The sequence below is a fragment of the Corynebacterium sp. HMSC076C10 genome, assembly GCF_001812455.1.
In the GTDB taxonomy this organism is placed as follows: Bacteria; Actinomycetota; Actinomycetes; order Mycobacteriales; family Mycobacteriaceae; genus Corynebacterium; species Corynebacterium jeikeium_D.
This window is the reverse complement of sequence record NZ_KV809129.1, coordinates 1-57,671: the sequence shown is the minus strand read 5'-3', so window position 1 is coordinate 57,671 and position 57,671 is coordinate 1. Positions and strand designations below refer to the sequence as shown.

General features: G+C 58.2%; 50 protein-coding genes and 2 tRNA genes. 26 read left to right on the top strand and 26 right to left on the bottom strand.

Annotated elements, in window-relative coordinates:
• Window positions 1-32: 32 nt before the first annotated feature.
• The 11 genes from trxA (HMPREF2857_RS06400) to HMPREF2857_RS11120 form a co-directional block, all read right to left on the bottom strand.
• On the bottom strand, window positions 33-413 hold the full coding sequence (trxA, locus tag HMPREF2857_RS06400) for a thioredoxin (RefSeq protein ID WP_016421700.1): 381 nt from the start codon (window positions 411-413) through the stop codon (window positions 33-35).
• Window positions 414-555: 142 nt separating this feature from the next.
• Window positions 556-1,404 (bottom strand): fumarylacetoacetate hydrolase family protein, encoded by an 849-nt coding sequence (locus tag HMPREF2857_RS06395; protein WP_070602147.1) that lies wholly within the window; start codon window positions 1,402-1,404, stop codon window positions 556-558.
• Window positions 1,405-1,493: 89 nt separating this feature from the next.
• The gene (locus HMPREF2857_RS11310; RefSeq protein ID WP_246819640.1) at window positions 1,494-1,754 is read right to left on the bottom strand and encodes a hypothetical protein; all 261 of its coding nucleotides are present in this window, start codon (window positions 1,752-1,754) and stop codon (window positions 1,494-1,496) included.
• The gene (locus HMPREF2857_RS06390) at window positions 1,751-2,689 is read right to left on the bottom strand and encodes an acyltransferase family protein (RefSeq protein WP_246819638.1); all 939 of its coding nucleotides are present in this window, start codon (window positions 2,687-2,689) and stop codon (window positions 1,751-1,753) included. Before HMPREF2857_RS06390 ends, HMPREF2857_RS11310 begins: the two co-directional genes overlap by 4 nt.
• Before the next feature lie 142 nt (window positions 2,690-2,831).
• The gene (dnaB, locus tag HMPREF2857_RS06385) at window positions 2,832-4,424 is read right to left on the bottom strand and encodes a replicative DNA helicase (RefSeq protein WP_070604812.1); all 1,593 of its coding nucleotides are present in this window, start codon (window positions 4,422-4,424) and stop codon (window positions 2,832-2,834) included.
• 735 nt (window positions 4,425-5,159) lie between these two features.
• Window positions 5,160-5,612, bottom strand: coding sequence for a 50S ribosomal protein L9 (gene rplI, locus HMPREF2857_RS06380; RefSeq protein ID WP_005511982.1), 453 nt, complete (start codon window positions 5,610-5,612; stop codon window positions 5,160-5,162).
• A 100-nt stretch (window positions 5,613-5,712) separates the two neighbouring features.
• Window positions 5,713-6,279, bottom strand: a complete 567-nt coding sequence (locus HMPREF2857_RS06375) for a single-stranded DNA-binding protein (RefSeq protein WP_005511984.1) — start codon at window positions 6,277-6,279, stop codon at window positions 5,713-5,715.
• Window positions 6,280-6,400: 121 nt separating this feature from the next.
• Complete coding sequence (gene rpsF / locus HMPREF2857_RS06370) at window positions 6,401-6,688, bottom strand: 30S ribosomal protein S6 (protein ID WP_005511978.1); 288 nt, start codon at window positions 6,686-6,688, stop codon at window positions 6,401-6,403.
• Window positions 6,689-6,999: 311 nt separating this feature from the next.
• Entirely contained in the window at window positions 7,000-7,191 is a 192-nt protein-coding gene (locus HMPREF2857_RS06365) for a hypothetical protein (protein ID WP_016421704.1), read from the bottom strand.
• Window positions 7,192-9,669: a transglycosylase domain-containing protein gene (locus HMPREF2857_RS06360; protein WP_070429057.1), complete on the bottom strand. Its 2,478-nt coding sequence runs from the start codon at window positions 9,667-9,669 to the stop codon at window positions 7,192-7,194. It abuts the gene before it with no gap.
• Between the two features lie 11 nt (window positions 9,670-9,680).
• On the bottom strand, window positions 9,681-10,052 hold the full coding sequence (locus tag HMPREF2857_RS11120; protein WP_224783765.1) for a DUF5318 family protein: 372 nt from the start codon (window positions 10,050-10,052) through the stop codon (window positions 9,681-9,683).
• A 272-nt stretch (window positions 10,053-10,324) separates the two neighbouring features.
• Here HMPREF2857_RS11120 and HMPREF2857_RS06355 point away from each other — a divergent pair, with 272 nt between their 5' ends.
• The 4 genes from HMPREF2857_RS06355 to HMPREF2857_RS06340 all read left to right on the top strand — a co-directional run bounded on the left by HMPREF2857_RS06355 (window position 10,325) and on the right by HMPREF2857_RS06340 (window position 13,976).
• On the top strand, window positions 10,325-11,410 hold the full coding sequence (locus HMPREF2857_RS06355) for an inositol-3-phosphate synthase (RefSeq protein WP_016421706.1): 1,086 nt from the start codon (window positions 10,325-10,327) through the stop codon (window positions 11,408-11,410).
• 523 nt (window positions 11,411-11,933) lie between these two features.
• Window positions 11,934-12,425 (top strand): MarR family winged helix-turn-helix transcriptional regulator, encoded by a 492-nt coding sequence (locus HMPREF2857_RS06350; protein ID WP_070429059.1) that lies wholly within the window; start codon window positions 11,934-11,936, stop codon window positions 12,423-12,425.
• Window positions 12,426-12,583: 158 nt separating this feature from the next.
• Complete coding sequence (locus tag HMPREF2857_RS06345) at window positions 12,584-13,516, top strand: universal stress protein (RefSeq protein ID WP_070628763.1); 933 nt, start codon at window positions 12,584-12,586, stop codon at window positions 13,514-13,516.
• A gap of 43 nt (window positions 13,517-13,559) precedes the next feature.
• Window positions 13,560-13,976, top strand: coding sequence for a hypothetical protein (locus HMPREF2857_RS06340; RefSeq protein ID WP_048733161.1), 417 nt, complete (start codon window positions 13,560-13,562; stop codon window positions 13,974-13,976).
• A 156-nt stretch (window positions 13,977-14,132) separates the two neighbouring features.
• On the opposite strand, the gene leuS is transcribed toward HMPREF2857_RS06340, so the two are convergent.
• Complete coding sequence (gene leuS, locus HMPREF2857_RS06335; protein ID WP_070643193.1) at window positions 14,133-17,051, bottom strand: leucine--tRNA ligase; 2,919 nt, start codon at window positions 17,049-17,051, stop codon at window positions 14,133-14,135.
• Between the two features lie 60 nt (window positions 17,052-17,111).
• Here leuS and HMPREF2857_RS06330 point away from each other — a divergent pair, with 60 nt between their 5' ends.
• The 4 genes from HMPREF2857_RS06330 (at window position 17,112) to HMPREF2857_RS06315 (ending at window position 20,947) form a co-directional block, all read left to right on the top strand.
• Window positions 17,112-17,723 carry an SdpI family protein gene (locus HMPREF2857_RS06330; RefSeq protein WP_070643191.1) on the top strand — a complete coding sequence of 204 codons (612 nt, stop codon included), beginning with the start codon at window positions 17,112-17,114 and terminating at the stop codon, window positions 17,721-17,723.
• A 72-nt stretch (window positions 17,724-17,795) separates the two neighbouring features.
• On the top strand, window positions 17,796-18,779 hold the full coding sequence (locus HMPREF2857_RS06325) for a bile acid:sodium symporter family protein (RefSeq protein ID WP_070607150.1): 984 nt from the start codon (window positions 17,796-17,798) through the stop codon (window positions 18,777-18,779).
• A 108-nt stretch (window positions 18,780-18,887) separates the two neighbouring features.
• Window positions 18,888-20,018, top strand: coding sequence for a DUF695 domain-containing protein (locus tag HMPREF2857_RS06320; protein WP_070607153.1), 1,131 nt, complete (start codon window positions 18,888-18,890; stop codon window positions 20,016-20,018).
• 14 nt (window positions 20,019-20,032) lie between these two features.
• On the top strand, window positions 20,033-20,947 hold the full coding sequence (locus HMPREF2857_RS06315) for a serine hydrolase family protein (protein WP_246819636.1): 915 nt from the start codon (window positions 20,033-20,035) through the stop codon (window positions 20,945-20,947).
• Window positions 20,948-21,007: 60 nt separating this feature from the next.
• On the opposite strand, the gene HMPREF2857_RS06310 is transcribed toward HMPREF2857_RS06315, so the two are convergent.
• From HMPREF2857_RS06310 to HMPREF2857_RS06295, 4 genes are all read right to left on the bottom strand, one after another.
• The gene (locus tag HMPREF2857_RS06310; protein WP_070643189.1) at window positions 21,008-21,358 is read right to left on the bottom strand and encodes a branched-chain amino acid transporter permease; all 351 of its coding nucleotides are present in this window, start codon (window positions 21,356-21,358) and stop codon (window positions 21,008-21,010) included.
• A gap of 2 nt (window positions 21,359-21,360) precedes the next feature.
• The gene (locus HMPREF2857_RS06305) at window positions 21,361-22,038 is read right to left on the bottom strand and encodes an AzlC family ABC transporter permease (RefSeq protein ID WP_070643200.1); all 678 of its coding nucleotides are present in this window, start codon (window positions 22,036-22,038) and stop codon (window positions 21,361-21,363) included.
• Between the two features lie 111 nt (window positions 22,039-22,149).
• Window positions 22,150-22,791 (bottom strand): YqgE/AlgH family protein, encoded by a 642-nt coding sequence (locus tag HMPREF2857_RS06300; RefSeq protein WP_048733149.1) that lies wholly within the window; start codon window positions 22,789-22,791, stop codon window positions 22,150-22,152.
• Complete coding sequence (locus HMPREF2857_RS06295; protein ID WP_048733146.1) at window positions 22,791-24,233, bottom strand: CCA tRNA nucleotidyltransferase; 1,443 nt, start codon at window positions 24,231-24,233, stop codon at window positions 22,791-22,793. The genes HMPREF2857_RS06300 and HMPREF2857_RS06295 overlap by 1 nt, the downstream gene beginning before the upstream one ends.
• Window positions 24,234-24,393: 160 nt before the next feature.
• Here HMPREF2857_RS06295 and HMPREF2857_RS06290 point away from each other — a divergent pair, with 160 nt between their 5' ends.
• The 7 genes from HMPREF2857_RS06290 to HMPREF2857_RS06260 all read left to right on the top strand — a co-directional run bounded on the left by HMPREF2857_RS06290 (window position 24,394) and on the right by HMPREF2857_RS06260 (window position 35,636).
• The gene (locus tag HMPREF2857_RS06290; RefSeq protein WP_172954592.1) at window positions 24,394-25,251 is read left to right on the top strand and encodes an NUDIX domain-containing protein; all 858 of its coding nucleotides are present in this window, start codon (window positions 24,394-24,396) and stop codon (window positions 25,249-25,251) included.
• A gap of 6 nt (window positions 25,252-25,257) precedes the next feature.
• Window positions 25,258-27,795 (top strand): hypothetical protein, encoded by a 2,538-nt coding sequence (locus tag HMPREF2857_RS06285; protein WP_070643188.1) that lies wholly within the window; start codon window positions 25,258-25,260, stop codon window positions 27,793-27,795.
• Window positions 27,796-27,822: 27 nt separating this feature from the next.
• Window positions 27,823-31,425: a murein biosynthesis integral membrane protein MurJ gene (locus HMPREF2857_RS06280; protein ID WP_070643186.1), complete on the top strand. Its 3,603-nt coding sequence runs from the start codon at window positions 27,823-27,825 to the stop codon at window positions 31,423-31,425.
• A 235-nt stretch (window positions 31,426-31,660) separates the two neighbouring features.
• Window positions 31,661-32,224 (top strand): sigma-70 family RNA polymerase sigma factor, encoded by a 564-nt coding sequence (locus tag HMPREF2857_RS06275; RefSeq protein WP_042389015.1) that lies wholly within the window; start codon window positions 31,661-31,663, stop codon window positions 32,222-32,224.
• Window positions 32,225-32,388: 164 nt separating this feature from the next.
• Window positions 32,389-33,327: a thioredoxin-disulfide reductase gene (gene trxB, locus HMPREF2857_RS06270; RefSeq protein WP_070643184.1), complete on the top strand. Its 939-nt coding sequence runs from the start codon at window positions 32,389-32,391 to the stop codon at window positions 33,325-33,327.
• Window positions 33,328-33,720: 393 nt separating this feature from the next.
• Window positions 33,721-34,041, top strand: a complete 321-nt coding sequence (trxA, locus tag HMPREF2857_RS06265; protein ID WP_070643183.1) for a thioredoxin — start codon at window positions 33,721-33,723, stop codon at window positions 34,039-34,041.
• Between the two features lie 410 nt (window positions 34,042-34,451).
• On the top strand, window positions 34,452-35,636 hold the full coding sequence (locus tag HMPREF2857_RS06260; protein WP_070643181.1) for an N-acetylmuramoyl-L-alanine amidase: 1,185 nt from the start codon (window positions 34,452-34,454) through the stop codon (window positions 35,634-35,636).
• A gap of 26 nt (window positions 35,637-35,662) precedes the next feature.
• Here HMPREF2857_RS06260 and HMPREF2857_RS06255 read toward each other — a convergent pair whose 3' ends face one another.
• The 8 genes from HMPREF2857_RS06255 to rpmH all read right to left on the bottom strand — a co-directional run bounded on the left by HMPREF2857_RS06255 (window position 35,663) and on the right by rpmH (window position 42,183).
• A complete protein-coding gene (locus tag HMPREF2857_RS06255; protein WP_070643179.1) occupies window positions 35,663-36,616 on the bottom strand; it encodes a hypothetical protein in 954 nt (317 codons plus the stop codon).
• An 11-nt stretch (window positions 36,617-36,627) separates the two neighbouring features.
• Window positions 36,628-37,905, bottom strand: a complete 1,278-nt coding sequence (locus HMPREF2857_RS06250; protein WP_070643177.1) for a ParB/RepB/Spo0J family partition protein — start codon at window positions 37,903-37,905, stop codon at window positions 36,628-36,630.
• 21 nt (window positions 37,906-37,926) lie between these two features.
• Window positions 37,927-38,883 (bottom strand): ParA family protein, encoded by a 957-nt coding sequence (locus HMPREF2857_RS06245; RefSeq protein WP_070643176.1) that lies wholly within the window; start codon window positions 38,881-38,883, stop codon window positions 37,927-37,929.
• Between the two features lie 278 nt (window positions 38,884-39,161).
• Window positions 39,162-39,797 carry a 16S rRNA (guanine(527)-N(7))-methyltransferase RsmG gene (gene rsmG / locus HMPREF2857_RS06240; RefSeq protein ID WP_224783766.1) on the bottom strand — a complete coding sequence of 212 codons (636 nt, stop codon included), beginning with the start codon at window positions 39,795-39,797 and terminating at the stop codon, window positions 39,162-39,164.
• A gap of 320 nt (window positions 39,798-40,117) precedes the next feature.
• Window positions 40,118-41,266 carry a membrane protein insertase YidC gene (gene yidC, locus HMPREF2857_RS06235; RefSeq protein WP_070643174.1) on the bottom strand — a complete coding sequence of 383 codons (1,149 nt, stop codon included), beginning with the start codon at window positions 41,264-41,266 and terminating at the stop codon, window positions 40,118-40,120.
• 86 nt (window positions 41,267-41,352) lie between these two features.
• Window positions 41,353-41,685, bottom strand: a complete 333-nt coding sequence (yidD, locus tag HMPREF2857_RS10910; RefSeq protein WP_083310519.1) for a membrane protein insertion efficiency factor YidD — start codon at window positions 41,683-41,685, stop codon at window positions 41,353-41,355.
• Complete coding sequence (rnpA, locus tag HMPREF2857_RS06230) at window positions 41,645-42,025, bottom strand: ribonuclease P protein component (protein WP_048731381.1); 381 nt, start codon at window positions 42,023-42,025, stop codon at window positions 41,645-41,647. Before rnpA ends, yidD begins: the two co-directional genes overlap by 41 nt.
• Before the next feature lie 20 nt (window positions 42,026-42,045).
• On the bottom strand, window positions 42,046-42,183 hold the full coding sequence (gene rpmH / locus HMPREF2857_RS06225) for a 50S ribosomal protein L34 (RefSeq protein ID WP_005511646.1): 138 nt from the start codon (window positions 42,181-42,183) through the stop codon (window positions 42,046-42,048).
• A 694-nt stretch (window positions 42,184-42,877) separates the two neighbouring features.
• Here rpmH and dnaA point away from each other — a divergent pair.
• The 7 genes from dnaA (at window position 42,878) to HMPREF2857_RS06190 (ending at window position 53,497) form a co-directional block, all read left to right on the top strand.
• Window positions 42,878-44,626 (top strand): chromosomal replication initiator protein DnaA, encoded by a 1,749-nt coding sequence (dnaA, locus tag HMPREF2857_RS06220; protein WP_070607171.1) that lies wholly within the window; start codon window positions 42,878-42,880, stop codon window positions 44,624-44,626.
• Between the two features lie 502 nt (window positions 44,627-45,128).
• The gene (dnaN, locus tag HMPREF2857_RS06215; protein WP_070600956.1) at window positions 45,129-46,319 is read left to right on the top strand and encodes a DNA polymerase III subunit beta; all 1,191 of its coding nucleotides are present in this window, start codon (window positions 45,129-45,131) and stop codon (window positions 46,317-46,319) included.
• Between the two features lie 9 nt (window positions 46,320-46,328).
• Window positions 46,329-47,528 (top strand): DNA replication/repair protein RecF, encoded by a 1,200-nt coding sequence (gene recF, locus HMPREF2857_RS06210; RefSeq protein WP_070643172.1) that lies wholly within the window; start codon window positions 46,329-46,331, stop codon window positions 47,526-47,528.
• A gap of 5 nt (window positions 47,529-47,533) precedes the next feature.
• Window positions 47,534-48,196 carry a DciA family protein gene (locus HMPREF2857_RS06205; RefSeq protein ID WP_048731374.1) on the top strand — a complete coding sequence of 221 codons (663 nt, stop codon included), beginning with the start codon at window positions 47,534-47,536 and terminating at the stop codon, window positions 48,194-48,196.
• 289 nt (window positions 48,197-48,485) lie between these two features.
• Entirely contained in the window at window positions 48,486-50,525 is a 2,040-nt protein-coding gene (gyrB, locus tag HMPREF2857_RS06200) for a DNA topoisomerase (ATP-hydrolyzing) subunit B (protein WP_070643171.1), read from the top strand.
• 75 nt (window positions 50,526-50,600) lie between these two features.
• Window positions 50,601-51,497 (top strand): alpha/beta fold hydrolase, encoded by an 897-nt coding sequence (locus HMPREF2857_RS06195; RefSeq protein WP_371441567.1) that lies wholly within the window; start codon window positions 50,601-50,603, stop codon window positions 51,495-51,497.
• Between the two features lie 47 nt (window positions 51,498-51,544).
• Window positions 51,545-53,497, top strand: coding sequence for an alkaline phosphatase family protein (locus HMPREF2857_RS06190; RefSeq protein WP_070643167.1), 1,953 nt, complete (start codon window positions 51,545-51,547; stop codon window positions 53,495-53,497).
• 13 nt (window positions 53,498-53,510) lie between these two features.
• On the opposite strand, the gene HMPREF2857_RS06185 is transcribed toward HMPREF2857_RS06190, so the two are convergent.
• Window positions 53,511-53,849: a hypothetical protein gene (locus HMPREF2857_RS06185; protein ID WP_070643166.1), complete on the bottom strand. Its 339-nt coding sequence runs from the start codon at window positions 53,847-53,849 to the stop codon at window positions 53,511-53,513.
• Entirely contained in the window at window positions 53,846-54,073 is a 228-nt protein-coding gene (locus HMPREF2857_RS06180) for a CopG family transcriptional regulator (RefSeq protein WP_070643164.1), read from the bottom strand. Before HMPREF2857_RS06180 ends, HMPREF2857_RS06185 begins: the two co-directional genes overlap by 4 nt.
• A gap of 269 nt (window positions 54,074-54,342) precedes the next feature.
• Here HMPREF2857_RS06180 and gyrA point away from each other — a divergent pair, with 269 nt between their 5' ends.
• The 4 genes from gyrA to HMPREF2857_RS06160 all read left to right on the top strand — a co-directional run bounded on the left by gyrA (window position 54,343) and on the right by HMPREF2857_RS06160 (window position 57,577).
• The gene (gene gyrA / locus HMPREF2857_RS06175) at window positions 54,343-56,859 is read left to right on the top strand and encodes a DNA gyrase subunit A (RefSeq protein ID WP_246819641.1); all 2,517 of its coding nucleotides are present in this window, start codon (window positions 54,343-54,345) and stop codon (window positions 56,857-56,859) included.
• 4 nt (window positions 56,860-56,863) lie between these two features.
• Window positions 56,864-57,196: a DUF3566 domain-containing protein gene (locus HMPREF2857_RS06170; protein ID WP_049181937.1), complete on the top strand. Its 333-nt coding sequence runs from the start codon at window positions 56,864-56,866 to the stop codon at window positions 57,194-57,196.
• Window positions 57,197-57,399: 203 nt separating this feature from the next.
• Window positions 57,400-57,473: transfer RNA gene (locus HMPREF2857_RS06165), tRNA-Ile, on the top strand.
• Window positions 57,474-57,504: 31 nt separating this feature from the next.
• Window positions 57,505-57,577, top strand: a tRNA-Ala gene (locus HMPREF2857_RS06160).
• The last annotated feature ends 94 nt before the right edge of the window (window positions 57,578-57,671 follow it).

Genomic DNA, 57,671 nt, shown 5'->3' with positions numbered 1-57,671 from the left:
AAACGCACAGTATGCGGGCTGAACCGCAGAGTTTACTCGGTAGCGCTATCCTGTGCGGCCTGCTCGGCAATTTGCGCACGGACATCATCCATGTTCAGCTCCGAAGCCTGGCCAACCAGATCGCTCAGGGCGGCCTCCGGCAGCACACCAGAGTGCTGGAAGAGCAGGATTCCCTCGCGGAAAACAAACAGCGTCGGAATCGACTGAATGCCCAGGGCTGCCGAAACCTCCTGGTTGGCATCGGTGTCCAGCTTTGCGAACACTACCTCTGAGTGCTTCTCGGAAGCCTTCTCATAAATCGGGGCGAACTGGCGGCACGGACCGCACCAGGATGCCCAGGCATCAACGAGCACAATGTCGTTGTTCTGAATGGTCTCGGCGAAAGTCTCGTTCGTAATATCAACAGTTGCCATGGGTCTAACTCCTCTTACTCTTTAACGTCGTGTTCTAACTTCACGTTCTTTACGTAGGTTTTTACCCGTTAGTCTCCCACAACGCACGCGGGGGTCGTTTCATTCCCGCCGGGTTCGCGGGAACGTCGTAAAGCGGCGCGTGCTAGTGGTTGATGCGGACAGTGTTGGCCTGTTTACCCAGGCCATCGATGGTGATGACCATTTCCTGACCATCCTGAAGGTAGGTCTGCGGGCTCATGCCGTGGCCAACACCCGCCGCCGTTCCCGTGGAGATGACATCGCCCGGGTTTAGCTGCACGAACTGTGAGATGTAGGCGATCAACTTTGCCGGGGAGAAAACAAGGTCCGCAATCGGTGCATCCTGGCGCAGCTCTCCGTCGACGTATGTGCGCACCCGCGCGGAGTCCGCATCGAAAGCATCGGCCGTGAGCATCCACGGCCCGAAAGCACTGGCGCGCTGCAACGTCTTCCCCTGTAGCCACTGTGCGGTGGCGTACTGGAAATCGCGCTGAGTGAAGTCATTCATAATCGCGTACCCAGCGATAGCGTCCTGTGCCTGCTCCTCCGACACCCGCAGACAGGTCTCGCCGACGATAACCGCGAGCTCGCCTTCGTAATCGAGCTTCTCCGCGCAGGCCTCCGGCACTCGGATATCATCCTTCGCACCGGCGACGGCATCGGCAAACTTCGCGAATAACGTTGGCACCTCGGGGCGCTGGTGTCCCATCTCGTCGATGTGCGCGGCATAGTTCAAGCCGACGCAGACGATCTTGCCCGGCCGCGTGATCAGCGGTGCGAACGCCCACGCGCTCTCCGCCATGACGTTGTCAGGGTTGTTCCCCGCCTCCGCCAAGAGTTCTTCCGCTTCACGACGCCACGTTGGCCGCGCTAACACATCTCCGAGACAGTGGTCATCAAAAAGGACCGCTACGCCGTCGCCGAGAACAGCGGCGCGGGTTGCACCCTGGTATCGCAACGTTGCTAGACGCATGGCTTTCTCATTTCTTCATGGCTATTCTCTGTGTCACTTCTGCCGCCTGATCGGCTCCCGGTTCCACGCTACCGCCTTGTTGAGCTGAATTAGGAAGCAGGTTCGCTCTTCGGTTGACGCGGCGCCTCGCCTTCAGGCAGGGAAGAATGATTCTGACTGCGCTGAAGGGCACGCTGCCCCGGCGTAGTCATGCGCACTACCCACGCAGGACGGACAAAGAGCCACCCGGCACCGATGGCAAGCAGCAACCTGTGCAGACCAAGACACAGCATCGCCGCAATGATAGTCACCAGCGGCGTCATGATGACTAAGTGTGGGTCCTTCGGCAGGATGAGGTCACAAATAATCATGACCACAACCAACATTGGAATGTGCATGAGGAAGATAGGCAGCGTTCGGCCGCCAACCTTTCAAAAGGCACAACTAGGCGAGTGTTCTGCAGCATCGCCATGACATTGATTGCAGCCAGTGCGCCAGTGGTGGACAGGTACACGCGGGTGAAGCCGACGTTGCCTTCGTTAAAGCTCGAGTAGGTCGCCTGCACCCAGATTGCCACCGACAGGAACGCCGTCAGTGTCACTAGCAGTGAGAGGCCGCTGCGACGCTGTGCCATCCGGAAAATCCAGGGCGCACCGTACATGCCCAGCACGTAGAAGAACAGCATCTTGGTGACAAAGTCCCACGACCAGCTGGACGAGGCAAAAGGTGCCCATGCACTAATGAGGCCTGTAACGATGAGCTGAATCACCGGATGTACCCAGCGAAATGCTCGTGTGAGAATTGCGAACAGCGCCAGCGCCCACAGGAACCACAGGTAGGAAGTTGGTTCGATGATCGCGTGAAGCGTGTTGTAAATTCGCGGCCCCCACGCGCTGTGGTCCGTGATCGGCGGTGGAGACACTATGCCATCGGCATCCACGTGCGTATATGGCATGAGGAAAAGCACGAAGTCACGCAGTGGCACCCAAATCACGTAGAGATAGACCATCACCCAGATTCGGCGATTGGCTAACTTATGCCACGACTCCTTGAGTGCCTTACCGGCGAACAGACCAGATAACAGGAAAAACAGCGGCATACGGATTGGTCCGAGGAAGAAGTTAATCCCCGCCCACTGCGCCGTGTAGTAACCGTGCGCTTGCAGCTCTGTGATGGCATGGCCAAGCACAACTAAAAGAATGCACAGCCCCTTAGCCGCATCTACCCAACCGACGCGCTGTTTCGGCGCACTCTTCTGCCTTTTCGCTTTGGCCTCCGCTGCCACGGGAGCGGCAGTTGGTGACATAGTGCTTCCCCGCTTCCCGACGACTCCGCGTAACCCTCAAAACCTTCAAAACCATCAACGCACGAAAACTCGCCCCATTGACTGTCACTCACCTTACCTAGCCACCCGGATTGCACTAATTCTGGGTGGCTAGGCCAGGCACCTAGAGAGAACCGCTGGGCTCCTCCGCCAGGTTGGCGAACCTGGAGTAATGCAGCTGGTGGGCCACAGCAATGCTTCCGGTCGGTCCACCACGGTGCTTTGCGACGATAATATCCGCCTCACCAGCACGTTCATGGTCAGCCTCCTGCGAGTCCGGCCGGTAAATCAGCATGACGATATCGGCATCCTGCTCCAGCGAACCCGACTCACGCAGGTCCGAGACCTGTGGCTTCTTATCTGTGCGAGCTTCCGGACCACGATTCAGCTGCGAAATTGCAATCAGCGGTACCTCGAGCTCCTTCGCCAACAACTTGAGCTGACGGGAGAACTCCGAGACCTCTTGCTGCCTGGACTCGACTTTTTTACCCGAGCTCATCAGCTGCAGGTAGTCGACCACGATCATCTTCAGATCGTGCTTCTGCTTCAGCTGACGTGCCTTCGCGCGAATTTCCATCATGGTCAGGTTCGGCGAGTCATCAATAAACAGCGGAGCATCACGAATCTTGTCGCCGACCTCGACCAGCTTTGTCCAGTCCCGCTCATCCAGGTCACCGGAGCGCAAAGATGCCATGTTGATCTTCGCCTCTGCGGACATGATGCGCATCATGATTTCATTGCGCGACATTTCCAACGAGAAAATTGCGCTGGTCATGCCGTTGCGAATCGAGGCCGAACGCATGAAGTCCATCGCCAGCGTGGACTTACCCACACCCGGGCGAGCCGCAATAATCACCATCTGACCTGGGTGAAGACCGTTCGTCAGCTTGTCCAGGTTAGTAATTCCCGTCGGCACACCCTGCGCCAGACCGCCGTTTTGGGTAATAAGATCCAGTTCCTCCAGTGTGTCATCCAGGACATCGGCGATGGGAACGTAGTCATTCTTCGTGTTCTCACGTCCAACGCTGAAGATGAGCTGCTGCGCCTCATCCACCAGCTGCTCCGGCTCCGTGTCCTCCGCGCCCGCATAGCCAATCTGGGCGATTTTCGTGCCGGCCTCGACCAGGCGACGGATTGTCGCCTTCTCCGCAACAATGCGGGCATAGAACTGCGCATTCGCCGCCGTTGGAACCAGGGAGGCCAAGGTGTGCAGGTACAGCGGACCACCGATACGCTCCAGGTCTCCAGTTCGATCCAGACGACCTGCCAGCAAAATGGGGTCAATTTCCGAGGACTCACCGTAGAGGTGCAAAATCGCCGAGTAAATCGTCTGGTGGGCTGGCCGGTAGAAATCCTCCGGCGTCAGCTGCTCGTACACATCCGCGACGACCTCTGAGTTCAGCAGCATCGCGCCGAGCACACTCTGCTCCGCCTCGATATTGTGCGGCGGCGTGCGCTCAAAAGTCGCGCCCGCGACGGCACTCGCACGAGCGCCACGACCGCGGTCTCGCTCCCAGTCCCGCGCCCCAGATCCGCTTGCCGACGATCCGTTGCCCGAGCTCTGCGAGAAAGAATACTCCTCCGGTGGCGCATCCTCTACCGGCGGTTCCGGGGGCAGCGGAACGTCATCGAAGGAATCATCGTGGGAATTCACCGAGTAGGAGGACGCCTCGTCCCCTGCTCCGGAATGACCACTATCACCTACAGGCTGACTCATCGTGAGCAGCTCCTCCCCTTCTGGACCACTTAGGTGCCTTTTCAACCCTGTTGCTGACTGACCATCACACTCAATATGTCTGTTCGGACCGCCAGCAGTGGACACCTGACTACCTACCGCAGTTATACCTGTTCGAGCGGATTGATGGACCTGTAAAAGTACCCTTGGAGTCCCCAGAAAACAATCTTCTACGGTGTTTATCCCCGAAGTTATCCACAGCACCTGTGGATAAGCCTGGGGAGAACATGTGCACAATCAAGAAAAGTCCAGGTGAACGGTCCGTAACCCTAAACCGCCGCTTGAATGTTAACGGGGGTAGCGGAGTTTCAATCCGAAAATATTCTATCTACGCAGGTCAGTGCGTATTTGCCTTAATCCTGCACAAATGTAATCCTCTGCTACCCCTTTAGCATCGATGCTGCTCATGCGGAGATTATTAACGATGAATTAATAAAAATCTCGCGCTCTCCAGAAAAGTTATCCACGGCAGCCAGGCAAGTTACCCACAGGTCTATCCACAGCAATCGTCGTTAGCCTGTGGACAAGTCGTAGACGCTCTTTCCAGCACCTGCGTAAAAGGCTTTAAACCAGCCTTAAACCACGAAAAGCCCCGACCTTTCACTACGAAAGATCAGAGCTTCACGTGTGCTGTTGTCATTGGGCCTCAGAGCCCGCGCAGTCTTTAAACGCGGTGCTCGTCAGCCGCCGTCAAAGTAAAAACTCTAAACCGCGAACTTACGCGGCGACGACCTGTACGGAAACATGCGCGGTAATCTGCGGGTGCAGCGCGATGTCAACGGTGTGCTTACCAAGGGACTTGATCTGGCTCGGAGCAAGCACGACTGCGCGCTTGTCGATAGCCTGACCGGAAGCCTTACGAACTGCATCGGCGATGTCACCCTTGGTGACAGAACCGAACAGCTTGCCATTTTCCGAAGCCTTCACAGCAACGGAGACGTTGTCGAGCGAATCAATCTTCTGCTTGACTTCACGTGCATGGTCGAGGTCGCGGATAGCGCGAGCCTCCTGGGCACGACGAATGCCCTCGATCTGCTTTTCTGCGCCGCGGGTGGCAACAATTGCCAGTCCGCGAGGAAGCAGGTAGTTACGTCCGTAGCCGGCCTTGACCTCAACGATGTCGCCTGCGACACCGAGCTTGTCAACGTCGGCGGTGAGGATCAGCTTCATGATCCCTGCCTTTCGCTGGATATGTCTTTAAAAGATTTTGAGAATTGTGGATGCTAAATCTGCTGCAAACTAGTCACGTAGTGCCGTGGCTGGAAGGAGTTTAGAACGGAGGCTCATCGCCGCCGAAGCCGCCACCGGCCGGAGGAGCTGAGTTCCACGGATCTTCCGCAGGAGCTCCGCCACCAAAACCGCGATCGCTCTGTCCACCCTGGTTGCCCTGGTTTCCACCAAAGCCACCGCCGAAACCACCACCGGCATTTCCACCCTGGCCGCGGTTGCCGCCGCCAAAGTTTCCACCGCCGTTGCGTGGAGTGCGCGTGACCTGAGCTCGAGCGAACTTCAGGGACGGGCCCACCTCATCGACCTCAACCTCAAAGACGGTACGACGCTCGCCCTCGCGGGTCTCGTAACTGCGCTGGCGCAGACGACCCTGGACGATGACGCGCATGCCCTTGGAGAGACTTTCGACAGCGTTCTCCGCTGCCTCACGCCACAGGCTGCAGGTGAGGAACATGCCCTCGCCGTCAACCCACTGGCCATCTCGGTACACCCGCGGAGTCGACGCAACGCGGAAATTCGCCACGGCGGTGCCATTCTGGGTGTACTTAAGCTCCGGGTCAGCAACCAAGTTGCCAACCACCGTGATTTGTACGTCTCCCTGAGCCATGCTTCTTCTCCTCGGTTGTATTCTGTCGAGCTGATGATGGGGCTTTCGCCCGCTATCCTACGACTTTCGCATTACCGGTGTGTCCCATTCGAGCACTCTGGTTACGCAAATATGACGCAGATTAACGATCAACCCGCAGCACCTTGGTGCGCAGGATGCTGTCGTTCAGATTCAGACGACGGTCGAGTTCCAGCACGGTTGCGGACTCGCAGGTGAGGTCGACGACAACGTAGATGCCGTCTTCCTTCTTCTCGATCGGGTAGGCGAGGTGGCGCTTACCCCAGATGTCCACCTTCTCCACCTTGCCGTTCTCCTTGCGGACAACGTCGAGGTACTTCTCCAGGGACGGGCCTACGGTGCGCTCATCCTGAGACGGATCGATAATAATCATTACTTCGTAGTGACGCACGGACCTCATCACCTCCTATGGTCTAGTTCTTGTATTTCGGCTACACAGCGTGGTGCGCTGGCACTGTCTTTCATGCCAACCGCTATGCAGCAGGAGGATCGTTGCGTCAAGCAACCCTGCCAGGGTACCGCAGGCAGAGGTATATGTCCTAATCGCAGGCGCCATCGGCAAGCAGTACTGGCAAGCGGTGTCAGGGCGCCGAATAGAAAGAGACGCACACAGAGCTACTGCGTGCGCCTCTTTGAATTGTGAAGTTGTCGCGTGCTTGGTGGGCAGTTAACGCTCTAGCAACTGACTACCTGGCCTGCGTCCTACATTGATGTCGAGGAAGCATGTGCCAACGCAATAATCACCGGAATGACTGTCGCGAATAGGAAAGCTGCCAGGCACAGAGCCCAAATGATTGCCGGTTTCCACTTCTGCATGAAGCCCCAAAAGGCCGTGCCGAACATCAGGAAGCCAATCGCGACGCAGACGATGGTGAAAATCACCCACGTGTCCACTTACTGTCCACCTCCAGGGTTACCGGGGTCTCCGCCGCCTTCATTGCCACCGCCGAAACCACCGCCTCCCGGAATCGGGATGGGCAGTAGGTCAGCGATTCCGCCGCCACCGCCTCCGCCATCGCCACCCGGAACCGGAAGCGGTGCAGGCTGCTCCTCGGAGGACTCAGAGGTCGACTCCTCGGCCGACTCCTCTTCTGTGGTCTCCGGGGCATAGCCCTGGTCATAGCCAGAGTCAGAGGTCGACGGCGCCTGGTACTGCGGCGCACCTGCGACACCACCGATTGGCTCCGGCTTGGTGAAGTACTCAAAGTCCTCGTTAGACAGTGCGTTATCCATGGTGTACTTCCACAGATCGCCCGGGGTTTGCGAGCCGTACATGATGCCACCATAGGAGTTGTAGAGCGCCGAACCATCGACGTTGCCAACCCACACTGCAGTCGACAGCTGCGGTGTCGAACCGATCATCCACGCATCCTTGTTCTGGCCGGTGTCACCCAACTGCGTAGTACCGGTCTTGGCGGCCGACGGGCGACCACCACTCAAGGGCTTGTTGCTGTAACCGGCAATAGGCTCCATGGCCGATATCATATTGGTGGCCACTGCCTTGGAAACTCGACGGTCGCCCTTGTCAGCGTTGGACTCGTAAACAATCTCGCCCTTGGAGTTTTCGACCTTCTCTACGAAGTGAGTCTGCTGATAGACGCCATCGTTAGTCAGGGTAGCCAGACCAACGGCCATATCCAGCGGACGTGAGAGGTACTGACCCAGGGCGATACCGTCCTGCGAGTGACCGTTGTCGTCCATCAGAGTCTTTTCAATACCCGGGATGGACTCAGCCACGCCCAGACGATGAGCCATTTTGGCGGTGTCATCCGGACCATTCTTCAGGTCGCGCTGCAGGCGAATAAACGGGGTGTTCAGCGACTGCTTCAGGGACTCATAAAGCGGAAGCACGCCACCGCCGGCACCGCCGTCGTTGTGCAGAGTGACGTTACCGGACTGCACAGGTGCCGAAGAGTACTGCGCGGTCAGTGGAATACCTTGATCGAGAGCTGCTGCCAGCGCAAAAATCTTGAAAGTAGAGCCGGTCTGCAGACCGCTGTTTGCGTAGTCCCAACCAGTCGGATCGTCGCCACCGTAGTAGGCGCGGACAGCACCGGTCTTCGGCTCCACCGAAACGATGGCGGCACGCAAACCCGTTGACTGATCGACGTAGTTTTCCATCGCATCCAGGGCAGCCTGCTGCACCGTCGGGTCAATGGTCGTCGTAATGCGTAGACCGCCAGTGTTGACCTCCTGCTCGGAGATACCTTCGCGCTCCAACTCAGCCAGAACCTGATTCTTAATCATGGCAGCCGGGCCGGGCTCCGGAGCCTGCTTCGGCGCCAACGCCGGATCGATGGTCTCCGGGTACTGCATTCCCGCGCGGTCCTGCGGCGAGACGATGTTCATCTCCACCAGGCCATCGAGGACGTAGTTCCAACGCTGCTCAGCCTCCGGGCGGTTAGTCCACGGATCCAGTGCGGATGGACGCTGAATCGAGGCTGCCAGCACGGCACCCTCTTCGGCATTCAGCTCACCGACTTCCTTACCGAAGTAGGCCTTCGACGCTGCCGCGATACCGTATGCGTTACGACCAAAGTAAATCGTGTTGAGGTAGGCCTCAAGGATTTCGTCCTTAGTCCACTCCCGCGCCATCTTCGCCGACATGACCAGTTCCTTGGCCTTACGGGTCAGCGTGCGCTCATTGCCCACCACAGCATTCTTGACGTACTGCTGCGTAATGGTCGAGCCGCCACCGGCACTGGAATTACCAGTCACGACTCCCAGAGCCGCACGGGCATAACCAGTCAAGGAAAAACCCGGGTTGGTATAGAAATCACGATCCTCAGCTGCCAGCACTGCATTGCGTACAGCATCCGGCACCTTGTCGATAGTGATGTTGCTTCGGTTACCGCCCTCGGGGACGATGCGCGTGATTTCCTTTTCACCACTGCGGTCATAAATCACCGCAATCTGGCTATTGGCCAACTCCTCTGGCTCCGGCACGTCCGTTGTCGCATAAGCAACACCGAACACAACTACCGGCAACAGCACGACCAGCGCCACGGCTAGACCGAGCCACGCTAAAATTCGCCGCTTATTATCAGTCGGCTGTTCTTCTTGCGCCATCGAGCTTTCCTCTTCATGGTCATCTGGTTCATGGTCATCTGGGGCGTACTGCCCCTTCTCCGGGTCCGGCTCGCTTGCCGACGTCATCTCTGAATCGGTAGCCAGACCCTCGTCATTGCCACCGACCGGAACAGCATCAATGCTGTCGCTGGAATCGTCGTCAAGCGATGCGTCATCGGAGCGTGCGTGCGTATTGAAGGAATCAGCATCCGGCTGATCCCACCACTCGCCTGATGAATTAGAACCCTGGCCCTCGTGAGGGCTGTTAGGACCGCCTGGGCTATCGGGTCGATCATTGCTCACGGGTGCTCTCCCTAGTTTTCTGACTCTTCTCGAGCTGCCTGAAGTGTCCGGGTCAGGAAACTCCACTTGCAGTCGGGGCACACCTCAACTTCTTTGACGGTGCACGAACCATATTCATTAACTATTGCGGATAATTCGTTTTCAGTACAAGCAGAGCCGGAACGACGGCCCAAGTTTTCTCCGAACACCCAGAATACGAGTCGGAGGTCGAATTTGCGACATACTGGGCACTCTTCCTGGGACTTTCTGCCGTGAAAACGCGCGGCAGCGACCAGCCGAGCATCGGCATCACAGAGTGATTTCCGTGAAATCTCCCCTGCACGCCACTGCTCCAATAACTGCTTCTTGAGCAAGGAGTGATCGATCTCGCCCTGCCATGTCATCACGAAGACAGATTAGCAGGCGCGTGCGGGCTGATTTCACCCCCGCTTTATCGGTACACACATGCCCCCTCACGGTTTGAGCATCGGCAAAAAACGCATAAAGGTATAACGTCACGCTCGTTACCTCAATGCGTGCACCCACTCACGGCCGCACCGCTGGCGCAAGGCCCTGGTGCGGGGTCCTGATGCTAGGTTCTGATGCGAGTTCCCGGTGTGAGTTCCCGGCGCGAGGTCAAAGCCTCCGAGCACATAGTTTCAAGGAGAATTACCAAATGAGTTCAATTCGCGTCGCTATCGTCGGCGTCGGCAACTGCGCCTCCTCCCTGGTGCAGGGTGTCGAGTTCTACCGCGATGCAAAGCCCGATGAGACCATTCCTGGCCTCATGCACGTCGTCTTCGGCGACTACCACGTCTCCGATGTCGAGTTCGTCGCAGCTTTCGATGTTGACGACAAGAAGGTCGGCAAGGACCTCTCCGAGGCCATTGTTTCCTCCGAGAACTGCACCATCAAGATTGCCGATGTCCCGACTCTCGGCGTTGAGGTTCAGCGCGGCCCGACCCTGGACGGCGTTGGCAAGTACTACGCGGACACCATCGACGAATCCCCGGCTGAACCGGTCGACGTTGTTCAGGCGCTGAAGGATGCCAAGGTCGATGTACTGGTCTCCTACCTGCCGGTCGGTTCAGAACAGGCTGACAAGTTCTATGCACAGTGCGCCATTGACGCTGGTGTAGCTTTCGTCAATGCCCTGCCGGTCTTCATCGCTTCCGACCCGGAGTGGGCCAAGAAGTTCGAAGACGCAGGGGTTCCGATTGTCGGCGACGACATCAAGAGCCAGGTGGGTGCAACCATCACCCACCGCGTCATGGCCAAGCTATTTGAGGACCGCGGTGTTCGCCTCGAGCGCACCCTGCAGCTCAACGTCGGCGGCAACATGGACTTCAAGAACATGCTCGAGCGCGACCGCCTCGAGTCGAAGAAGATCTCCAAGACCCAGGCTGTCACCTCCAATCTCACCGGTCCGCTGGCCGGCAAGATCGATGACCGCAACGTCCACATCGGCCCGTCGGACTGGGTGGACTGGCTGGATGACCGCAAGTGGGCCTACGTCCGACTCGAGGGCAAGGCCTTCGGCGAGGTGCCGCTGAACCTTGAGTACAAGCTCGAGGTCTGGGACTCCCCGAACTCCGCTGGCATCATCATCGATGCTGTTCGCGCTGCCAAGATCGCCAAGGATCGCGGTATCGGCGGCCCGGTTTACGCCGCTTCTTCCTACCTGATGAAGTCCCCGCCGAAGCAGCTTGCCGACGATGTTGCGCGAGCACAGCTCGAAGCGTTCATCAAGGGCGAAGACTAAAAGGCACAAGCACTTAAAGGTACAAGCCAGCAGCTCCGAGAGCATGTTCCTTGAAAAGCGTCAGCCGGTTACCCATGCGGTAGCCGCTGGCGCTTTTGTGCTTCTCTAGCCTCCCCGCGCCCTCCCACGCTCTTCTCTTCCTCCTCGCCCTACTCGCTGCTGCGCCCATCTCGTCCCCGCCATGGATGCGTGCGCTGCAGTCGTCGTAAAGCAGACAGCAATACACCCGCGAGGATGAATCTGCGAGACATATCACAAGCCAAAAGCATTCGCGAAAGTAGCCGTATGGCTACCTCCAACCCAACGTTCTAAGTACAGAAGAAGTGAAACTTTAGGGGGTTTCTGCCAGCACCGAAAAACCTTATACGCAGATAGGTTTAATGTTTTGTACTGGGGTTTTAGATGTTTGGTGGAAAATTCCTGGTGATTTCATCGCCGAAATCACCAGTTGTAGAAAAATAAATAGCACCCCAAATAAATTTCGTATTGGCAACTAGCACTGTTCGCATATAACATCGTCGCTATGACATTATCTTCGGGCTCGATTGGCAATCCTGATGCCGTTACTCCTCTGTCGCTCGCTAAGCGCATTCGCCCTCTCCTGACTCGCGCTGAGCTGCTCTACAGCCGCCGCTCCTCGGAGTCCCAGCTCAGCCGCGCGCAGCTGTCCATCATGATGACCCTGGAGGCACTGGGCGCCTGCCGTATCAGCCAGTTGGCTGAGGCCGAGGCCATCCGCATGCCCACCGCCTCCAACGCCGTGCACCACTTGGAGGTCGCCGGCATGGTGGAGCGCGTCCGCGACAGCAAAGACCGTCGTGGCGTCCGCGTTGAACTGACCGACCGTGGCCGTGAAGAGCTGCACCGTGTTTCTGAAGAGCGCGATCAGCAGATGGCTGAGATGTTCAGCACGCTGAGCCAGGAAGAGCTGGAATTTGGCGCTGGTCTTGAGACGATTCTGTCCAAGATCCTCGAAAACTACCCGGAGCACCCAAAGACAAACCCAAACGTCTAGTCTCTTTTCCAGCTAGCCCTGCCCGCTTTAAGCCCACAGGCAGGATACATAGCTTTTACACTTCCTCGGTGCCGTTTTAAATATGCCCGCCTATCCACGTAGGCTATTACCCAGAAGCACCACTTGGATATTTCTGAGTAATCACAGGAGGATTAGCGATGGCTTCCCGCCCGCTTCGTATCATGATTGCGTGGCGTCCAGGCGAGTACGGCACCGAAACGCTTGCTTACGCCGCTTGGTTAGCTCGCACCACGAAGGTGCAGATTCGCGTTGTCAGCGCACTGTCGCGCGGCTGGCCGCTGACCTCACTGGCTCGGTTGAGCACCAATGACTCCTGGGTTTCCCACGAAACCGAGTCTCTTGAAAAAATCATCAAGGATGAGCTAAAGCTCGCTGGCCTGCGCAAGGGCATGCTTGACGACGATGCCGTGCGGATCATCGAATCCTCCAGCGAATCCACAACTATCTGCAACGAAGCCGAAGAATTCGAAGCCGATGTGGTTTTGCTTGGCACCCGCCGAAGCAATACCAAGGACTGGGCCGCCAAGAACCGCAGTCGCTTTACTGCGGGATCAACCTCGGATGCGCTGCTGCATTACTCGCCAATCCCGCTGGGATTGGCGATTCCCGGCGCGAAGCTTTCTAAGCACGGTGTGACCCGTGTCAGCATTTGCTACATTGACACCCCACAGTCGCACCACGCATTGAATAAAGCTGCTGACCTGGCATATCGCTGGGAAGTTCCCCTGCGTTTGGTCTCGTTTACGCCGCGTGGTGCGACCATGTACCCGACGGAGAACGGCTACGGCCCCTCCTCTGACCTGATGATTGAGTGGCGCGAGCAGGCTATGGGGCTGCTCGACCGCGGTATGGACCGCGCGCATACCCGTTACCCAGACCTTTCCATTGATGCGGAAGTAGCCTCCGGCAACGGTTGGGAAGAGGCCATTCAGTCCATCAAGTGGAAAAAGGGAGACTTGCTCGTTTTGGGTTCGTCTACTCTTGGCCCATTCGGGCGAATTTTCATCGGCTCGTCGACTAACCACATCGTTCGTCACAGCCCGGTGCCAATGCTGATTACTCCGGCCTAGTATGGCAGGCACATCAGACGGCATTTAGAGGCGAGGGGAGCAGATGGTGGATAATTCACCGAAGCGCAGTACACCAGAGCGCAATGAGGATGAAATCTTCGACGAGCTTGAGCGCAAGATGTATTCCGGCAAGCGCGCCTACATCTACACCGCGGGTGTGATTCTTACGACGCTGCTCGCGGGCCTCATTATCGGCATCGCCGGCGCCATTGTCGGTGGCCCCACCTGTGATGCGGGTAAGTCCAGCTTCCTCTGCTCCCGCACTTGGGAGATCCTTTTCCCCGTTGTCCCGGGCGTAATCTCCCTGGTCGGCTGCCTTTTGGGCTTCTGGCAGACCTACGTGGAGTGGAAAAACTTCCGCAACTGGCGCGCGTGGCTCGCTATGTGCTGGGTGCTCATGCCCTTCACTTTGATGTGGATGCTCTCCACATTCGGTGTCCTGATTCTGGGCGTTAAGTAGGGGTAAGAGGCGGCCAGCCTCGGAGCCACCCTCTTGAGGTTTTTGCGAGAAAGCCTCAAGCGAGAAAGTGTCTGGGTTTATGACAAATTTGAGTCGATTTTAGGCCTCAAACTGTCATAAACCCAGACACTTTCTTGTACGCACTAGTCTCCTTGGCTACTTCTTCACAACCAGGTTGACCATCTTGCCCGGAACGACAATGACCTTCACGATATTGCCACCGGCGTTCTCCACAGCTGCGACAACCTTTTCGTCGGCACGCGCGACGGCCTCGATGTCCTCGCGGGAAGCATCGGTAGCCACGTCAATGCGAGCGCGAACCTTGCCGTTAATCTGAACTGGCAGCTCAACGGTGTCGTCGACCAGCCACTTCTCGTCAACTGCCGGCCAGGGGCCGTGTGCCAGGGACTCGGTGTGGCCGAGACGGCTCCACAGTTCCTCCGCAATATGCGGTGCCACCGGACCAAGCATGAGAGCCAGCGGCTCCACGGCGGCGCGCGGGGCACCGGTCGAACCGTAGGTCTTAGTCAGGTAGTTGACGTACTCAATGAGCTTTGCGACGGCCGTGTTGTCACGCAGCTCTGCGTAGTCAGAGGTAACCCCTTCCACGGTGCGGTTGAGTGCCTTGAGGTCGTCGTCGGAAAGCGCTGCGTCCGTGACGGCGAGCTCACCGGAGTCCTCATTGACCACCAGGCGCCAAGCGCGCTGGAGGAAGCGCTGCGAGCCGACCAGATCCTTCGTCGCCCACGGGCGGGAGGTGTCCAGCGGACCCATGGCCATCTCGTAGACGCGCAGGGTGTCGGCGCCGTAGTTGTCGCAGACCTCGTCGGGGGAGACAGCGTTCTTCAGGGACTTGCCCATCTTGCCGTACTCCTGGAAGACCTCCAGGTCAGAGCCGTCTTCGGCGCCGCCCGGGATGAGGAACTTACCATCGCGCTCAACAACCTGATCCGCCGGCTGGTAGACACCACGGGCATCGGTGTAGGCGTAAGCCTGGATGTAGCCCTGGTTGAACAGACGGCGGTACGGCTCCTTGGAGGTCACGTAGCCGAGGTCGAAGAGGACCTTGTGCCAGAAGCGGGAGTAGAGCAGGTGCAGCACTGCGTGCTCGACGCCACCGACGTAGAGGTCGACGCCGCCTGGGTCGTCCTTACCGTGAGTCTCTGGGCGGGGGCCGGTCCAGTAGCGCTCGTTTTCCAGGTCAACGAACTCCTCAGCGTTATTCGGGTCGATGTAGCGCAGCTGGTACCAGGAGGAACCTGCCCAGTTCGGCATGACGTTGGTGTCACGGCGGTACTTCTTCTTGCCATCGCCGAGATCGAGCTCGACATTGACCCAGTCAGTGGCCTTGTCCAGTGGAGCCTTTGGCTCGGTGTCGGCATCGTCCGGGTCGAAGGTGACCGGCTTGTAGTCCTCGACCTCTGGCAGCTCGACCGGAAGCATGGACTCGGGCAGCGCGTGGGCGTGACCGTCCTCGTCGTAGACGATGGGGAAGGGCTCGCCCCAGTAGCGCTGGCGGGCGAATAGCCAGTCGCGCAGCTTGTACTGGACCTTCTCGTGACCAGCACCTTCCTTCTCCAACCACTCAATGACGGTGGCGATGGCGGTGTCCTTGTCCAGGCCATTGATGTCCAGGCCGGAATCATTGGCGGAGTTCACGCACGTACCGTTACCAACGTACGCCTCCTTTGCAATGTCACCACCTGCAACAACCTCGCGGATTGGCAGACCGAAGGCAGTGGCGAACTCGTAGTCGCGCTCATCGTGGGCCGGGACAGCCATGATGGCACCGGTACCGTAGCCAATCAAGACATAGTCGGAAATGAACACCGGCACCTGCTCACCGCTCACCGGGTTGGTGGCGTAAGCGCCCAGGAAGACACCGGTCTTTTCCTTGTTCTCCTGGCGTTCCAGGTCGGACTTGGAGGCAATTGCGGCGCGGTAAGCGGCGACGGCCTCGGCTGGGGTTTCCTTGCCGAAGGTCCAGCGCTCATCCACGCCCTCGTAGGTACCGCTGCCGGCTTCGACCAGCTGATCCACCAGCTCGTGCTCAGGAGCGAGCACCATGTAGGAGGCTCCGAAGAGAGTGTCCGGGCGAGTGGTGAAGACCCTGATCTTGGTGGAGACCTTCGGGCCGACCTCGGCTGTGAAGTCGACCTCGGCACCGCGGGAGCGGCCAATCCAGTTGCGCTGCATGGACTTGACCTTGTCCGGCCAGTCCAGCAGCTCCAGGTCGTCGACCAGACGGTCAGCGTATGCGGTGATGCGCATCATCCACTGGCCCAGCCGCTTGCGGAACACCGGGAAGTTACCGCGCTCCGAACGGCCCTCGGCGGTCACTTCCTCGTTGGACAGCACAGTGCCGAGGCCCGGACACCAGTTGACCATCGAATTCGACTGGTAGACCAGACGGAACTCATCCACGGCTTCGCGTTGCTCGGTCTCGCTGAGCTCAGCGTAGACGCGACCATCCTTGGTAGCCATCTCGCCCGACTCCAACAGTGGAATCAGCTCATCGATGCGGCGAGCCTTCTTCTGATCTTCATCGAACCAGGCGTTGTAAATCTGCAGGAAAATCCACTGCGTCCACTTGTAGTAGTCCTGGTCAGTGGTCGCGAAAACACGGCGGCGGTCATGGCCAAGTCCCAGGCGGCCCAGCTGGCGCTCCATGTTGGCGATATTCGTTTCCGTCGTCACGCGCGGGTGCGTACCGGTCTGGATTGCGAACTGCTCCGCCGGCAAGCCGAAGGCGTCGTAGCCCAGGGTGTGCAGCACGTTTGCGCCCTGCATGCGGTGGAAGCGCGCGAAGACGTCGGTGGCGATGTATCCCAGCGGGTGGCCTACGTGCAGACCGACACCGGACGGGTACGGGAACATGTCCTGTACGAAAAGCTTGTCCTTCGGCGGAGTCGAGCCGTCGGCAGCTGCCAAATCGCCCACCGGGTTGGGGGCGTAGAAGGTGCCGTTATCTTTCCAATACGCCTGCCACTTTCCCTCTAGCTGAGTCGCCAGCTCGGGGGAGTAGCGGTAGTCGGTGGCTTCTGCCGAGGACGAGGACTTTTCGCTGTTGGTCATGGTCTCACAGTCTAATAGGTGCGTTTGGCACGTGCTCAACCACCTATATAAATTGGAAGCATGATTGTCATCCCTGTAATTACCCTGGTTCTGGCTGTTTGCATAGCCGTTGTCGCTGGTTTGGCATGGTCGGCGAAGCTACCGGGTAATAACTGGATCGGAATTCGTGCGCCTGAGGCTCGAAAGTCCCAGGAAAACTGGGATATTACGCACCGCGTTGCCGGCCCGCCGTGGGCTGTGTCCGCTGTCGCTTTCCTCGGTGCCGCCATGCTCGGCTTCCTCGCCATCCGCCCGGAGGCCTCTGGTTGGATGTGGCTGTGGTACGCCGTCGCTCTGCTCGCCGGTATCGCCATGCTCGGCATTGGTGCGGCTATCGGCTCGCACACCATCGCGCTTTACGACGCCAAGGTCTCCGCCGAGTCCGGCTCCGGTTGTGGGTGCGGTGACGGTGACAGCGGCTGCGGCTGTGGCTCCGCCGCCACTGATGCCGCCGACACTGCGACTGATGATGCCTGCTGCTCCGACAACCCGGCAGCAGACTGCGGTGTCTCCGGTGGCTGCAGCTCCTGTGGTCTGGAAGGGTTGTGCACGGACAAGGGCTCATCCGCGAATGTCACTTTCAAGCCTGTGGACAAGGATGCGCTGCGCAAGGCAGCTGAGCAGAAGAAGTAAAAAAATTATTGCAGAGAAAAGCTTCTGCAAAACAGTAAGACAACATCTGGTTGCCCACTAAACTGTTTGTCCATGTGGCAACGAATTGTGAATTGGCGTCCAGATCCCCTCATCGTCGGTATCGTTGCTGCAGCGATACTGGCGATTATTTTTCCTGCAAGCGGCACTACCGCTGAGGTTTTCAGCTGGGCCACAAAGATCGCCATTGGCTTCTTGTTCTTCCTCTATGGCGCGCGCCTGAGCCCGCAGGATGCGTTGGCCGGTGTTAAGCATTGGCGGCTGCACATAACCATTCTGGCTTTCACATTCGTGCTGTTCCCAATCCTCGGCCTGCTCATGAAACCCCTGGATTGGATTCTCTCGCCTGGCCTCTACCTGGGCATTTTGTACATGACACTGGCACCGTCGACGGTGCAGTCGAGTGTGAACTTCACCTCCATCGCCAAGGGCAATGTCGCCGGCGCAATCGTCAGTGCCTCGGCATCTAACCTGCTAGGCATCGTCGTCACACCGGTGCTGGTGATGCTGTTGATGGCCACCGGCGGCGGCATTCATGTGGATTCGTCGGTGTTCTTGGATATTTCGCTGCAGTTGCTGCTGCCATTCGCAATCGGCCAGCTCACTCGCCGTTGGACCCTGAAGTTTGCCGCCGCGAAGACGACTAAGAATGTTGACCGCCTATCCATCGCAATGGTCGTTTACGCAGCCTTCTCCGAGGGCATGGTGCAGGGCATCTGGTCGAAGGTGCCGGCAGGGGACATTGTCATCCTGTGTGTGCTTTCGGTCGTGCTGGTGGAATTCGTTTTGCGGTTGTCCGGATTCATCGCAAACAAGATGGGCTTCGACCGCAAGGACCGCATTGCGATTCAGTTCTGCGGTTCGAAGAAGTCCCTGGCCACCGGTCTGCCAATGGCTGCCGTTATCTTCGGTGCCGATGCCAGCCTCTACATTTTGCCGCTGATGATTTTCCACCAGATTCAGCTGATGATCTGTGCGGTCTACGCCGCTCGCTGGGGCAGGGAAGCAGAAGCTGAGCCGGAGCCACAACCCGCTTAACGCGGTCTAGCGCATGGACCCGAGGGGCGAATCCGGCTTGGCACATATACTGGGGCGCACAACATATGGTTCGGTTTTAAACGAGCAAACGAAAGTGTGAGATTCAGCATGGCTAACGAGAATCCGGCTCCGTTCTCCCCGGAACAGCGCGCCGCAGAAGAGACCGCAATCAACGAGTTCTGGTCGTGGTGGAATTCTTTTGGCGCCGATGCGCTCGACTCAATGTTTAGTGTCCAGCTCGGTATCGATGGTGCCCCGAACGCCGCCGATGTGGACATTATTGATGTCCAGAAGGAGGTCGGCGGCCGCATCGCCGCTATTAATGACCGGCTCATCTGGGGGTTTGAGGCTGGCGCTCCGTATTCTCGCCACCTTCTGACTGTTAGCGCTGCCGGCGATCCGGAGCTGCGTCCGGTCGCTCGCCGTTGGCTGGAGGCCGCGCCTGACGACGGCGCGGTGTGGTCTTTCACCGACCTCCGCCAGGCGGATCCGGCGATGAAGCTGTCGCTGGGGGATGTCGCGGCCACATTGGTTGCACAGGGTGCTCTCGAGGCCGATGCTCCGGCCGAGGTCGATCCGGCAGACGCCCGCGTGGCTGTTAGCAGTGGTCATGGGGCAGTGGACGTTCGCCTATTCCACCCGCTGTTCCCGGCAATTGCTCAGTTGGAGGACGGTGAGCGCTTGGTAGCTCAGCTCGGTTTCACGCTGCTGCAGCTGGCTCTGGGGGAGGAGGACTTCGGCCTATGGCTACGCGGTTTTGCCTTCGCCGGCGAGGAGCCGGAAGGTGCGATCCCGCTACCGGAGCTGGGCGGTGTCGTCGAGAAGCTCGCGGAAGAGTGCCCGGAGTGGCTCACCATTGATGCCGAAGCCAACGGCCAGCCGCTCGTCGTCGCCACCCGCGCTCCGATTACGCAGCTGGTGAGCCCGACTATGACGCAGCATGTGCTGATTCAGCTCATGCTCGGCAATATTGATGACAAGGGCTTGCCGACGGACGCATCCAAGGAATCCCTCTCCGAGTTCAATACCGCTGCCGCTGAAGCCATCGCTGAGGACAAGGGCATTTTTGTCGCAACTGAGCAGTCCGATGGCATGGCTCTGATGCACTTCTTTATTGACCCGGCATCTGATGCGGAGGCGGGTCTGCGAGCTGTTGCGGAGACGTGGACCGAGGGAGAGCACGTCGTCGATACCGGTTACGATCCAGCTTGGCAGCGCGTCGGTCACCTGCGCGTGTAGATTGGTTTTTTGTTATGAACGCTCGTCATCGTCTTACTCCACGGCCTTCTCGCGCGATTCGCATGGGTCTTACCGGTGTCATCGCTGTCACCAGCCTTCCGCTGGCAGCTGGAAACGTCGCTGCGGCTCCGCAGCCAAAACTGACTCCGCAGGGCACTATTGATGCTCCGGGGCGAACCCAGATCAGCTTTACCCACACCCCAAGTGGCACGCACTACGGTACGGCGAACGAGAATGAAGCTCGTCCGGGGCTTTCGATTGTCAAGCTCTACATTGCGGACTACGTCTTCAAACATGGCACAGAAGCGGACAAGGCGAAGGCCACAGAGATGGTTCGCTACTCCGATGACAATATTGCCAGTGAGCTCTACGGCCGATACCCGGATTCCATCAACGCCACTGCGCGTGAATACGGCCTCAGCAACACCCACGGTGCAGGTCACTGGGGAAAATCAACAACGTCCAGCGCTGACACTGTGAAGTTCTTGGAGGCCAAGAAGCGTGAGAACACTTCTGACCCGGTGCTGGTTGCTATGAGCACCGCGTCACCTGTGGCAGCGGATGGCTACCGTCAGGATTACGGCACCGCCACGCTGCCTGGTGTCATTGGCACAAAGTGGGGTTGGTCCGATGACTGCCAGAGCGTTCACGCCTCGGCATCCATTGGACCTGACTTCAGCGTCGCTGCTAACACCTACGGCACGAAGGAAACTCACACCAGCGATGTTCAGAATGCCTTCGACGGCACGCTGGGCACTCCATCGCTGCCTGGCCTGCCCGACAGCCCGAGCCTGCCTGGCCTCCCAAGCGTCCCGAACCTGCCCGAGAGCTCGAATCTCGGCGAACTACTGAATCTGCCGGAAACTCCGCAGCTGCCCCAGATTCCGGGACTACCGGACTTCACTGGTCAGGTACCGTCGCAGTTCTAGCCACTGCCGCTAGTCGCTGGTCTGCTGGCACCGTCCCACCCAGCGCCCACACAGCGCACCTCACGCGACAAGGTTCACGAGGACCATATACAGCGCCGTGCCTACAAAAATCGAAATCACGGTGTTACGCCGCCACCAGTGCAGGCCAATGGTGACCACCAGCGCTACGGGCACGGCCCAGGTAGCGCCGGGGTCACCGCTCTCGCCGCTGAGTCCTAACCGCCCGAAGACGGTATAGGCAACCAACGCCACCATGACTCCAACCGGCATGGTCGTGCCGAGGAACTCGAACAGGGGAGACCCCTTCAGAGTGCGCACGAACGCAAACGGCAGCGCACGCAGCGCAACTGTCACCGCTCCCATCGCAAAGAGCGCGGCAAGCACATAGCCGGAATCGGGCATCGCGGTCATGCTCACTCTCCCTCCGTTACACGCTGATTGCTTGCCGACGTCATGCGCATCACCCGATCCACCCGCGGTGACCACACGCGCAACAGCAGCAGGCCGAAGTACATCAGCAGTCCGATAACCAGCATCTGGTTCGGGTTAATCAGCCAGCCCACCAGCGTGCAGACGATAGCGGACAGGGGCAGTGACCAGTCCTTAGAAGTCTCAAACGCGTCCATGGCCAGCACCGTAAAGAGCGCCACCAGTGCGAACTCGGCACCGCGGATACCCTCGGGCAGTGCTGCGCCGGTTAGAGCCCCGACAATACCGGAGCCCACCCACAATAACTGGCAGAGAATCTGAATCGTCAGCAGTCGGTGGCCCGACATCTTTTCGTCCGCATTTGCCGCAGAGACGATGGCATACGACTCGTCGGTAAGCGCGTATGTGGAGTATGCGCGACCGAGACGGGACTGTATCCGGTCGCGTGGGAACGTCAGCCCATAGAAGACGTGGCGGAAGTTGACCATAAAGGACGTCACGGCACAGCCGAGCAGACCCGTATGCGCCATAACCAGGCCGACAGCGAGGAATTCCATCGACCCCGCGTAGACCACGAAGGAGAAGATGGGGGCCCACCACCAGCTAAAGCCAGTCTGTGCGATGAGCAGGCCGAATGCGAGCCCCAGCGGAATGAGTCCCATGCCCACGGGCAGTGTCTGCCGGATGCCGGCAGCTATGTCGCTGCGGTCGCTGTTTCCTGTGGCGCTACTTCCTTCAGCCCTGTTTCCTTCGGTATTGATGTGCTCACTCATCTAGTTGTCACGTACATCTACGGGGTAGGTGCCATACAGTGGCAGCGGCCATGGCTGACGGCGCATGCAATCACCCCAGATGTCCGCGGCAGCAGGAGCGAGTACATCAGAGGGCAGGGCAGGGGCGACGTACCAGTCACCGCGGTCGAGCTCGTCTTCCAGCTGTCCCGGGTCCCAGCCTGCGTAACCGGCGAAGATGCGTGCGCCATCTATGCGGTCGCGTACGTCCTCCGGCTCCGCACCGAGGTTGACCAGCGCAAACCTGTGGGCGATGCGTTCCATCAGCGGGGTACCGGTAATACTGTCGGTCTCCTCTGGGAGGGTGGCGCCGTTTCGCACCACACCAATGCAGATTGGCTGTGTCTGGTTGACCGGACCCCCGACGTAGAGCACCGGCGGCTTGGCCATCAGCGGCGCCCAAGGCTCGAGCACATTGTGCACCGGCGTCTGCGAACGCTGCGTGAGATCGACACCAAGGGTGCCGTGTTCATCGTGCTCAATGAGGAAAATCACCGAGCGGGAAAACTCCGGCGAGAGCATGCCGGGTGCTGCGAGCAGCAGCATACCGGCAGCCGGGTCGTTGCGCTCAAGGCTGGTAAAAAGCCGGTCGCCGTAGAGATTTTCCGGATTAATCGATGCCATTAGCTCTCACTTTCGCTTTCAGCCTGCTCACCGGACTGCTCGTACCACCATTTCTTCAGCGCCAAGATAGCATCTTCACGCTCCAGCGGACCGGACTCCAATCGCAGCTCTTTCAGGTAATTCCAGGCCTGTCCGACTTCTTTGCCGGGCTTCAGGTCCAGAATTTCCATGATTTCGTTGCCATCCAGGTCGGGGCGGACGCGTGCGAGGTCCTCCTGCTCGGCGAGCTCCTTGATTCGCGCTTCCAGGCTGTCGCAGGCTCGTGCGAGGCGTGCTGCTTTACGACGGTTTCTCGTCGTACAGTCGGCCCGCACGATTTTGTTGAGTCGTTCCAACAGATCTCCGGCGTCGTTGACATAACGTCGCACCGCCGAGTCCGTCCACTTGCCTTCGCCGTAGCCGTGGAAGCGCATGTGCAGGTAGACCAACTGCGAGATTTCGTGGTTGGTCTTCTTCGGGAACTTCAGTTTCCGAAGGCGGCGTCGCACCAGCTTCGCGCCGACAACTTCGTGCTGGTAAAAGGTGACGTTTCCCTGCTCGTTGTAGGCACGGGTAGCGGGTTTGCCGCAGTCGTGCAGCAGTGCCGCCCAGCGCAGTACGAGGTCCGGTTCACCGGGTTCTTCCTGGTCAATAGCTTGCCGCATGACCTGCAGAGAGTGTTGGTAGACATCCTTGTGCTGGCGGTGTTCATCCTGCGTCATGCGCATGTCGGAGATCTCCGGCAGCACGCGGTCGGCCAACCCCGATTCCACCATCAGGTCGATACCTCGGCTTGGGTCCGCACCCAGGATGAGCTTGTTCAGCTCGGTGGAGATGCGCTCGACCGTGATGCGGTCAATTTCGCTGGACATTTCCTTCAACGCCTTGAGCACACGCGGTGCCACGTCGAACCCGAGCTGGGATGCGAAGCGGCAGGCACGCAGCATCCGCAGGGGGTCGTCGCCGAAGCTGATCTCCGGCGCCCCCGGTGTGTCCAACACACCCGCGACAAGATCCTCGAAACCTCCGAGCGGGTCAAGGAAGGTGCGGGTGCCGTCACCGTGGAGCTCCACGGCGATGGCGTTACAGCGGAAGTCACGGCGGATTAGGTCGCCCTCCAGCGTGTCACCGAAAGTGACCTCCGGATTGCGGCTGACCTGGTCATACGTATCCGCACGGAATGTGGTGATCTCCACCTGACGGCCATGCCGTTCCGCGGAGAGTGTGCCGAATTCAATGCCGGTATCCCAGACAATATCCGCCCAGTCATCGAGGATCGCGCGCGTCACTTCCGGGCGCGCGTCGGTGGTGAAATCGAGATCCACGCCCAGTCGCCCTAAGAGAGCATCGCGCACAGAACCGCCCACGAGGTACAGGCGATGGCCGGCTGCACTAAACGCAGCTGCCAGCGAATCGAGGATCTCAGACTCCTTGGCGATCGCCTGATCCGCCACTGCCAGCATTGCCGTCCTGCGCACCTTTGGGTCCGCGTCAGCAGCCGCCGGAGTAGCACCGGGAGGTGTAGTCCCCCCGGGCTGGTCACCATTTGTCGTTGAAGGAGTCGATTGTGTCACGACCGACACAATACCCGCTTATACCTATAAACCCGGTAGTCTAAGTGGAATGAACAACGTGGTACGCAATGACAACTCGGCGGCGAAGAGTCGTCGACGTCGTCGGCGACCGCGCAGAAGAGGTGGCGTTTCCTCGTCCACCAACACGAGCAACGCTACTACCAGCGGAAATTCTGCAAAACGTAGTGGCTCCGGTGCCAATGGCCCCCAAAAGGCCAAGCCAAACTCCGGTGGCGCCAAGAAAAATTCCAAATCACCGAAGTCGGCACGACCCTCGAAGCAGTCGAACAACCGCGGTGGCCGTAAGAACGGTCAGGATAGGAACAATCGCCGTCGTCACGCACAGACGAAGCGCACGAACAATCGCCGCGCGCACTCGTCGCGCGCGCAAAATGCAGCGCCGATGCAGACCTCGATTGAGACTTCGGCGGGCGGACTGGTCGTCTCGGGGCTTGCTGAGGCTGTCGGCGATGGCGGCAAGGTCAACCTGTCACGGATTTATGTCGCGCTGATTGGTCGGCACGATCGTCGCGGGCGCCTGCTGTGGTCGATGCCTAAGGGCCATGTCGAACCCGGCGAAGCTTTCGATTCCACCGCCGAACGTGAGGTGTGGGAAGAAACGGGCATTCGCGGCGAGGTCATCGAAGAGCTCGGTGTGATTGACTACTGGTTTGTCTCCGATGGCACGCGGATTCACAAGACCGTGCACCATCACCTTCTGCGCTACGTCGATGGCGATCTGAACGACGAAGACCCCGAGGTCACCCAGGTCATGTGGGTTCCTGTGGATACCCTGGTGGAACGGTTGGCCTACGCTGACGAACGCAAACTGGCCCGGCGCGCGCACAATCTGCTGCCCGATCTCGCCCGCGCGGAAAAGCGAGCAGGCCGGCAGACGCCGAGGTGATTGCGCATGTTCAGGTTGCAGTTGCCAAGGAATGTTGTTCGTAAAGTCACGGCCGCCACCGCAGCGCTCGTACTGTGCTTGCCGACGACCGTTGCGCCCCCAGCTTTTGCGCAAGATGAGCAGTTGTGGGGCAGTGGCACCAATCGTGTCGGTGAACAGGGCCCCCTTCGGCTTTCGATAACCAGCTTCACTCCGCATGTCGCGGCTCTACATTCGACGCTGACCATCAAGGTGCAGGTGCACAACACCTCCGATGCAGATATCAGCAATGTTGCGCTGCGCCCACAGCGGGCCGGCGCACTGGCTTCCTCTGCAGATGCGCGGACGATTCTCGCTGAGCCTGAATCGGTGTTTGATGTGGCTGGGACCTTCAGTTCCCCCATCGATCTGAAGGCGGGGGAGACGCGTGAAATTACGCTAAGTGTTCCTATCTCCGCACCGTCCCCAGAAGGACTCGACATCACGGAAGCTGGCACGTTTCCGCTGCTCATCAATGCTAACGGGCAACCGGCAGATGACATCGACCGCCTGCTGGCGGAAACACGCGCACTGCTACCGGTGACGGATCCGCAAGCCGCAGATGATGAGCCGGAACCGCCTGCCGGTGATGAGAACGACAACGATGAGACCGACAATTCCGATGCGCCCACCCGCCGCGACCCAGTGCCGTTTTCGCTGATTTGGCCTATCAGCCAGCCAGTGCCACTGGTCGGCGGTGAGACCGGTGACGCACCCTCGTCGCCGAATCTCATCCTCACCGACAATTCTTTGGCCGAGTCTCTCGAACGCGGTGGCCGCCTCGACGGTTTGCTCACCTCGTTGGAAAAGGGCTTTGCCGGCCCGGATGGGCAGAGGTTGCGGGAATCAACCTGCATCGCCATCGACCCGGAGACCCTTGACGCAATCTCCCGGATGACCCGCGAATACTGGATTGGCACCAGCCGCCCAAGTCCTGTGGAGTCCTCTCCGCGACTGCGGGATTCCTGGGGAAACGCGGATGACACCAATCTCACGCATATGCCCGCCAGTGACAATGCTGCCGCCTGGCTCAATCGGCTGCACGATCTCACACAGGACACCTGCACACTGTCACTGCCGTGGGGCGGCACCGATGCCAGCGCCGTAGCTCGCGTGGGCGATCACGAGCTTTCGATGGAGGCACTCGCCGCTGGTCGGCAGACTATCGCCAAGCATTTGGACGTTCAGGCACTGCCGGGCCTCTATTTGCCGGCCGAGGGATACGTGACGTCGGAAAGCGCCCCGCTGTACTCGGCGGCGACGGCCCTGAACGGGACCGCCCCGGAGCGCGCATTCGAAAACCGCGTCGATACCGGCGAGGCGATGCCACCCTCGCCCACTCCACCCGAAGCCGCGCACGACACCACCGTGTTAGTCGCAGACAACACCGCCGTCACCGCCGATGGTCAGACACTGCGCCCCGGCCACAGTGGCGTGCTTGCCGACGGTAGCCGCGCCTTCGCCCTCCCTGGGGCACTGACAACCTCTCTGGCTGCAACAGGGCGGTCTCCCCAGACTGTGGCGTATTCGAATCTGCTCGGACGCTACGATTTCCGAATCGACTCCGAGGCTGCACGGATGCAGACAGCGATTGGCACTCTGTTCCAATCACTGACTGATTCGGATGACCCTCGCGCGGCTGTGGTGGCAGCACCGCCGTCCGGTTGGGATCCACGCGCTAGCGACGCTGAAGATTTCATGGCTGCGGTCAGGAAAGCCGTGGACGATAACCTGGCTGAGCTGACTCCGCTGATGGACTCCATCACCGCTTCAGCTCACGACCTGGATGCGGGCTCGGTTACTCCAATTGACGAACTTGCCGATCCCGCGCCAGTGAGTGAGACGCTCGTGGAGAAGGCTCAACTGGCCTCCCGCGAAATCACGGACCTGACCACAATCATGTCCAACGATCCCAATGTCGCACTGACGCGGTATGAATTCACCCGCCCCCTGCGGCACGACTTGCTGCGCTCGTTTACAACTCTCGGCCGGCGAAATCAGCTGCAGTCACCTGACGTGCAGCGGCGGAGCGAAGAACTCAGCGACCAGGCACTGATTATGACTCGACGCCTGCGCAATTCAGTGACGTTGGTAGCTCCCGGCGGTGTCTACACCCGCGCAACGCAGCTGTCGCCGATTGCGGTGCTGGCTCGCAATGGCCTGCCGCTGCCGGTTCCCGCGTTCGTGCGCGTCGGCGCTGGAGATTCGGTGTTGGAGGAGAAGTATGAGGCCGCCATCCCCGCCAAGGGGTCGGTGACTGTTCAGTTCACTCCGAAGTCGGGTGATGATGCAGAATCCACTCCGGCAACCAATGCTCCAGAGGGAGACCGGCCACGGGATAGTGGAGACAACTCCCACAATCTGTTGCTGTGGCTCGAATCACCTGGCGGCACGCCGATTTCTCGATCAGTGAGTATTTCCGTGCAATCGGGCGCTTCGGTTGGGGTTTTGGCTATCGTGACCCTCGTCATCGTCACTGTTGGTGGGTTTTTTGCCGCAAAACGGTCACAGTACTTTCGGAAATAGCCCCCCTTTTAAGCAACAATAGGACATGTGACTGACTCAGACGCGCATAAATCTGGACTTCGAGGCCGCATTCGTCGCCCCGCGCCACCGGCTCCGGTTCCGGCGGCGCGGCCAACGGCTGAATCTCAGCCGGCCGAAGCGGCCCCGGACCTAACTCGCGTATCCGGCCATAAGGCAAATGCCGATACCGCCGCTGACGCGATGACGGAATCGGCATCACCATCGCCAGCAAAGGCAGCAACTGCGACAGCAACCGCTTCCAGCGATTCCTCCGCAGGCTCGACGGCGGACGCAAATCAGGGACAGTCGAACTCGGACATCGTCGCCTCCACGGGCTCGATGGCAATCGCTACCCTGATTTCGCGCATTACGGGTTTTTTGCGAAATCTGCTCATCGGCGCGACGCTGGGTCCGGCTGTGGCTTCAGCCTTCAACGTCGCCAACACACTGCCGAACCTGATTACGGAAATCGTCCTCGGCGCGGTGCTGACTTCTCTGGTGGTGCCGGTGTTGGTGCGCGCGGAGAAGGAGGATCCAGATCACGGTGCCGCCTTCATTAGACGTCTCTTGACTGTCTCTATGACGCTGCTGGCAGTGGTGACGGTGCTGGCAGTGATAGGTGCGCCACTGTTGACCAGATTGAGCCTTAACGAGGCCGGTAAGGTCAACGTTCCGCTGGCAACGTCCTTTGCGTTCTTATTATTGCCGCAAATCATCTTCTACGGCATATTTGCGCTGCTCATGGCGGTGCTAAACACCAAGGGAATCTTTAAACCCGGTGCGTGGGCACCTGTCGCTAACAACGTCGTGGCCATTGCCACGCTCTTGCTATATCTGTTCCTGCCCGGCCAATTGAGTCCGGATTCGGACGGTTCACTCTCCGATCCGCACATCCTGCTTTTGGGTCTTGGTACCACCCTGGGTGTCGTCATTCAGGCAGCCATCATGATTCCCTACCTCAAGCGCGCGGGCATTGATTTGCGTCCGCTGTGGGGTATCGACGACCGCATCAAACAGTTCACCGGCATGGGTGTCGCGATTATCACCTACGTGGCAATTTCCCAGGCTGGTTACTTCATCACCACCAATATTGCCTCGACTGCCTCCAAGGCAGCGCCGACGATTTACCAGCAGGCGTGGCTGCTGTTGCAGGTGCCCTACGGCATCATCGGCGTTACCTTGCTGACCGCCATCATGCCGCGACTGTCCCGCAATGCAGCCGACGGCAATGATGGGGCAGTGGTCCGCGATCTGTCCATCGGTACGCGCCTGACCATGATTGCGCTGGTGCCGATCGTCGCCTTCTTCACCGCATTCGGCCGCCCCATCGCCGTCGGTCTTTTTGCGTATCTGGAGTTCCCCCGCGAAACCGCAGAGATTCTCGGCTGGACGCTGTCCTTCTCGGCGTTCTCGCTTATTCCATACGCCATTGTGCTTTTGCACTTGCGTGTTTTCTACGCCCGTGAAGAGGCCTGGACCCCGACTTTCATCATCCTCGGCATTACCACCGTCAAGGTGATTCTGTCGTTCTTCGCTCCTCGTCTGGCTTCTGACGATGAGACCGTCGTCGTGTTGCTCGGTGCCGCCAACGGTTTCGGTTTCGTCGCCGGCGCGGTAATTGGCTTCTTGCTCTTGCGCCGCACTCTCGGACACTTGGACAGTAAGGCGACCGTCCACACCGTGCTGTGGGCACTGGGGGCGTCGCTCGTCGGTGTCGCCGTCGCCTGGGGCGCATTCGCATTGACCGACCTTGTGCTGTTCGATTTCTTCGGTTCCTTCGGCGTGCTGCTGCAGACCATCGTCACCGGCGTGGTCTTCCTCATCGGTACCGGCCTGGTGCTCGCTCAGGCTCCATTGGAAGAGGTCCGCGTTCTGGGCGGCTTCCTCGGCCGCATCCCGGGTCTACGCCGCTTTGCTCCGCAGCCTCATGCAGCCGACAATGCCGTCGCCGACCGTGAGGATATGGAGCGCGAACGTGGCTTCGCCGCTGATGCTTTCTCGATTGCCCCGTCGAACCTGATCGGCGAGGCCACGGGTCTGGCAAACGAGGGCTTCACCGCTTCGCCGCTGCTGCCGCCGATGCCGACGCAGGGTTCTCGCCCAACCCGCTATGTACCCGGCGAGATGGTCTCAGGTGGTCGTTTCCGTCTGCGTTCTGAAGTCGCGACCTACCCAGGTCTGCGCCTGTGGCGCGCCATGGATATGGGCGATCCCAACAACTCAGATGTCGCACTCGTCTTCGTCGACACGATTGCACTGCCGTACTACGACACTTCGCCATCGGTTGCCGCCCAGAAGATTGCCACGACGACCAATGAGCTGCGTGACCTGGCTGGCACCGGGATGTCCCGCATTCATAGTGTGGCGAAGACACGCACCGAGGTGCTCATCGTCGCCGACTGGACCAGCAGTATCGGTATTGAGCGGTTCGATCAGGCCGCCCACCCGGATGCCCTGGCACTCGCAATAGCATCACTTGCCGAGACAATCGCCGACGCCCACGAATCTGGGCGCTGCCTTGGCCTGACAAACAAGCCTGGACAATTGCGCATCAGCAGCGACGGCCACATCTACGACGCTTTCCCCGTCGTTTTGCCCGATAGCTCGCAACGTTCGGACTACAACGCGTTGCTTTCTGTCATCGACGAGCTGTTCTACAACGTGCCAAATATCCCCTCCGATATTTCTGCTGCCATCGACCGCGCGAAGCAGGTTCGCCCGGAGAACTTCAACCAACAGGAGTCGCCAGCTCGCACACTCGCGGAGGATTTTCGCACTGCAGCGCTCGGCCCCGACTCTTCGGAGTTTCTCGCAATCGACCCCGACACCGGTGCGCGCGAATCCGTCGATGCCGACGGTGTAGCCCAATCAAACGCTCACCACACCAAGAATCGCACCGGCGCATTCAGCACCGGCGCAGTCGTTGTCGGTGTAGTCATTGTCGGCGCACTTGTCGCCGCGGGCATCTTTGGTCTGGTTAACCGTTCCTCGGACGCACCGATTAACTCCGAGTCCGTACGACGCGGCCCGGCTCCGATCACGACGCTTTCGCTTGCCGACGCTAACGAGTGGCAAGCCGACAGCGACAACCCGGCAGCCGGTCCAGACAATCCGGACATGGCTGAGCTGACCATCGATAATGACGAGGAAAGCTTCTGGGTAACTTCGACTTACCTCAGCCAGTTCGGCAATCGTCCAGAGGACTTCAAACCTGGTGTGGGTATTCGGGTCACTCTGGATGAACCGGCAACCATTCGAGAGCTTAAGGTCGCGGCGACCCCGGGCGCACACATTGAAGTTCGCGGCCTACGAGATGCTGACTCGACGAACTTGGATGACACAACGGTTCTCGGAAGCGCTACTGCCACCTCAGGTACGACGACCATCGAAATCGATAGCCGCGACACTGAGTGGAAGAACCTTGTTGTCTGGATCTCCGGCTTGCCGACGGCTGCGGAAGCGGTAGCCGACAGCGACTCAGACACTGACGCTGATACAGATGCTGATGCTGAGTCGCAGAATTCCGATGCGGACAACCCACTTGTCGGCGACCGCAATCTGGCTGAGCAATCTCCGGATTCGTTGCTGCCAGTTGCTATTGGCGACATTCAGGTGCGTGGTACGGAATAACGCTCTGAGCTTGCCTTAGGCGGCAACAGTTCAAGTTGTCCCAAGTTATCCACAGCTACTGGGACGTTTTGAAATTCATCCACAGCCCGCGGTCTCCACGGCAGTTTTGCCAAGCGGAGAGCGCGGGTTTCGTGTTTGCATAGGAGCCATGAACTTTGGGGGAAGAAATCGAATTGGGGACAGTCACCGTAAGGCCCGCATGGGTCGGCGACTGGGGGATTGTGGTGTCGTCGGTATGCAAAAGCATGCATCTGCGGACGAGGTCGATCGTGAATTATTGAAGGCGCACCTGGCGGGGGATCGTCGCGCGTTCGCGGTGTTGGCACGGCGTTATTATCCGCAGTTGGTAGCGATGGCGCGGCGCTATCGTCGGGATGATTTCGATCCCTTGGATGGGGTACAGGAGGGGCTGGCGCGGGCAATTGCGGGGGCGGCGAGCTTTCGCGGGCGTTCAACGGTGGCGACGTGGCTGACGTGCATCGTGAAGAATGCGTGTATTGACCACAACCGCGGTCGTTTCGGGGAGATCCCTCTCTGCGATAAGGAGGAGGATTTTGAGACGTTTATGAGTTCACAGCCGATTCCCTGCCCGGATGTTCCGCTACGTGTGACTATGGCCGCCGCATTGGAGCAGCTGCCAACGGATCAACGGGATGCCCTGCTGTACTTGGACATCTTTGGATATTCGCTGCAGGAGACCTCTCGCAGTATTGGGCAGCCGAGCGGGACGTTGAAGTCTCGGCGGGCGCGGGCGCGTCGTACGCTTCGGCGACAATTGGAAGAAGTGCAGGTGGCCTAACAACTGCAGAGCAGGGGTGAGGCTGGGGGAATAGAGATGGCTAACCTCACGTTGGTTGAGGTGGCTGGTTCCGGTAATTTCTTTCCCGGAGCTGAAAAGTTTGCTTACTACTGAGCATCACTGTGCGCCATGTGATGTGAGAGATAAAAATTATAGGAGTCTTCATGAGCGATATCGTTCACGACCTGATCATTGTCGGTTCCGGTCCCGCCGGTTACACGGCTGCCACCTACGCAGCCCGTGCCGACCTGAAGCCTGTGGTGTTCGAGGGCATCGAGTTTGGCGGCCTGCTTATGACGACTACCGATGTGGAGAACTACCCAGGTTTCTCCGAGGGCATCATGGGACCAGAGCTGATGGATCAGATGCGCGCACAAGCAGAGCGCTTCGGCGCTGACCTGCGCATGGAGATTGTCGATCGCATGGATCTCACCGGCGAAATCAAGTCTGTCTGGGTTGGCGAAGAAGAGCACAAGGCTCACGCTGTCATCCTGGCGACCGGTGCCGCTCCGCGTTATGTCGGTGCTCCGGGCGAGCAGGCGCTGCTTGGTCATGGTGTCAGTGCCTGTGCCACCTGTGATGGTTTCTTCTTCCGCGACCACGATATCGCCGTCATCGGCGGCGGTGACTCCGCAATGGAAGAGGCAACTTTCCTTACCAAGTTCGCCCGCTCGGTGACGATTGTCCATCGCCGCGATGAGTTCCGTGCGTCGAAGATCATGGTCGAGCGCGCGCAGAACAATGACAAGATTCGCTTTGCGACGAACAAGGTTGTGTCCCAGGTTCTTGGTGAGGACAAGGGTTCAGTTACCGGTCTCGAGCTGGAAGACACCGTCACTGGTGAGAAGTCCGTCCTGGATGCGACTGCCATGTTCGTAGCAATTGGCCACGAGCCACGTTCGCAGATGGTTCGCAATCAGCTGGATTGCGATGAGAATGGCTACATTCAGGTAGCCGCTCCGAGCACCCAGACCTCCCTCAAGGGCGTCTTTGCCGCGGGCGATGTTGTTGACTCGCATTACCAGCAGGCAATTACCGCCGCTGGTTCTGGCTGCAAGGCTGCGCTGGATGCTGAGCACTACTTGGAAACTGTTGCTCGGTAGCTGACAGAAGGTCAGTCGCACTAGCTGGATAAACACCTAATAGTTGGGGTATCGCAATTGTTGGATAAGCCCTACGATTGCAGATATCCAACTATGGGGAATATCCGATAGTCGGTAAGCCCAATTGTTGTTAGCTGTAGCTCAATCAGGGCGCAGCGGGACATGTTATAGCCCGGTACGCCCCGTACTCATCGAGCACTTGCAGCGTTCTCAAGAACACCATTAATTAACAATTTAGTACTTCACTCGCACCACCGGAAGCCCTAATTTTTGACGCCTTGAGCGCCAAATCCGTACGCGAGGCTGAAGAAGCTAGGTTGAAAAATTAGAATCAAGACCACAAAACAAAACCACTAAGAACTCAAACGAGCTCATTCTAAGGAGAAGAATTTCATGGCTCCGGTAACCGTCACCGCCAACACCTTTAAGTCCGATGTCCTCGAATCCGATAAGCCGGTGCTTGTTGATTTCTGGGCAGAGTGGTGTGGCCCGTGTAAGAAGATTGCTCCCGTTTTGGACGAGGTTGCGGCCGAGCTCGATGGCAAGGCTGTCATCGCCAAGGTCAACGTCGATGAGGAGCGTGCACTGGCTGGCATGTTCCAGATCATGTCCATCCCAAGCCTGCTCCTATTCAAGGACGGCAAGAAGGTCGAAGAGATTCGCGGAGTCCGCCCGAAGGGCGAAATCACGTCGCTCATCGAAAAGCACCTTTAAAAGAACTTGGGGTTGCTCCTTATCCGATACGAGGTTACGACTGCCTACCCGTCACTTCGCTACTGCCACCTTCGTTGGACACACCCCATTATGATGTGACTGAAGTTGTGGTTGTGATTTAGAGTTAGTCCTGGGGTTCTGCCGTCGGGCTAGCCGACGCGCCCTCGTAACAATCAATTCGCGCCTGCGAGCTGGTAATCTTGCTGGAAATGGCGGTTTACGTCTTCCTTAATACCGTGAAGGAACCAGGTTGCCGCCAACTTGAGAGGTATTGCTGACCATATCCTCTGAGGGTGCGCGAGATTTCTTAACTGAAGTTTCGTTTAGCTCACTGGCCAGTAATACTGATTAAGTGTTGTGAGGACCCACAACGGCCTGAACATAAGTGTGGAGTTCGGAAGGGAGTTTTCGTGCCAGAGTTTCTGAAGGTGGGCGATAGGTCACCTCGTGTAGCCGAGGTACGTTCTACCCTGGCTCGTCTTGGGCTTCTGCCTAATTGGGAGGGCTCAGCCGCGGAGGAAAACTCGCCTCAGTGGTCTGGTGACGATGACCTCTTTGATGAGGATATGCGCAACGCTCTCCTGGCGTTCCAACAGTCCCGCGGTGTCTATGCCGACGGGATCATCCGCGACAGCACCCTGCGCCTACTGCGAGAAGCCTCGTACACTCTGGGCACCCGCGTACTGTCCTACGATCCACTGTCACAAATGACCGGTGAGGACGTAGGCGTTCTCCAAGCTACCTTGCAGGAACTCGGCTTCCACGATGCCCGAGTAGACGGCCACTTTGGCCCGAAGACTGATGCCTCTGTACGTGAATACCAGCTCAATTACGGGCTGGAGCCCGACGGTATCTGTGGTCCCGTTACTCTCCGGGCGCTCAGCTACTTGGGCAGGAGAGTCACTGGTGGCTCGGTAAACGCCTTCCATGAGAAGGAAATACTGCGCACGATGGGGCCGAAGCTCTCTGGCAAGCGCATTGTCATTGATCCAGGTCTTGGGGCAGGGGAGCCCGGCATTGTGGTCGACGGCCCTTACGGTCAGATTTCTGAAGAAGAGATTCTTTGGGATTTGGCCTCTCGCATCGAGGGTCGCCTTGTCGCGGCTGGTGCAGAGACTATTCTGTCTCGTCCTCGTACCGACAATCCGTCCATCGAGGATCGCGCTGAGATGGCCAACGCATTTGGCGCTGACGTCTTCATCTCCCTGCAGGCTGACCACTATCACAACAACCGCGCCAGCGGTATTGCGACCTTTTACTTTGGCTCGATGAAGGGCTCCAACTCCATTCTTGGCGAACAGCTCTCTGGCCTTATTCAGCGGGAGATTGTTGCCCGTACGAGCCTGGTGGACTGCCGCTCGCACGCCCGTACCTGGGATCTCCTCCGTCTGACCAGGATGCCCACGGTGGAAGTCGCCGTTGGTTACCTGACCAACGAGGAAGACGTCGCAATTCTTTCTTCCCCAGATCAGCGGGACGTAATTGCCGAATCTATCGTTGTCGCTGTAAAGCGTCTGTACCTGGGCGATGAAGAGCAGCAGCCAATGACCGGCGCTTACAGCTTTGCGCAGCTGATTGAAGAGGAAAAAGCCTAAACACGGCTGACCAATGAAACCCGGCGCTAAAGACTGAACAGCTTTGAGCGCATAAAGGGTTCTTTCGCACTTAGATCCAACGCATGGCCGATTTCTTCGTCCCAATCCAATTCCGCATCCAACTCGATACGGAGTTTCGGATGAATCGGATGTGGAGTGACCACCCGAAACCCGGAGTCAAGAAGGGTTCGCGTACGAATCAAATCACCGGCGTTATGGTTAATCGCCGCCAACGAATCTGAAATACACGGCTTAGGATTTAGCTTTTCTTCAAGTTGCGCTTCGAAATCAGCGATTAGATTCTCCGTACCGTCGTCAGGCGTTGGCGACGACGGCGTGGATGCCGACATAGAATCCGCCGTGCCACTGCAACCAAACGCTTCTACCGCTGAAATCCCGCGCAGCGCGAGCTTGTGCAGAGCGGTCACAATGAGCACGCGGAGCATGTCATCGTCAACCTCTAAAGCGTTGTAATGCAGACTCGTCAGCGCAATCGCATCCGGCGATATTGGTCCGGAAGGCATGGAAAATGTCGTCGGGCAGAAGCGTGGCGGAGCAAAGAGCAGCGTGCCGACGGTCTCAGGTTTCCCATCGATAAGTGATGCCGGTGGCTTTCGTCGTAGCGAATATCCGCACGGTCCCCAGGAAAGGTAGACGGTATTGAGCCATGCTTCCTTCTCCAATCGCACCTGGGCGGCTAAATCAGGGCTCAAATCGCCATTTAAGAGGCTTTCACTAGCTCCGCCTGGCCGAGTAGGGGGTTGGCCGTCCGAATGCTTTAAATCACCGTTGAGCGCTTCATCCTCTTCTGGCGTGCTGGGGTCCAAATTAGGTTCGCGCGGCTCAGTCGAGAACTGGGGTAGGGCAGTTGCTGTACGGATATGCTCCATGCCCTGTTCCCAAAACAGGCTTAACATCGTCTCTGGATAGATTCCTTCGATGTCGGCCAGCGAAATTTTCTCGATGAATACTTCAGTCACAGTAACCGGGTTTACTCTTCGTCGAGATGCATCAGTGACATGATGCGATCAAAGTCCTCGAGGTTGCCGAATTCGATAACGATTTTGCCCTTACGCTTGCCCATCTGGGCAGTCACCTTCGTATCAAAAGAATTGGACAGGCGGTCAGCCCAATTGTGAAGGACCTCCGGCTGCGGAGTGGGCTCACGGTGCTGCTTTTTCGGTCGCTCGCCGGCATTGAGTAATGTCACTGCTTCTTCGGTCGCACGGACGGATAGTCCTTCAGCAACAATTCGCTCGGCGAGGCGCTGCTGTTCTTCCTTACCTGCCTTAACTCCAAGCAAGGCGCGTGCGTGACCAGCCGACAGAACACCGACCGCTACTCGTCGCTGTACCTCCACCGGCAACTGCAAGAGTCGAATCATGTTGGTAATAACGGGCCGCGAGCGACCGATTCGATCCGCCAGCTCTGCCTGAGTTACACCAAACTCTTCGAGTAGCTGCTGGTACGCAGCGGCCTCTTCGAGTGGGTTTAGCTGAACGCGATGGATGTTCTCTAGTAGGGCATCGCGAAGCATGTCCTGGTTTGGAGTATCGCGAACAATGGCGGGAATCGTGTCGACCCCAGCTCGCTGAGAAGCACGCCAGCGACGTTCACCCATGATGATTTCAAACTCGGGTTGCGGCGCGTTCGGATCTTCCTTGCGCGCTGCCTCGAGTGCGGCCGCACGACTATCCTCAGAGATTGGTCGTACGATAATCGGCTGCAATAGACCGAACTCACGAATAGAGTGAGCGAGCTCATTCAGGGGCTCCTCATCGAAGACCTCTCGTGGCTGCTTCGGGTTCGGCGTGATCAGCTTCAAGTCGATCTCGCGATAGGTCGCGCCAAACTCGTTTGCGGCCGAAGCGTCAACATCGGTCGGCTCCGCGCTGCTATGGTCCGCTACTCCCGACGTCGCCGAGGGCAATGTTTCACGTGAAACATCGCTAGACTTACCAATAGCCTTATCGTCACTGTGACGTTTCTGCGCCTCATCGGTATGAGGCTTGCTCTGGCCGGATTTTGCAGATTTTCCGGCGTTCTTCCCTTCAGTCAACGAGGTGCCGGATCCCGTCGCGGCTGCCCCCAGTACGTCGGCAACTCCGCTACTTCCAGGCTGCTTCGTCCCCTGGGTACGGCGGGGACCGAAGATAATATCCGCGGCACTCTCACCTACCGAGGGGTTAGCCGCCGGAGCAGTTGGGATCAGCGCGGCGATACCGCGACCGAGCCCTCCCTTGCGGTTCTCCTTTTTTTGATTCGACATCGGTAACTACTCCTAGTGGCTTTAATTTGTCTCAGTGGAATTGGACGGGGTAGGGGAGGAAGCTGGTTTTTGCCTAATCGCACTTCCACCCGAAACTGCTGAATAGTCGCCACGCGTTGCCAATTCCTTCGCGGCGTCAAGATAAGCAACTGCGCCCCGAGACCCTGGATCGTAGGAAATTACGGTCTGCGAATATCCCGGCGCCTCCGATACCTTCACAGATCGAGGGATGAGATTACGTAGCACAACCTCACCGAAGTAGTTACGAACCTCATTGGCAACTTCTTCCGAAAGCTTGGTGCGGCCATCGAACATAGTGAGCAGCACAGCAGAAATATGTAGCTCCGGATTGAGATGCTGACGAATCATCTGCACGTTATTCATCAGCTGAGTCACACCCTCCAAGGCGTAAAACTCACACTGAATCGGGATCAAAACCTCGTTGGCGGCAGTCATCGAATTCAGAGTCAACAGACCGAGCGAAGGAGGGCAGTCAATAATGAGAAAGTCAAAGCCGTTGTCAATCAGGTACTGATCTGACACTGCATCGAGAAGTCGGCGCTCACGGTTCAGGAGCGAGACCAGCTCAATCTCGGAGCCCGCCAAGTCCAATGTCGCTGGCACACAAAAGAGATTCTCAGATTCAGGGGAACGCTGGATGACATCGTCAATCTGTAGTTCGCCAATTAGAAGCTCATACGTCGACGGGGTCCCGGAAACATGCTCAATCCCCAGGGCCGTAGAAGCATTTCCCTGCGGGTCATTATCGATGACTAGCACCTTGAGACCATGCCGCGCGAGCGCCGACGCGATGTTGACTGCCGAAGTGGTCTTGCCCACGCCACCCTTCTGGTTGGCGATAGTAATACGGCGCGGGCGTTCGGGGCGTGGAAGCGATAAACGGTTCGGGGCCTTAACTTGCGCTGCCCGTTGAGCTGCCGCAGCGATGGGTGTGTCTTGCCAGGACTTCCGGCTCATTAACTATTCCCCTTACAAGCACAGCAATCACCAATCATGGCCACTGGAGTGCGAATAAAAACTTAGTAACTATCTGCAAAAGCGTAATCATCAAGCCCCAACAAGCGTTAGACGCCGACGATTGTGGAAATGTTTCACGTGAAACATCCACCTTGGCCGGTAGGACTTTGCCATACCGCGATACTTATCCCACTCTAGCCCGACGGCACTACGCGCCTCAATGTCGAAACCAAAACACAAGCGAACCGGCAGTGGAGTAGGGGAGGGGGACTTACAACCTACTTCTTCTGAATAATCACGGCGTACGTCGAAGTTCCCAACACGGAACCGCCAACCTCTACAACGCGGGGATTAGTTCCCTTCGCCTTGGCAATAAGCTTTGCGTCCCGATCAATCTCCTCTTGCGCAGTTCCACCCTTCAGTGCAACCATCGCGCCTCCGGATTTAACTAAAGGAAGCGACCAGCCCGCCAATTTCCCAAGAGGGGCAACAGCGCGAGAAGTGACGACATCTACTTGGCCAACCTCAGCGCGAACCACTTTCTCCTCAGCGCGGCCGCGAACCACGGTCACATTGTCCAGCTCGAGATCTTCCACAACCTCGTTCAAGAAAGTCGTACGGCGCAGCAATGGTTCCACAAGAACCACCTTCAAATCTGGTCGTGCAAGAGCAAGCGGAATCCCGGGCAAGCCTGCCCCCGAACCAATGTCCGCAACTAGAAGCCCTTTGCCTATCGCTTCTCCAACTACCGCAGAATTGATAATGTGCCGATCCCACAGCTTTGGAGTTTCACGTGGCCCAATCAAACCTCGGACTGTAGCCTCCTCAGCCAACCATGAATGGTAGCGGTATGCTCGATCGGCATTCCCTCCAAACACGGTATCTATCACCGAACGCAGATCCGGATCGACCAAACCTGCGGAGGCTTCTTGATTATCGACGTCTTTCGCGGAGTTACCCAACAGTTCCACTAACCTTTCCAATGGGGCAGCTGTGCCGTCACCCGTCGAGCTTTTCATTACCCCTAGTGTACGACAGTGCAACAGCCATGTTTCACGTGAAACATTGACCGGAGTTGGATGCCAAACTCCAGGCCCCACAGAAAATTACATGCCTGTAATAACAGCGACGTTGTCTGCGCGATAGAGTACCAAGGCAAGCAAAAACGCCCCGCATCAACTGCGGGGCGTTTCGATTAATTAACTTATGTAGACGAAGGGCGATTCCACTTCAGCTATTTCTTTTTCCGCTTCCGGTTCTTCCGATTTGCGGGTTTCTGTCCTGGCGCTGGCTTCGAGACTGGGCCCTGCTGTCCCTTCCCCGAATTACCATCCGGAAGATGGCTAGAAGCCTTGTTCGCTGCAGAGGCCTGACCGGACTGCGCCTGCTGCGCATTCTGCGCTGCCTGACGCTTGCCACCCTTCTTCGGATTGATTGGCTTCTGGCCAACCTTCGGAGCGAGCTTCTCCTGTGCCTCGCGCTTGGCAGCCTTCTTAGCTGCGACAGCTTCCTTCTCTTCCTCATCCAGCTTGCCGAAGATGTAGCGCTGCTGGAAGTAGGTCCAGACGTTGTTAGTCACCATGTAGACAAGAAGGCCGATGTGCCAGAAAGCACCGGTAACAAGAATCATGATTGGGAAGAACCAAAGCATCATCTTGTTCATCATGTCCATCTGCTGACCCATAACGCCTTCCTGGCGCTTCACCAGACCGGCTTCCTGGCGGGCACGCGTGCGGTCAACAGACATGCGAGCGTTGAAGTGCGTTGCAAGTGCCGCGATAACAATCAGCGGAATGGCAACGATCATGATGTCCATGCGGGTGAAGTCCGCAGGCGTACCAGGCACAGTAAAGGCTGCGTATTGATCCTCACCCATACCAACCGAACTGGACAGTGGAGCATTGAGCACACGAGCCAGCAGGAAGGACCGCACCTCATCTACGCCGAAGATGTAGTTAGGCGTATTCCAGTTCTGTTCCACCGACATGCCGAGCGCATTGCCCGACGTACCCGTTCGGTTGAACGAACGCAGCACGTGGAAAAGACCAATGAACACAGGCATCTGAACCAGAATCGGCAGACAGCCGCCGAGCGGGTTGACACCCATTTCCTTCTGTAGCTGGCGCATAGCAAGAGCCTGAGCCTGCTGATCGTTCTTGTACTTCTCCTTGATGGCCTGCATCTCAGGAGCGAGTTGCTGCATCTTGATGGCAGAACGCTGCTGGTTCAGCATCGGCTTAAACAGGAGGATACGGATGGTGACCACAAGCAAAATAATGGCCAGCACCCAGGAGATACCCGAGGAGGGATCGAATAGGAAACCTGAGGCCTTATGCCAGAACCACAGGATGGCCGAAATCGGCACATACACGAAATTGAGCACGGTCTAAGATCACTCCGTTCTTTAGGGGACAGCGCACTCGCGCCTTCGTCTACAAAGCCCCGTCAAAGGCTAAGCATTACTAGAGGTTACCTGTGCATTCGCCTCAACCACGAACCCAGGCCGGGGAATGTGGCAGGAACTGGATCCCAGCCACCCGGATGCCAGGGTGCGCAACGGAAGATGCGCAAGAGAGTCAGCCACAGGCCACGAATAGCTCCGAAACGGCGCACAGCCTCAAGACCATATGCGGAGCACGTCGGTTCAAAACGACATGTGCTCGTGGGCTTCAGATTAGAGATACGACGGCGGTAGAAGAGAATCGCCCTCTCAGCCACACGTGCGCCGGGGGCCTGGGCGAGGGGGCCGTCGTCAAGCGAATTAGCGCCGACGTTCGTATGTGGCGAGTGCCGATTGCACATCGTGGGACAGCTCCTGGCTGGTGGCTGTGGCAGATGCAGGCAGCGCGCGAACGACAATGTCCATGGTGGACGGAAGATTCTGCGCGGCCGCGGCCATAACATGGCGGAGCTTGCGGGATACAGCGTGACGAGTCACGGCGTTACCCACAGCTTTAGATACGACAAGACCGACACGCGGACCACCAAACCTGGCAATCTGCGTATCGGTCTTATCTTCACCGCCAGAAGCGGCGGTGTCACGAATATGCAAGACCAAGGTCTTGCGTCCGATTCGGCGTCCACGTCGTACGGTGACCGTGAAGTCACGCGAAGAACGCAGCTTATTGCTCTGAGGGAGCACCGAAATCGGCGTCCTCTTACTTAAGCGGACAGGCGGGCACGGCCCTTGCTGCGGCGTGCTGCCACAACGGCGCGACCGGAACGGGTACGCATACGGGTACGGAAGCCGTGCACGCGTGCACGACGGCGGTTATTCGGCTGGAACGTCCGCTTCGACACGGTTGACACTCCTTGAAACTCAAACGACCACGAGTCCACGCTGAACACACCGCAGTAAACTCCTCGCTTCGAGTGCGAGGCAGCGATGCGTCTGACGCATTCCCGTGATGCACGGAAAAATTACTTACCGACAGATTGAAAGCTACATGCGTTCTGTCGGGTCCAAGCACAAACTCGGACTCATATCTCAATGGATATGAAACACCCAGATAGGGTACGTCGAATCGAGCGAGAAATTCAAATCAACACGCCGGATTTACCTGGAGAATCATTTTCCAAGTTTTCCGACGGTACCGATGTTGACCTGTGGAAATACTGACCTATGCACTGCAATCCACAGGGCGTTTATCCCATCAGCTGTGGATAACTTCCACACCATGAATCACAGCGAGCAGGGGAAATCACGTGTTTACCTAGGTAAACGCAGACTAGGGGGCTATTTTTCATTGTGGGCAAACTGTGGATAAACTGTTAGTCAATTAGCGACAAGGTTTATCCACAGGTGTGGACAAACATGTGGAAGTCCTGCTCGGGGCGTATAGCACCTTGTGTAGAAACACCCCACAGGGCGAATTACAAGAAATAGCCCCCAAATGGGCAGATATGGCACTCTCGCCATGCCAAAAACACTCCACAAAAACAGGTCGCCTCGATAAATTTGATGAACGTAAACATGTAAAAGGACATTCACACAGTGAGCGAACAACCAGAATTGCCAGGTGGACTCTGGGAGCAGGTCGTTTCTATCCTGACTTCACCAGAAGGTGCGCCGGAGTTGGGCATTGCACCACTACGCCCGCCACACAAGGCACTGCTGCGGTCAGTGACGCACACTGGTGACTTTCCAGGTTTTTTCCTGCTCAGCACTCAATCGCCAGTGGTGCAGGCGCTGGTAAAAGAAGAGCTCAAGGGCATTATCGAGGCCGTCTTAGCTTCGCTGACCGGTGAGGAGTTGGAAACGGTCATTACCGTTGCCGATCCTGCTGACGACGCTGAAGATAGCCAGGCAGCAGAGACCACTCAATCACCTGCACAGCACTCGGGACAGATGCCATCTGCAGCTTCGCGTCCGCAGCAGGCTCAGCGTCAACAGCCAAACCAGCAGCACCAGCAGCAATCTGGCCGCAACTACCCGTTCCCCAGTGCAGATGCGAATGACTTCAATCGCCACGAGCAGCACCAGGGATCGACGCAGACGCCACAGGTGCCGCAGACACACCAGCAGAATGTCCATAATCAGCAGAGTGCCCAGTCACAGCACCGATCGATGGACGCAGTGGATTCAATGGCGCAGGGGCTTTCGCACTCATCTGCCGAGAATCCGATGACTATTGCTGATCAGCGCCAGGTCACAAGTCCTTTCCGCTCCGAGAGCCACGGCACTCCAACCGAGATGAGCATGCCTTTCGAGGAGCCCACCCTCAACCCGAACTACACCTTCGAAACCTTCGTCATTGGTCCGCAGAATAAGTTCGCCGCCGCAGCCGCCGTCGCTGTTGCGGAGTCTCCGGGGCGCACCTACAACCCGCTGTTTATCTCCGGCGGTTCGGGTCTTGGCAAGACGCACCTGCTCCACGGCATTGGTCACTACGCCAAGCATTTGTACCCTAACCTGCGGGTTCGTTACGTTTCCTCGGAAGAGTTCACCAACGACTTCATTAATTCCGTGCGTGACGACGCCCAGGAATCCTTCAAGCGTCGCTACCGCGATTTGGACATGCTCATCATCGATGACATCCAGTTCTTGGAGGGCAAGGAAGGTACACAGGAAGAGTTCTTCCATACGTTCAATGCCCTGCACCAGTCCAATCACCAAATTGTGCTGTCGTCGGACCGCCCACCACGCGAGCTTAAGACCCTGGAGGATCGCCTTCGTACCCGCTTCCAGTGGGGGCTCAATCCGGATCTGCAATACCCGGACTTGGAGACGCGAATCGCAATTCTGTCGAAGAAGGCACAGCTGTCTGATTTGGTCGTTCCGCATGATGTACTCCAGTACATCGCGGAGAACACCTCGTCTTCTATTCGTGAGCTCGAGGGGCGTCTACTGCAGATTAGCGCTCACGCATCCATGATTCATGAGCCTGTGACCTTGAAGTTTGCGCAGGAGATCCTCGGTGCCGACGAAATCGAGGTGCAGATTACCCCGGAGATCATCATCTCCACCACGGCTGAGTACTTCGACCTAACGGTTGCGGATTTGGTGGGCCCGGGTAAGACTCGTCCGGTCGCTCATGCTCGCCAGATCGCGATGTACTTGACGAGGTCCTTCACTGAGCTTTCGTTGCCGTCGATTGGCCGGGAGTTCGGAAATCGTGACCATTCGACGGTTTTGCACGCTGAACGCAAGATTGTTAAGGAAATTCAGGAGAAGAAGCCCTCAAAGGACCAGGTCAACGACCTGACTACGCGCATTCGAGACCGAGCTCGCGGCACGGCTTAAAAACCTTGGGCTCTGCGTGCGGAATTCTTGTTATTAACTGCGGTTTTTCCGTGCACAGAGCTGTGGACAACTCGTAAATTTTGTGGATGAAAGATGAAGCCCGAACACTATCCACAGACACCCCAAGTTATCCACAGTTAGACGCACTGGTTATCCACAGCTCGAAACCGGTGAAGACCAGCGGGAATCATGTAATTTCACAATGTGCACACCCCCTATTACTACTCCCGACTTTAAAAATCTCTAGAAACTTCTAGATAAAAGGGGGCCTGCGCACAACCTCGGGCAAACAACCTCTGGCGCACAACTTCATAAATGCCAAGAACGAGTAAGAACTACGATTAAGCACTAGACGGACTACAAGAATCCCAGTGAGGTCTTTGGCAGTCTGCAGTAGAGTTGTACGATGGAATCTTTGTAACTCCAGTCATGTGCGCTGACATAGCGTGCTGACAACACAAAAGACGGCTAATAACAGACATCCAATACCGGTGGAGGAACGATGGAGCAGACCGATGTCCGTATTCGCGCGGCTAAGGACGATCTCGCGGGTGCGGTGAGCTGGGTTGCTCGTAACCTGCCTGCACGCCCGACTCAGCCGATTCTGCGTGGCATGATTTTTCTCGCGGATGACAATGGTCTGCAGCTCGCTGGCTATGACTACGAGGTCTCGACTCAGATTCGTATTAGCGCAGAGGTCGATGAGCCCGGTCGCTTCGCCGTCAATGGCAAGTTGGTTTCTGACATTGTCTCTAAGCTGCCGAATAAGCAGGTAGAGATGCACTTTGATGGCACGAAGGTCATCGTTCGCTGTGGTTCTTCCCGCTTCGAGTTGCCAAGCCTGACCTTGGAGGATTACCCGCAGCTACCAGAAGCTCCGGCTGCTACCGGCACTGTCGATGCCGCTCTGCTGGCTGAGGCTATTGGTCAGGTCGCTATCGCTGCCGGCAAGGATGAGTCGCTGCCGATGCTGACCGGTATCCGGATGGAAACCGAAGGTAACGAAGTCACTCTCGCTGCCACCGACCGTTTCCGCCTGGCGGTTCGCAGTTTCGAGTGGGAGCAGATCCCGGAGGGGGAGACTAAGCTGCTCATCCCGGCAAAGACCTTCGCGGAGACTGCCCGCACTCTCGATACCACTTCCAGTGAGCCAGTGACCTTGGCATTCGGCGACGGATCCGATGATCGTGAGGTCGGCTCCGAAGGTCTGCTGGCTATCCTCGCCGATCCTCGTCGCACTACCACGCGACTGCTGGACGCCGAGTTCCCGAAGTTCCGCCCGTTGCTGCCGAAGCAGCATTCCTCCATGGCTGTTGCCCGTGTTGACCAGCTGCAGGATGCCATCCGTCGTGTGTCTCTGATGGCCGATCACGGTGCGCAGATTCGCATGGACTTCTCCGACGGCCAGGTTGTCCTTTCCGCTCATGGCGACGAGGTTGGTCACGCAGAAGAGACTGTGGCCTGCAACTTCTATGGGGAACCACTTCTGATTGCCTTCAACCCGCAGTACCTGCTCGAGGGGCTCAGCGCTGTTCGCTCCCACCGCGTTCTGCTGGGCTTTACGCAGCCCTCGCGTCCCGCGATTCTCATTCCGGAGCCGGAAGCTATCCCGGAGCTCGGTGAGGACGGCTTCTACCCAACGCCGGAGACCGACTTCACTTACCTGCTGATGCCTGTACGCCTGCCGGGCTAGTCTGCGGCTATGCACATTCGGTATTTGTCCTTGCGGGACTTCCGCTCCTGGCCGGAGTTGGAAGTCGAGTTCACGCCTGGAATTACCGTATTTACCGGGCAAAATGGCTACGGCAAGACCAATATCGTCGAGGCCGTTGGGTATCTCTCCACGCTCGGCTCGCATCGAGTGTCTACGGATGCTCCGCTGGTTCGTTCGGGGACCCCGTCGGCACGCATTTCGGCGACGGCGGTCAATGATGGCCGCGAGCTGACGGCGCATCTGCTCATCAATCCGCATCGCGCGAATCAGGCGCAGATTAATCGCACGCGGCTGAAGTCTCCGCGGGAGCTGCTGGGGATCGTTAAGTCGGTCTTTTTCTCGCCCGAGGATCTCACGCTGGTCAAGGGCGAGCCCGCTTCCCGTCGCCGATACATCGATGATTTGCTCGCTTTACGACGGACACTGTCCGCCGGTATCCGCATTCAATATGACAAGATTTTGCGTCAGAAGAATGCGCTGCTGAAGTCGGCGGGCTCGACGCTGCGCCGTGGCTATTCTTCCTCGGAGGGGCAGGCCGCACTGAGCACGCTGGATACCTGGGATGCGCAATTGGCGCAGGTGGGAGCGGCGTTAATGGCTGCGCGCATGGATTTGATCGCCGAGCTTTCCGAGCATGTCAGCGAGGCCTATGCCACGCTTGCCCCGCACTCGCGCCCAGCCACGATTGCCTATGCGCCGAAGGTCGACAGTCTGGATGGCGGGCCATTGCCCAGCGAACCGGAGCTGCTCGAGGCACTGCTGCTGACGAAGATGGCGGAGCGCCGCACCGCGGAGATTGAGCGCGGTTCCTGTCTCGTTGGTCCGCATCGCGATGATCTCAACCTCATTCTCGGCAATGACCCCGCCAAGGGCTTCGCTAGCCACGGCGAGACCTGGTCTTTTGCACTCGCGCTGCGTCTCGGCGCGTACTTTTTGCTCCGTGCCGATGGGCCCGACCCGATCTTGGTGCTTGACGACGTGTTTGCGGAGCTCGACCGGCATCGTCGGGAAGCTCTCATGGAAATCGCGCAGCAGGCTGAGCAGGTGTTGATCACCTCGGCGGTGGGAGAGGAGTTGCCTCAGGCACTGGTCGAGGATTCTTCGGTGACCCATCACACGGTAACGGTGGCGCAGACTGAGCAGGGGCGAATCTCACTGCTGGATGAAAACCCAGTCGCGGAAGAGTGACGGGTATGGTCGAGAACATGGAGCCGGATAACTCACCGGAAGAGGAAAACGACCTGATCAGTGACGCTTTCTTCCGCATGCGCGATGCCGCTAAGGAGGGCGGTCACAAGTTACCGAATCTCCAGCGGCCACCGAAGAAGAAGGGCTCGTGGTCTGGCCTCGATAGCCGTGTGCCTGTGAAGGCCGCGGAGGGGATCGTTGCGGACGTCGATAAGCAGCGGGCAGCGCAAGCAGTGGTGCGAGATCGTGCCGGTACGGTAATTTCGCCGAGCCTGTTGAAGGAGGCGGGGATTCGGCTGTACCGGAAATATGACCGTCGACCTGCGCCGATTGGTGCGGTGCTGAATAAGGCAGTAGTTGATCGCGGTTGGCAGATCCATATTGCCCACGGTGTGATCATGACGGAGTGGGATTCGATGGTCGGCAAAGTTGTCGCGGAACACTCCGAGGTCAAGGAGTTCAAGGACGGCACTTTGGTGGTCGAGTGCCAATCGACAGCATGGGCAACACAGCTGCGGCTAGCACAGCGACAGGTTTTGAAGTCCATCGCGGAACGCGTCGGGGATGGGGTGGTTGAAGAAATTAAGGTGCTGGGGCCGAAAGCGCCGAATTGGCGCAAGGGCAAATTGCACATCGAGGGCCGAGGACCGCGTGATACTTACGGGTAAAGGTCGGTAAACGGTCTACGAATAGGCATCGGTATGCGTAAAACTGCGAAATTTGGTCCTTTGAGCGCATCGGCTATATCCACAGTAGGGGACTACGTTGGGGTAAGATGGGCAGGAGAATACCGGCAGGCGGTTCTTGAGACGTTATCGGCATCCAAACTAGCCAGACCTATCTAGTAGTCCTATGTAGTTCTGGCTGGCGCCGATAGCGCTTGACCGCCGGCCTATTTTTCGCGCGCTGACGAATGTTGCGCGGGGAGAGAACCAAGAATAGGAGACGCGCCGAATCGTGGCTGCTACCGAACATCAATATGACGCCTCATCGATTACCATCCTCGAGGGCCTCGAGGCCGTGCGTAAGCGGCCGGGTATGTACATTGGCTCGACTGGTGAGCGTGGCTTGCACCACCTGGTGTGGGAGGTTGTAGACAACTCCGTCGACGAGGCGATGGCGGGTTATGCCACCGATGTTGAGGTCACTCTGCTGGAAGACGGCGGCGTTCAGGTCCGCGATAACGGCCGTGGTATTCCTGTCGAAATGCACCCGTCGGGCATGCCGACGGTGCAGGTGGTTATGACTCAGTTGCACGCCGGCGGCAAGTTTGACTCCGAGTCCTACGCTGTTTCCGGTGGTCTGCACGGTGTGGGTATTTCGGTGGTTAACGCGCTGTCGACGCGTATGGAAACCGAGGTCATCCGCGATGGCTACACCTGGTACCAGAACTTCGACCAGGCAGTTCCGGAAGAAATTGTCCGCGGTAAAAAGACTCGTGGTTCGGGTACCACGCAGCGTTTCTGGCCGGACCCGGAGATTTTTGAGACCACCGATTTCAAGTTCGACACCATTTCTCGCCGCCTGCGCGAGATGGCGTTTTTGAACAAGGGTCTGACCATCACGTTGGTGGACAAGCGTGTCTCCGAGGAGGAGCTCGAGGCTGAGGCTCTGGCGGAGCAGGCGGAGACCGAATCCGCTGAGATCGCCAAGGATGCGGCTGAAGAGCAGAAGGAGCAGGCAAAGAAGACCACCAAGCCGAAGGAGCGCCGCAAGGTCTTCCACTACCCGAATGGTCTGCGGGATTATGTCGAGACTTTGAACAAGTCGAAGAACATCATCCACCCGACCATCATTTCCTTCGATGCTGCAGGTGATGGCCACGAGGTCGAGATTGCCATGCAGTGGAACTCGGGTTACTCCGAGTCGGTGCACACCTTCGCCAACACCATTAACACCATTGAGGGTGGCACGCACGAAGAGGGCTTCCGTTCTGCGTTGACATCGCTGATGAACCGCTATGCGCGTGAGCACCGACTGTTGAAGGAGAAGGAAAACAACCTCTCTGGTGAGGACTGTCGTGAAGGCCTCGCTGCCGTGATTTCGGTGAAGGTCGCCGATCCACAGTTCGAGGGCCAGACAAAGACGAAGCTGGGTAACACCGAGGTGCGTTCTTTCGTCCAGCGCATGACCAATGAGCACATCGGTCACTGGCTGGAGGCCAATCCGGCTGAGGCTAAGGCCATTGTTAACAAGGCCATTGCTTCGGCGCATGCCCGTCAGGCGGCTCGTAAGGCCCGCGACCTGGTGCGTCGTAAGTCCGCGACCGATCTTGGCGGTCTTCCGGGTAAGTTGGCGGACTGCCGTTCGAAGGACCCGAAGCAGTCCGAGCTGTTCATCGTGGAGGGTGACTCCGCAGGTGGTTCTGCAAAGGCAGGCCGAAACTCGCTGTTCCAGGCCATTTTGCCGCTGCGCGGTAAGATTTTGAACGTCGAGAAGGCGCGCCTGGATAAGACGCTGAAGAATAACGAGGTCCAGGCCATTATTACGGCGCTGGGCACCGGTATTCACGACGAGTTCGATATCGAAAAGCTGCGCTACCACAAGATTGTGCTGATGGCCGATGCCGACGTCGATGGTCAGCACATTGCCACGCTGCTACTGACGCTGCTGTTTCGCCTGATGCGTCCGCTGATTGATGAAGGGCACGTCTACCTCGCTCAGCCACCGCTGTACAAGCTCAAGTGGGCCAAGGGCGAGCCGGGCTACGCCTACTCAGATGCTGAGCGCGATCAGCTGCTGGAAGAGGGGCTGGCCGCCAACCGCAAGATCAACAAGGACGATGGTGTCCAGCGCTACAAGGGTCTCGGTGAGATGAACGCCGCCGAGCTGTGGGATACCACCATGGATCCGGATCACCGCGTGCTGCGTAAGGTCGCCCTCGAGGATGCACAGAAGGCCGATGAACTGTTCACCATTCTGATGGGCGATGACGTCGCTTCACGACGTTCGTTCATTACCCGTAATGCGAAGGACGTTCGCTTCCTCGACGTTTAAGCCGGTACCTGGTTTTAGTTTTCGCCTTGTCGGTTCCCCTGACAAAACCTCAGTTCAGCCATTAATGTTTATGAAATGGAAGATACTCGGGGAAGCATGGTCAACGGGGAACCGCCAGTCGAGCCACGTATTGTGCAGGAGACTTTGCCAGATGGCTCCGTGACCCCGATGGCGCTTCGGTTTCCCGAAGGTTCGCCTCGGGGCATTGTCGTTATTTGGCCGGGCTTTGGCATGGGTGCTCGCTACTACCGGCCGATTGCCCAAGAGTTACAGCGCCGAGGTTTTTGCGTCCTGACCTCGGAGTTGCGCGGCCAGGGTAACCAGACTGCGGTGGCCACCCGCCGTCACAATTGGGGCTACCAGGATCTCGCGTCGGTGGATTACCCGTTGGCCGTGGCGCGGGCTCGCAAGGAGTTTGACCACCTCGCGGCAGGGGAGAAGCTACCCATCTACTTGCTGTGTCATTCCATGGGCGGTCAGATTGCCTCGCTGTATCTGGCCCGACCGGAAGCGGACGTGGCCGGCGTAGTGATGGTTGGCTCCGGTACTCCGCACTACAAGTGTTTTACCGGCAAGGAGTACAAGCGACTCCGTTACGGTGCACCGTTTATGCAGGTGGTGTCCCAGATCCTCGGTTATTGGCCAGCGGGCAGGCTTGATGTGGCCGGCTATGGCCGGCAGGCTCGTAACCATGTGGTGGAGTGGGCGCGGTTCTCTCGTACGGGTCTTCTGCGACCGCGCGGTGCGGACATCGACTATGCCGCTGAGATGCCTAAGGTGACCACCCCGGCGCTGCTGCTGAACTGTGGCGGTGACCGTGACTGCCCGGCGGAGTCGGCGCAGGCATTGGCGCGGATGTTGCCGAATTCGGCGAAGTACGAGTTCATTGAGCAGCGCCTGGGACATAACCGATGGGCGCGTGAGCCGCAGGCTGTGGTTGACCGCTTCGAGCGGTTCATTGAGGAAATTTAAACCGCAATTTTCCAACCTGTAATCTGCGCTTCTTAACGTAGATACTTATGGCAACATCACCTAAAAAAATATCTGAATTTTCCCGTCGGCACTTCCTGCAGACCGCCGCAGGAGTCGGTGCCGTCACCGCTGCGAGCACGCTGCTGCCACCATCACTGCGCCACGCGCTCGCGCAGCCCCGACCGGCTGGCTCTCTTGATCAAATTGAGCACGTAGTCGTGTTGATGCAGGAAAACCGCTCTTTTGATCACTACTTCGGCACTCTCCGAGGTGTGCGGGGGTACAACGACAATTCCGCTTTGCCGGGTGTTTTTAACCAGAGTGGGATTAGCCCGTACCTAATTCGAAACGCTGCGAATCGCGGTGATCTTTCGGTGGAGTACATTGCAAGTCTTCCGCACGGTTGGGAGGACGGGCAGATTGCACTAAACGGTGGACGCTGCAACGGCTGGATTGAGGCTAAGGGCAAAGGCACGATGGCCTGCTATGACCGTCAGGACATCGCGTTCCAATTCGCACTCGCAGAGACATTCACTATCTGTGATGGCTACTTTTCTTCAATGCCTACGTCGACAAGCCCGAACCGCAACTACCTGTTTTCGGGTGATACCCGAAAGGAACCGTGGGGGACTGGAGCGGTTGGCAATGCGGCGTACGAGCCGACGCACCCGGGGTACAGGTGGCGCACGTATGCCGAGGATCTCTCGGCGGCTGGGGTGCCATGGCGCGTCTACCAGGAGTGGGATAACTACACGGACAACAACCTGGATTTCTTCGCCGCGTTTCGAAATATTGGCCGCAAGGTCATTCGTGAGGCCGGGCTGCCTGGTCTCGACATGACGGGCTTCCACGAGGAGCTGCTGGAACTGGGCGATGGGATGCCGCCAACTGCAGAGCAGCAGGAGATGGTCGACCGCCTGAATGCCGCTGTGGAGAAGCTGCCTGAGGCGGAACGGAATCTCTACGATCGTGCACTTTACCGTCGCCAGCCGGGCACGCTCGCTGATGCTTTCCGACGGGACGTTGAATCCGGACAGCTGCCAAAGGTGTCCTGGATTGTGCCGTCGGCCGCGGAAAGCGAGCACCCGGGAGCGTCCTCGCCGATTCAGTCGGCGAATATCACTTACCGCCTGTTGGATGCGTTGGCCTCCAACCCGGAGGTGTGGGCCAAGACCGTCTTCCTGATTAACTTTGACGAGTTTGATGGTTACTTCGACCATGTGGTGCCGCCGCTGCCGCCGAAGAATGAGCCGGGGGAGTGGTACCTGGGCAAGCCGAAGGGGCTCGGGTTCCGCGTCCCGATGACTGTCATTTCACCGTGGTCGGTGGGTGGTTTGGTGTCCTCAGAGGTCTTCGATCACACTTCGGTGATCCGTTTCCTGGAGCAAGTCACCGGCGTGAGCTGCGGAAATATCACTGATTGGCGTCGTCGGGTATGTGGTGATTTGGTATCCACACTGGACTTCTCGGCGTCTACGGGAATGCAGCTTCCAGAGCAGCCGGGACCAGCGCCGGAGTTTGTGAAGCGCTGGGAGGCGGAGCCGGCCGGTGACTATCCTGTGCAGGAGTCCGAGCAGGCGACCGCGCTGCCGACACCGTACCGGCTGCACGCCTACCTCAAAGACGGCAATCTTGTACTGGTCAATGACGGTTCCCGTGAGGCTGTTTTCGCTGTTTACAGTGGTAACAAGGTAGAGCACCACACCGTGCTCGGCACATTAGAGCTGCGAATTGGACTTCTAGACCGCGAACTTACCGTGTGCGGCCCGGACCGCTTCCTGCGTGTGTTCAGCAAGACGGCGAAGGAGTTGCCGGAGGTCACTTTGGAGCACGTGTCGGGACGTGTTCTCGTCGGCGGGCAGGACCGAACGGCTGATTATGTCCGTGATGGCTGGTACGAGGTCGAGCTGACTGAAGGTGAGGCCACGGCGTATTACACGGGCCGGCTGGAGTCCGGCAATCGCATTCCGACCAGCCCGTTTACCCGAAAGAGTGACTAGGCCCTGTCCTTGGCTAAGTGCCGCCTTTGACCAGATCCCACGTCTCTGCGAATGACAGCTCTTCGCCGTTGGTGGTGAGGAGTATGTGTGCAAGTAGTGCGCCCAGTGCGGTGTTGCCAAAACTTAGTGGTTTCACGTGAAACGTTGCGTAAGCGACCGCCTGCGCTGCCGCAGAAATCGCGGGAAAGCTACGGTGACCAGCAATGACACCTGAGCTGGCGGCAGCAATGGCGCTGATTGCCCATGGTCGCACAAGTGTAGCGTCAGCCAATTCCGGCACTTTGGCCACCAGTTCGTCGGTAGCCGCCAGGATTGCGGCCTCGCTGAGAGGCTGAACTTGGGGCGCACTCATTCCTCTGCTCCCCGGGGGCTCGGGGAGCTCAACTTTCGCAGCAGCGCCATGTCGGTATCAGTCACACTTGCCGTAATTTCCCGAGCCTGACCTTGCTGAAGGGCTCTCGCTGCGGCGGATTCGATGGCGCGAATGACGGCCTCGTGTTTAGACACGCCCTCCATGTGCGCCAGCAGAGCCAAGGCGGTGTCCTGTTCTTTCGTGAGCCTCAAGGTCATCGCCATCGCATTTGCTCCCTGCTATCTAACTGCGCTTCTTAACTGCGCTAGTTTGTTTCTCGCTATCAGGCCTAAAACCCCAGATTTGATACCACAATGGTATCGAAAAGTTGCACACGGCGTCGAAAAGCGGGCTCTAAAGCCCTGTAGAATGGATGCGAACCTCTTTTAAGTAAAGGAAGCAGTCATTGAGCGACGATAACAACAACGACGGCTCATCTTTCGGAAGTGGAGTATTGGGCCACCAGGTTCGCCCGATCGACATCAATGAAGAGATGCAGTCGAGCTATATCGACTACGCCATGAGCGTGATCGTTGGCCGTGCGCTGCCGGAGATCCGTGATGGTCTCAAGCCGGTGCACCGCCGCATTCTCTACGCCATGTTCGACAACGGCTACCGCCCGGAGCGCGGCTATGTGAAGTCCGCAAAGCCGGTTTCGGACACGATGGGTAACTACCACCCGCACGGCGACAGAGCTATTTACGACACCATGGTGCGCATGGCGCAGCCGTGGTCCATGCGCTATCCGCTTGTCGACGGTCAGGGTAACTTCGGCTCCCGCGGTGACGACGGCCCCGCAGCTATGCGTTACACCGAGGCCCGTCTGACGCCGTTGGCCATGGAAATGGTGCGCGATATTCGCGAAAACACCGTCGATTTCCAGCCGAACTACGACGGTCGTACGACAGAGCCGGTTATTCTGCCGTCGCGTGTCCCGCAGCTGTTGATGAACGGCTCCGGCGGTATTGCCGTCGGTATGGCCACCAACATCCCACCGCACAACCTCCGTGAGGTCGCGGATGCCATCAACTGGTGCCTGGACAACCCGGAAGCGGATGAAAAGACCACGCTGGATGCGGTCATGGAGCGCATCAAGGGCCCGGATTTCCCAACTGCCGCCCAAATTGTCGGCGATAAGGGCATCAAGGAGGCCTACACCACCGGCCGTGGTTCGATTCGCATGCGCGGTGTGACCTCGATTGAGCAGGAGGGCACCCGTCAGTCGATTGTCATCACTGAGCTGCCGTACCAGGTCAACCCGGACCGCATGATTGCCAACATCGCGGATCAGGTCAAGGACGGGCGTCTGCAGGGCATTGCCTCGATTGATGACGAATCTGACCTGAAGTGGGGCATGCGTATCGTCGTCAAGCTCAAGCGCGACGCCGTACCGCGTGTGGTGCTGAACAACCTGTACAAGCACTCCCAGCTGCAGACCAGCTTCGGTGCGAACATGCTCGCCATCGTCGACGGTGTGCCGCGTACGCTGCGCATTGACCAGATGGTGACGCTGTATGTCGCCCACCAGATTGAGGTCATTGTTCGACGGACCCAGTTCCGCCTGGACGAGAAGGAAAAGCGCGCCCATATCCTGCGCGGCCTGGTCAAGGCTCTGGATATGTTGGACGAGGTCATCGCCCTGATTCGCCGGTCCGCCACGGTTGATACCGCGCGCACGGGCCTGATGGGTCTGCTCGAAATCGACGAGATTCAGGCTGACGCCATTTTGGCGATGCAGCTGCGTCGCCTGGCTGCTCTGGAGCGCCAGAAGATCATTGACGAGTTGGCTGAGATCGAGCTCGAGATTGCCGACCTGAAGGACATCCTGGCCAACCCGGAGCGCCAGCGCGCCATTGTCAAGGAAGAGCTGACCGAGGTAGTGGAGAAGTACGGCGATGACCGTCGTACCCAGATCGTGGCCGCCGAGGGCGACGTCACCGAAGAGGACCTCATCGCCCGCGAAAACGTGGTTGTGACCATTACCTCCACGGGCTACGCCAAGCGCACCAAGGTCGATGCCTACAAGGCCCAGCGCCGTGGTGGCAAGGGCGTTCGCGGCGCGGATCTGAAGCAGGACGACATTGTCCGCCACTTCTTCGTCTGCTCCACGCACGACTGGATTCTGTTCTTCACCAACAAGGGGCGCGTCTACCGCCTCAAGGCCTACGAACTGCCGGAGGCCACTCGCGCTGCCCGCGGCCAGCATGTCGCCAATCTGCTGGAGTTCCAGCCGGAGGAGCGTATCGCCGAGGTGCTGCAGATTCAGAGCTACCAGGACAGCCCGTACCTGGTGCTGGCCACCAGCGAGGGCAAGGTCAAGAAGTCTCGCCTGGAGGACTACGAGTCCGCTCGTTCCGCTGGCCTAATTGCCATCAACCTGCGCGAAGGCGACTCCCTCATCGGTGCTCGTCTGTGCTCTTCGGACGATGACCTGCTGCTCGTCTCCGAGCGCGGCCAGGCCATTCGCTTCACTGCCTCCGACGACGCACTGCGCCCGATGGGGCGCGCCACTGCTGGTGTTCAGGGTATGCGCTTCAAGGGCGACGACAAGCTGCTCAGCATGGTCGTGGTCGAGGAAGATCACAATCTGCTGGTCGCCACGACTGGCGGCTTCGGCAAGAAGACCAAGCTCAGCGAGTACACCCCGCAGAACCGCGGTGGTATGGGCGTGCTGACGCTCAAGTACGACCCGAAGCGTGGACCGTTGATGGGCGCCCTGGTGGTCGACAACGACGACGAAATCTTCGCTGTCACCTCCGCCGGCGATATCATCCGCACCAACGTCAACGAGATTCGCGCCACCTCGCGTGCCACCAAGGGCGTGCGCCTGGTCAACCTCGCTGACGGCGTGGAACTGCTGGCTATTGACCGCAACGTCGAGGATGAGGGCGAGGAGACCGCTTCCAAGGTCTCAGAGGCCGGAACGCTGGACGTAGTCCCGAAGCGCACCGGCGCCACCAAGAGCACCGGTGCTGCCGAGTCCGGTGACTCGGAGGCGGAGAAGGAGTAAGCGCATGGCCGAAACTAACTTGGTAGTCGACAAGGTGAGCCCCTGGTCCGCCATGCGCATTACGGCGGCCACTGGTTTTATTGGCTTCCTCGTCTGGCTTGCCGCGGTTGGCCTGCTCTACCTCTTGCTCTCCGGGATGGGATTGCTCGCTCCGATCAGTGAAATGGTCGGCGGGGAGGATTCCATCAGCGCGGGTCTCGTCCTTGGTCTGGCGGCCGCTGTGGGAGCGCTGTGGTGGGTGCTGTCGATTGGGCTCATGGCCCTCGGCGCGGTTATCTACAACGCGTGCGGCGGTCTCGTCGGAGGTCTCAAGATTTCGCTTGCCGACGACAGCTAGGCTGCCTAGTCTCCCGCTGGCCCCGGTGTCACCCCCGTTCGGTGGCTCCGGGGCCGCGTTGGTTGAGAGGTATTTTCAGTGACCTGGTTATGAAGTAGCCATAATGACTACTTAATGACTGCTTTTTAACTCAATATTTAGGCCTCTGAACAGGCGATTTGTGAAGTGTGATGGTTACGGGTTAAGTTATATCTCGTTCCACGGGGCCTATAGCTCAGGCGGTTAGAGCACTTCGCTGATAACGAAGGGGTCGGAGGTTCAAGTCCTCCTAGGCCCACTGCCGAACAAGGTATAATTGCTCGGTGTACGGGGCTTTAGCTCAATTGGTAGAGCACCTGCTTTGCAAGCAGGAGGTCAGGGGTTCGATTCCCCTAAGCTCCACAAGGAACAAAATCCCCCGGTCGTAAGACCGGGGGATTTTTTGCGTTCTGGGAATGCCGCGGATTCGGGTTAAGTAGCAAAAAGTGTGTCCGCT

Coding starts and splice junctions, on each gene's coding strand:
- trxA (WP_016421700.1), bottom strand. CDS start 413: ATGGCAACTGTTGATATTACGAACGAGACTTTCGCCGAGACCATTCAG.
- HMPREF2857_RS06395 (WP_070602147.1), bottom strand. CDS start 1,404: ATGCGTCTAGCAACGTTGCGATACCAGGGTGCAACCCGCGCCGCTGTT.
- HMPREF2857_RS11310 (WP_246819640.1), bottom strand. CDS start 1,754: ATGATTATTTGTGACCTCATCCTGCCGAAGGACCCACACTTAGTCATC.
- HMPREF2857_RS06390 (WP_246819638.1), bottom strand. CDS start 2,689: ATGTCACCAACTGCCGCTCCCGTGGCAGCGGAGGCCAAAGCGAAAAGG.
- dnaB (WP_070604812.1), bottom strand. CDS start 4,424: ATGAGTCAGCCTGTAGGTGATAGTGGTCATTCCGGAGCAGGGGACGAG.
- rplI (WP_005511982.1), bottom strand. CDS start 5,612: ATGAAGCTGATCCTCACCGCCGACGTTGACAAGCTCGGTGTCGCAGGC.
- HMPREF2857_RS06375 (WP_005511984.1), bottom strand. CDS start 6,279: ATGGCTCAGGGAGACGTACAAATCACGGTGGTTGGCAACTTGGTTGCT.
- HMPREF2857_RS11120 (WP_224783765.1), bottom strand. CDS start 10,052: ATGACATGGCAGGGCGAGATCGATCACTCCTTGCTCAAGAAGCAGTTA.
- HMPREF2857_RS06355 (WP_016421706.1), top strand. CDS start 10,325: ATGAGTTCAATTCGCGTCGCTATCGTCGGCGTCGGCAACTGCGCCTCC.
- HMPREF2857_RS06350 (WP_070429059.1), top strand. CDS start 11,934: ATGACATTATCTTCGGGCTCGATTGGCAATCCTGATGCCGTTACTCCT.
- HMPREF2857_RS06345 (WP_070628763.1), top strand. CDS start 12,584: ATGGCTTCCCGCCCGCTTCGTATCATGATTGCGTGGCGTCCAGGCGAG.
- HMPREF2857_RS06340 (WP_048733161.1), top strand. CDS start 13,560: ATGGTGGATAATTCACCGAAGCGCAGTACACCAGAGCGCAATGAGGAT.
- leuS (WP_070643193.1), bottom strand. CDS start 17,051: ATGACCAACAGCGAAAAGTCCTCGTCCTCGGCAGAAGCCACCGACTAC.
- HMPREF2857_RS06330 (WP_070643191.1), top strand. CDS start 17,112: ATGATTGTCATCCCTGTAATTACCCTGGTTCTGGCTGTTTGCATAGCC.
- HMPREF2857_RS06325 (WP_070607150.1), top strand. CDS start 17,796: ATGTGGCAACGAATTGTGAATTGGCGTCCAGATCCCCTCATCGTCGGT.
- HMPREF2857_RS06320 (WP_070607153.1), top strand. CDS start 18,888: ATGGCTAACGAGAATCCGGCTCCGTTCTCCCCGGAACAGCGCGCCGCA.
- HMPREF2857_RS06315 (WP_246819636.1), top strand. CDS start 20,033: ATGAACGCTCGTCATCGTCTTACTCCACGGCCTTCTCGCGCGATTCGC.
- HMPREF2857_RS06310 (WP_070643189.1), bottom strand. CDS start 21,358: ATGACCGCGATGCCCGATTCCGGCTATGTGCTTGCCGCGCTCTTTGCG.
- HMPREF2857_RS06305 (WP_070643200.1), bottom strand. CDS start 22,038: ATGGGACTCATTCCGCTGGGGCTCGCATTCGGCCTGCTCATCGCACAG.
- HMPREF2857_RS06300 (WP_048733149.1), bottom strand. CDS start 22,791: ATGGCATCGATTAATCCGGAAAATCTCTACGGCGACCGGCTTTTTACC.
- HMPREF2857_RS06295 (WP_048733146.1), bottom strand. CDS start 24,233: ATGCTGGCAGTGGCGGATCAGGCGATCGCCAAGGAGTCTGAGATCCTC.
- HMPREF2857_RS06290 (WP_172954592.1), top strand. CDS start 24,394: ATGAACAACGTGGTACGCAATGACAACTCGGCGGCGAAGAGTCGTCGA.
- HMPREF2857_RS06285 (WP_070643188.1), top strand. CDS start 25,258: ATGTTCAGGTTGCAGTTGCCAAGGAATGTTGTTCGTAAAGTCACGGCC.
- HMPREF2857_RS06275 (WP_042389015.1), top strand. CDS start 31,661: ATGCAAAAGCATGCATCTGCGGACGAGGTCGATCGTGAATTATTGAAG.
- trxB (WP_070643184.1), top strand. CDS start 32,389: ATGAGCGATATCGTTCACGACCTGATCATTGTCGGTTCCGGTCCCGCC.
- trxA (WP_070643183.1), top strand. CDS start 33,721: ATGGCTCCGGTAACCGTCACCGCCAACACCTTTAAGTCCGATGTCCTC.
- HMPREF2857_RS06250 (WP_070643177.1), bottom strand. CDS start 37,905: ATGTCGAATCAAAAAAAGGAGAACCGCAAGGGAGGGCTCGGTCGCGGT.
- HMPREF2857_RS06245 (WP_070643176.1), bottom strand. CDS start 38,883: ATGAGCCGGAAGTCCTGGCAAGACACACCCATCGCTGCGGCAGCTCAA.
- yidD (WP_083310519.1), bottom strand. CDS start 41,685: ATGTGCAATCGGCACTCGCCACATACGAACGTCGGCGCTAATTCGCTT.
- dnaN (WP_070600956.1), top strand. CDS start 45,129: ATGGAGCAGACCGATGTCCGTATTCGCGCGGCTAAGGACGATCTCGCG.
- recF (WP_070643172.1), top strand. CDS start 46,329: ATGCACATTCGGTATTTGTCCTTGCGGGACTTCCGCTCCTGGCCGGAG.
- HMPREF2857_RS06205 (WP_048731374.1), top strand. CDS start 47,534: ATGGTCGAGAACATGGAGCCGGATAACTCACCGGAAGAGGAAAACGAC.
- HMPREF2857_RS06195 (WP_371441567.1), top strand. CDS start 50,601: ATGGAAGATACTCGGGGAAGCATGGTCAACGGGGAACCGCCAGTCGAG.
- HMPREF2857_RS06190 (WP_070643167.1), top strand. CDS start 51,545: ATGGCAACATCACCTAAAAAAATATCTGAATTTTCCCGTCGGCACTTC.
- HMPREF2857_RS06185 (WP_070643166.1), bottom strand. CDS start 53,849: ATGAGTGCGCCCCAAGTTCAGCCTCTCAGCGAGGCCGCAATCCTGGCG.
- HMPREF2857_RS06180 (WP_070643164.1), bottom strand. CDS start 54,073: ATGGCGATGACCTTGAGGCTCACGAAAGAACAGGACACCGCCTTGGCT.
- gyrA (WP_246819641.1), top strand. CDS start 54,343: ATGCAGTCGAGCTATATCGACTACGCCATGAGCGTGATCGTTGGCCGT.
- HMPREF2857_RS06170 (WP_049181937.1), top strand. CDS start 56,864: ATGGCCGAAACTAACTTGGTAGTCGACAAGGTGAGCCCCTGGTCCGCC.